47 protein-coding genes (1 of these 47 running past the window's edge) are annotated in these 57,671 nt (G+C 63.7%); 21 read left to right on the forward strand and 26 right to left on the reverse strand.

The genetic code is table 11. From position 1 onward, the window contains the following. A partial coding sequence (locus QZY01_RS19020; RefSeq protein WP_294540331.1) for a chorismate mutase occupies positions 1-246 on the reverse strand: 246 nt, incomplete at its 3' end. A 279-nt stretch (positions 247-525) separates the two neighbouring features. Between QZY01_RS19020 and QZY01_RS19025 the strand changes: the two genes are divergently transcribed. Together QZY01_RS19025 and metW are read left to right on the forward strand one after the other, a co-directional pair. Continuing rightward, positions 526-1,656 carry a homoserine O-acetyltransferase gene (locus tag QZY01_RS19025; RefSeq protein WP_294540409.1) on the forward strand — a complete coding sequence of 377 codons (1,131 nt, stop codon included), beginning with the start codon at positions 526-528 and terminating at the stop codon, positions 1,654-1,656. Continuing rightward, positions 1,650-2,315: a methionine biosynthesis protein MetW gene (gene metW / locus QZY01_RS19030; protein ID WP_294540411.1), complete on the forward strand. Its 666-nt coding sequence runs from the start codon at positions 1,650-1,652 to the stop codon at positions 2,313-2,315. Before QZY01_RS19025 ends, metW begins: the two co-directional genes overlap by 7 nt. A gap of 231 nt (positions 2,316-2,546) precedes the next feature. Here the strand turns inward: metW and QZY01_RS19035 are convergent, their stop codons facing one another. The 4 genes from QZY01_RS19035 to QZY01_RS19050 form a co-directional block, all read right to left on the reverse strand. Next, positions 2,547-4,262, reverse strand: a complete 1,716-nt coding sequence (locus tag QZY01_RS19035; protein WP_294540333.1) for a PEP-CTERM sorting domain-containing protein — start codon at positions 4,260-4,262, stop codon at positions 2,547-2,549. Beyond that, entirely contained in the window at positions 4,243-4,635 is a 393-nt protein-coding gene (locus QZY01_RS19040; protein WP_294540335.1) for a hypothetical protein, read from the reverse strand. Before QZY01_RS19040 ends, QZY01_RS19035 begins: the two co-directional genes overlap by 20 nt. Before the next feature lie 571 nt (positions 4,636-5,206). Further along, the gene (locus QZY01_RS19045; protein ID WP_294540337.1) at positions 5,207-6,190 is read right to left on the reverse strand and encodes a site-specific tyrosine recombinase XerD; all 984 of its coding nucleotides are present in this window, start codon (positions 6,188-6,190) and stop codon (positions 5,207-5,209) included. After that, the gene (locus QZY01_RS19050; RefSeq protein WP_294540340.1) at positions 6,187-6,330 is read right to left on the reverse strand and encodes a histidine kinase; all 144 of its coding nucleotides are present in this window, start codon (positions 6,328-6,330) and stop codon (positions 6,187-6,189) included. Before QZY01_RS19050 ends, QZY01_RS19045 begins: the two co-directional genes overlap by 4 nt. A 93-nt stretch (positions 6,331-6,423) precedes the next feature. Here QZY01_RS19050 and aroB point away from each other — a divergent pair, with 93 nt between their 5' ends. From aroB to QZY01_RS19070, 4 genes are all read left to right on the forward strand, one after another. Next, on the forward strand, positions 6,424-8,211 hold the full coding sequence (gene aroB, locus QZY01_RS19055; protein WP_294540342.1) for a 3-dehydroquinate synthase: 1,788 nt from the start codon (positions 6,424-6,426) through the stop codon (positions 8,209-8,211). Positions 8,212-8,214: 3 nt separating this feature from the next. Next, positions 8,215-9,513, forward strand: coding sequence for an HlyC/CorC family transporter (locus tag QZY01_RS19060; protein ID WP_294540344.1), 1,299 nt, complete (start codon positions 8,215-8,217; stop codon positions 9,511-9,513). Positions 9,514-9,762: 249 nt separating this feature from the next. Then, positions 9,763-13,302, forward strand: a complete 3,540-nt coding sequence (locus tag QZY01_RS19065; RefSeq protein WP_294540346.1) for an amino acid permease — start codon at positions 9,763-9,765, stop codon at positions 13,300-13,302. Positions 13,303-13,548: 246 nt separating this feature from the next. Further along, on the forward strand, positions 13,549-15,300 hold the full coding sequence (locus tag QZY01_RS19070; RefSeq protein ID WP_294540413.1) for a radical SAM protein: 1,752 nt from the start codon (positions 13,549-13,551) through the stop codon (positions 15,298-15,300). Between the two features lie 513 nt (positions 15,301-15,813). Here the strand turns inward: QZY01_RS19070 and QZY01_RS19075 are convergent. After that, positions 15,814-15,996 carry a hypothetical protein gene (locus QZY01_RS19075; protein WP_294540349.1) on the reverse strand — a complete coding sequence of 61 codons (183 nt, stop codon included), beginning with the start codon at positions 15,994-15,996 and terminating at the stop codon, positions 15,814-15,816. Between the two features lie 444 nt (positions 15,997-16,440). Here QZY01_RS19075 and QZY01_RS19080 point away from each other — a divergent pair, with 444 nt between their 5' ends. Then, a complete protein-coding gene (locus QZY01_RS19080) occupies positions 16,441-17,148 on the forward strand; it encodes a Crp/Fnr family transcriptional regulator (RefSeq protein ID WP_294540351.1) in 708 nt (235 codons plus the stop codon). A 218-nt stretch (positions 17,149-17,366) separates the two neighbouring features. Here the strand turns inward: QZY01_RS19080 and QZY01_RS19085 are convergent, their stop codons facing one another. The 9 genes from QZY01_RS19085 to QZY01_RS19125 form a co-directional block, all read right to left on the reverse strand. Then, positions 17,367-17,540: a hypothetical protein gene (locus tag QZY01_RS19085; RefSeq protein ID WP_294540352.1), complete on the reverse strand. Its 174-nt coding sequence runs from the start codon at positions 17,538-17,540 to the stop codon at positions 17,367-17,369. 172 nt (positions 17,541-17,712) lie between these two features. Then, positions 17,713-17,973, reverse strand: a complete 261-nt coding sequence (locus QZY01_RS19090; RefSeq protein WP_294540354.1) for a hypothetical protein — start codon at positions 17,971-17,973, stop codon at positions 17,713-17,715. A gap of 662 nt (positions 17,974-18,635) precedes the next feature. After that, positions 18,636-20,405 (reverse strand): glucan ABC transporter ATP-binding protein/ permease, encoded by a 1,770-nt coding sequence (locus tag QZY01_RS19095; RefSeq protein WP_294540415.1) that lies wholly within the window; start codon positions 20,403-20,405, stop codon positions 18,636-18,638. A gap of 104 nt (positions 20,406-20,509) precedes the next feature. Next, positions 20,510-22,009: a phosphomannomutase/phosphoglucomutase gene (locus tag QZY01_RS19100; protein WP_294540355.1), complete on the reverse strand. Its 1,500-nt coding sequence runs from the start codon at positions 22,007-22,009 to the stop codon at positions 20,510-20,512. A gap of 50 nt (positions 22,010-22,059) precedes the next feature. After that, the gene (locus tag QZY01_RS19105) at positions 22,060-23,472 is read right to left on the reverse strand and encodes a mannose-1-phosphate guanylyltransferase/mannose-6-phosphate isomerase (RefSeq protein ID WP_294540357.1); all 1,413 of its coding nucleotides are present in this window, start codon (positions 23,470-23,472) and stop codon (positions 22,060-22,062) included. Between the two features lie 108 nt (positions 23,473-23,580). Then, entirely contained in the window at positions 23,581-24,027 is a 447-nt protein-coding gene (locus tag QZY01_RS19110) for an EamA family transporter (RefSeq protein WP_294540359.1), read from the reverse strand. Further along, positions 24,024-25,103 carry a peptide chain release factor 1 gene (prfA, locus tag QZY01_RS19115; protein WP_294540360.1) on the reverse strand — a complete coding sequence of 360 codons (1,080 nt, stop codon included), beginning with the start codon at positions 25,101-25,103 and terminating at the stop codon, positions 24,024-24,026. Before prfA ends, QZY01_RS19110 begins: the two co-directional genes overlap by 4 nt. A 66-nt stretch (positions 25,104-25,169) precedes the next feature. Further along, positions 25,170-27,434: a phosphoenolpyruvate--protein phosphotransferase gene (gene ptsP / locus QZY01_RS19120; RefSeq protein ID WP_294540361.1), complete on the reverse strand. Its 2,265-nt coding sequence runs from the start codon at positions 27,432-27,434 to the stop codon at positions 25,170-25,172. 232 nt (positions 27,435-27,666) lie between these two features. After that, positions 27,667-28,902 carry an aspartate kinase gene (locus QZY01_RS19125; RefSeq protein WP_294540417.1) on the reverse strand — a complete coding sequence of 412 codons (1,236 nt, stop codon included), beginning with the start codon at positions 28,900-28,902 and terminating at the stop codon, positions 27,667-27,669. 250 nt (positions 28,903-29,152) lie between these two features. Between QZY01_RS19125 and ubiG the strand changes: the two genes are divergently transcribed. Beyond that, positions 29,153-29,929 carry a bifunctional 2-polyprenyl-6-hydroxyphenol methylase/3-demethylubiquinol 3-O-methyltransferase UbiG gene (gene ubiG / locus QZY01_RS19130; RefSeq protein WP_294540363.1) on the forward strand — a complete coding sequence of 259 codons (777 nt, stop codon included), beginning with the start codon at positions 29,153-29,155 and terminating at the stop codon, positions 29,927-29,929. A 45-nt stretch (positions 29,930-29,974) separates the two neighbouring features. Here the strand turns inward: ubiG and QZY01_RS19135 are convergent, their stop codons facing one another. The 9 genes from QZY01_RS19135 to hemC all read right to left on the reverse strand — a co-directional run bounded on the left by QZY01_RS19135 (position 29,975) and on the right by hemC (position 42,258). Next, entirely contained in the window at positions 29,975-30,376 is a 402-nt protein-coding gene (locus tag QZY01_RS19135) for a F0F1 ATP synthase subunit epsilon (RefSeq protein WP_294540365.1), read from the reverse strand. A gap of 55 nt (positions 30,377-30,431) precedes the next feature. Beyond that, the gene (atpD, locus tag QZY01_RS19140) at positions 30,432-31,877 is read right to left on the reverse strand and encodes a F0F1 ATP synthase subunit beta (protein WP_294540367.1); all 1,446 of its coding nucleotides are present in this window, start codon (positions 31,875-31,877) and stop codon (positions 30,432-30,434) included. A gap of 27 nt (positions 31,878-31,904) precedes the next feature. Then, positions 31,905-32,774 (reverse strand): F0F1 ATP synthase subunit gamma, encoded by an 870-nt coding sequence (locus QZY01_RS19145; protein ID WP_294540369.1) that lies wholly within the window; start codon positions 32,772-32,774, stop codon positions 31,905-31,907. Positions 32,775-32,872: 98 nt separating this feature from the next. Continuing rightward, positions 32,873-34,402 (reverse strand): F0F1 ATP synthase subunit alpha, encoded by a 1,530-nt coding sequence (atpA, locus tag QZY01_RS19150; protein WP_294540371.1) that lies wholly within the window; start codon positions 34,400-34,402, stop codon positions 32,873-32,875. After that, complete coding sequence (locus QZY01_RS19155) at positions 34,402-34,974, reverse strand: F0F1 ATP synthase subunit delta (protein WP_294540373.1); 573 nt, start codon at positions 34,972-34,974, stop codon at positions 34,402-34,404. Before QZY01_RS19155 ends, atpA begins: the two co-directional genes overlap by 1 nt. Before the next feature lie 224 nt (positions 34,975-35,198). Then, on the reverse strand, positions 35,199-37,433 hold the full coding sequence (locus tag QZY01_RS19160; protein WP_294540375.1) for a primosomal protein N': 2,235 nt from the start codon (positions 37,431-37,433) through the stop codon (positions 35,199-35,201). A 54-nt stretch (positions 37,434-37,487) separates the two neighbouring features. Continuing rightward, a complete protein-coding gene (secA, locus tag QZY01_RS19165; protein WP_294540377.1) occupies positions 37,488-40,301 on the reverse strand; it encodes a preprotein translocase subunit SecA in 2,814 nt (937 codons plus the stop codon). A gap of 329 nt (positions 40,302-40,630) precedes the next feature. Continuing rightward, positions 40,631-41,332, reverse strand: a complete 702-nt coding sequence (locus QZY01_RS19170; protein WP_294540419.1) for a uroporphyrinogen-III synthase — start codon at positions 41,330-41,332, stop codon at positions 40,631-40,633. Between the two features lie 5 nt (positions 41,333-41,337). Continuing rightward, positions 41,338-42,258 carry a hydroxymethylbilane synthase gene (gene hemC, locus QZY01_RS19175; RefSeq protein ID WP_294540379.1) on the reverse strand — a complete coding sequence of 307 codons (921 nt, stop codon included), beginning with the start codon at positions 42,256-42,258 and terminating at the stop codon, positions 41,338-41,340. A 144-nt stretch (positions 42,259-42,402) separates the two neighbouring features. Between hemC and tsaD the strand changes: the two genes are divergently transcribed. The 3 genes from tsaD to QZY01_RS19190 are packed head-to-tail and all read left to right on the forward strand — an operon-like array spanning position 42,403 to position 45,017. Next, positions 42,403-43,461 carry a tRNA (adenosine(37)-N6)-threonylcarbamoyltransferase complex transferase subunit TsaD gene (gene tsaD / locus QZY01_RS19180; protein WP_294540421.1) on the forward strand — a complete coding sequence of 353 codons (1,059 nt, stop codon included), beginning with the start codon at positions 42,403-42,405 and terminating at the stop codon, positions 43,459-43,461. Between the two features lie 6 nt (positions 43,462-43,467). Continuing rightward, positions 43,468-44,028, forward strand: coding sequence for a phospholipase D-like domain-containing protein (locus QZY01_RS19185; RefSeq protein ID WP_294540381.1), 561 nt, complete (start codon positions 43,468-43,470; stop codon positions 44,026-44,028). Beyond that, positions 44,025-45,017 (forward strand): NAD(P)H-dependent glycerol-3-phosphate dehydrogenase, encoded by a 993-nt coding sequence (locus QZY01_RS19190; protein ID WP_294540383.1) that lies wholly within the window; start codon positions 44,025-44,027, stop codon positions 45,015-45,017. Before QZY01_RS19185 ends, QZY01_RS19190 begins: the two co-directional genes overlap by 4 nt. Before the next feature lie 55 nt (positions 45,018-45,072). Here QZY01_RS19190 and QZY01_RS19195 read toward each other — a convergent pair whose 3' ends face one another. Then, positions 45,073-45,462: a DUF3597 domain-containing protein gene (locus QZY01_RS19195; RefSeq protein WP_294540385.1), complete on the reverse strand. Its 390-nt coding sequence runs from the start codon at positions 45,460-45,462 to the stop codon at positions 45,073-45,075. 216 nt (positions 45,463-45,678) lie between these two features. On the opposite strand from QZY01_RS19195, the gene QZY01_RS19200 reads away from it, so the two are divergent. After that, on the forward strand, positions 45,679-45,966 hold the full coding sequence (locus QZY01_RS19200) for a YciI family protein (RefSeq protein WP_294540386.1): 288 nt from the start codon (positions 45,679-45,681) through the stop codon (positions 45,964-45,966). Continuing rightward, positions 45,963-46,388, forward strand: a complete 426-nt coding sequence (locus QZY01_RS19205; RefSeq protein ID WP_294540387.1) for an EVE domain-containing protein — start codon at positions 45,963-45,965, stop codon at positions 46,386-46,388. The genes QZY01_RS19200 and QZY01_RS19205 overlap by 4 nt, the downstream gene beginning before the upstream one ends. On the opposite strand, the gene QZY01_RS19210 is transcribed toward QZY01_RS19205, so the two are convergent. Beyond that, a complete protein-coding gene (locus QZY01_RS19210; RefSeq protein ID WP_294540389.1) occupies positions 46,383-46,913 on the reverse strand; it encodes a MarR family winged helix-turn-helix transcriptional regulator in 531 nt (176 codons plus the stop codon). The two genes, QZY01_RS19205 and QZY01_RS19210, sit on opposite strands and share 6 nt — an antisense overlap. A gap of 199 nt (positions 46,914-47,112) precedes the next feature. On the opposite strand from QZY01_RS19210, the gene zapE reads away from it, so the two are divergent. The 8 genes from zapE to lpdA all read left to right on the forward strand — a co-directional run. Next, positions 47,113-48,300, forward strand: a complete 1,188-nt coding sequence (zapE, locus tag QZY01_RS19215; RefSeq protein WP_294540391.1) for a cell division protein ZapE — start codon at positions 47,113-47,115, stop codon at positions 48,298-48,300. Then, on the forward strand, positions 48,297-48,929 hold the full coding sequence (locus tag QZY01_RS19220) for a TetR/AcrR family transcriptional regulator (protein WP_294540393.1): 633 nt from the start codon (positions 48,297-48,299) through the stop codon (positions 48,927-48,929). The genes zapE and QZY01_RS19220 overlap by 4 nt, the downstream gene beginning before the upstream one ends. Positions 48,930-49,239: 310 nt before the next feature. Continuing rightward, complete coding sequence (mdh, locus tag QZY01_RS19225; RefSeq protein WP_294540395.1) at positions 49,240-50,202, forward strand: malate dehydrogenase; 963 nt, start codon at positions 49,240-49,242, stop codon at positions 50,200-50,202. Between the two features lie 31 nt (positions 50,203-50,233). Beyond that, positions 50,234-51,433, forward strand: a complete 1,200-nt coding sequence (gene sucC, locus QZY01_RS19230) for an ADP-forming succinate--CoA ligase subunit beta (RefSeq protein ID WP_294540397.1) — start codon at positions 50,234-50,236, stop codon at positions 51,431-51,433. After that, the gene (sucD, locus tag QZY01_RS19235; RefSeq protein WP_294540398.1) at positions 51,433-52,320 is read left to right on the forward strand and encodes a succinate--CoA ligase subunit alpha; all 888 of its coding nucleotides are present in this window, start codon (positions 51,433-51,435) and stop codon (positions 52,318-52,320) included. The genes sucC and sucD overlap by 1 nt, the downstream gene beginning before the upstream one ends. Positions 52,321-52,525: 205 nt before the next feature. Next, entirely contained in the window at positions 52,526-55,543 is a 3,018-nt protein-coding gene (locus QZY01_RS19240) for a 2-oxoglutarate dehydrogenase E1 component (protein WP_294540400.1), read from the forward strand. A gap of 98 nt (positions 55,544-55,641) precedes the next feature. Next, entirely contained in the window at positions 55,642-56,853 is a 1,212-nt protein-coding gene (odhB, locus tag QZY01_RS19245) for a 2-oxoglutarate dehydrogenase complex dihydrolipoyllysine-residue succinyltransferase (RefSeq protein WP_294540402.1), read from the forward strand. Positions 56,854-56,907: 54 nt separating this feature from the next. Continuing rightward, positions 56,908-57,671, forward strand: the 5' portion of a protein-coding gene (lpdA, locus tag QZY01_RS19250; protein ID WP_294540404.1) for a dihydrolipoyl dehydrogenase. It continues 634 nt past the right edge of the window; the window shows 764 of its 1,398 coding nt (coding positions 1-764); it begins with the start codon at positions 56,908-56,910; its stop codon lies off the right edge, out of view.

Consider the following 57,671-nt stretch of genomic DNA (forward strand, 5'->3'; position numbering starts at 1 on the left):
CACCCGCCAGATGCTCTCGACCGTGTCGAGCGGCAGGCGCCCATGATGGCGCGCGGCGATGACCCGCATCATGTCGGCCTCGCGACCCGGACGGAAGGCCGAACCGCCGCCCTGGCGCGCCTTGACCGCGATCAGCCGGGCGATGATCTCGCCTCGCTTCATAAGCAAATCATGCATTTCGCCGTCGATCCGGTCGATTTCTTCGCGCAGTTCGGCGAGCGATTCGAGGGCGGAGATCTGGCTCATGGCGTAAATCGCTCTTCTGGCTCGCGACGGGGCGGCGCGGGCGGGAAATTTCCGATGCTCTTTCTATAAACGCCAAGTCCCATCGACGCCAATCTTGCGCCGGAAAACCGGCGCGCGGAACTGCGTTGCTTGACTTGATCCGCCTTGCTTGACTTGGCAAAAGCCCTGCTCCTAAATAACAAACGATCCGTTCGGCAAATCGAACAAGTTGAGCTCTTGACCGAAAACAACCCCGATTCCCTGCTCGGCCTCGACGAGGCCGTGCGACCGCATAGCCAGGTGGCCGCGTTCGACGCGACCCAACCGCTGACCATGGCTGCGGGCGGAATTCTGAGTCCCTTCACCATCGCCTACCAGACCTATGGCGAACTCAACGCGGCAAAATCCAACGCCATTCTGATCTGCCACGCGCTGACCGGCGACCAGCATGTCGCCAATGCCCACCCCCTGACCGGCAAGCCCGGCTGGTGGTCCGCTCTGGTCGGACCGGGCCGCCCGTTCGACACAGAGAAATATTTCATCGTCTGCTCAAACGTCATCGGCGGCTGCATGGGCTCCACCGGCCCGGCCTCATATAATCCGGCCACCGGCGAGGCCTATGCGCTCGATCTGCCGATGGTCACCATCGCCGACATGGTGCGCGCCCAGGCCATGCTGATCGACCGGCTCGGCATCGATGCGTTGTTTTGCGTCGCCGGCGGCTCGATGGGCGGCATGCAGGTGCTCAACTGGGCGGCGCTCTACCCCGAGCGGGTGTTTTCCGCCATGCCGATCGCCACGGCGCCGCGCCATTCCTCGCAAAACATCGCCTTTCACGAGGTCGGCCGACAAGCCATCATGGCCGATCCCGACTGGCGCGGCGGGCGCTATCTCGAACAGGGCGTGCGGCCGGCCAAGGGTCTCGCGGTGGCGCGCATGGCCGCCCATATCACCTATTTGTCGGAAGAGGCGCTGCAACGCAAATTCGGACGCAAATTGCAGGACCGCGCCGGGCCGACCTTTTCCTTCGACGCCGATTTCCAGGTCGAAAACTATCTGCGCCGCCAGGGCTCGACCTTCGTCGACCGGTTCGACGCCAATTCCTATCTCTATGTCACCCGCGCCTGCGACTATTTCGATCTGGCGCAGGATTACGGCGGCTCGCTGGCGCGGGCCTTCAAGGGCTCGCGGACGCGGTTCTGCGTCGTCGCCTTCAATTCGGACTGGCTCTATACGCCCGCCGAATCGCGCGCCATCGTCCATGCGCTCAACGCCGGCGGCGCCTCGGTGTCCTTCGTCGAGATCGACACCGACAAGGGCCATGACGCCTTTCTGCTCAATGAGCCGGATTTCATCGCCACCACGCGCGGCTTTCTCCACGGCGCCGCCAAGGCCCGAGGATTGATCGAAAAGGAAGCCGCGAAATCGTGACCTCCTCCCCGGTCGATCTTCCGCAAACCGCGACGACGCGCATCGACCTGTTGCTGGTCGCAGGGATGGTCGCCGCCGGCTCGCGCGTGCTCGATGTCGGCTGCGGCGACGGCGAGCTGCTGCAGGTTCTGGCCGAACACAAGGGCGTGGACGCGCGCGGCGTCGAAATCTCGCAAAAAGGCGTCAATGATTGCGTCGCCAAGGGCCTTTCGGTGGTGCAGGGCGACGCCGATGTCGATCTCGCCGATTATCCCGACGACGGTTTCGATTATGTCATTCTGTCGCAGACGTTGCAGGCGACGCGCCATCCGCGCCGGGTGCTGGAGCAGATGCTGCGCATCGGCAAGCGCGCCATCGTCTCCTTCCCCAATTTCGGCCATTGGCGCATCCGCTGGCAACTGGCGGTGCGCGGCCGGATGCCGGTCACCGAAAACCTGTCCCATGCCTGGTACGAGACGCCGAACATCCACCTGTGCTCGATCCGCGATTTCGTCAATCTGGTCGAACTGATCGATGCGCGCATCGTCAAGGCGATGGCGATGGACCGCAACGGCGTCCAGATCCGCGTGCAGGCGCCCTGGTGGGCCTGGAACCTGTTCGGCGAACAGGCGGTTTTTTTGCTGGAGCGCCCGAAAAGGACCGAACCGGGCGGCGGATAGAGTTTCGCTCCCTCCATCCGCGAGGTTGCGGTGGAATATGCGTGACAAATCCAGGGATCAAGTCCGGGGACCGGCATGTCGGCGTTGGTGACCTGACTTCCGAGCCGTTGCGCCCGTATCATTTGGACTTGGCGGATAACCGCATTTAAATCGCCCGATTGCATGCTTTCGGTTCACGGCTGACTTTTTTCAACCGTTCGGCGAAGAACGTTGGCCCCGAAGGGGCTTTGTTTACCTGCGCCGGCAATCGCCCAACTCAAAGCCTTGGGCGCCGACGGCGCTGACGTCGTGCGCCCGAAGAACAGCCCGGCCTCTTCGACTGGCGCAGCCGAGGGCGACGAGACCGAGGAGCATCAGCGCCCAGGTGGACGGTTCAGGCGCCGGGGACGCCGTATCGAAGTGCAACTCCAACCGGGAGTAGACTTTTGCAGCGTTCATCGTGCAGGATTTTGAATTCGACGCTGTTTCGACCCAGTTCCATGCGTTCGAGCCGAATGCAATCGTTTTCGGTCCGAGGTATCCAAGGTCGATGAAGCCGAAATCAAGCAATGGCAGCGTTGCGGAATTTGGGTTATTGCCAGGCGTAGACGTCGCCGGGCGATCGTTGTTTGCGTGATCGACGCTCGCGACGTTGGGGCTCGTGAAGACGATTGCACAGGTGCGATGGCAGGGAGAGCCCGCAGTCAAGGCTGCGATACGTTGGTCGATTGCTGTCGAGTTGGACTCAAGCGCCGCCCACGGGCGTGACCATGGGCAAGAGCCGGCCGCCGCCGCTTCAGTAAAGCGCCCTTCATACGGCGATTCGCAAGCGAGCCTTGTTTCGCAAAGGTCAGCCGCCGCCGCCTCGCCGCAGACCTCAAGGCGCGAGGTCATTGCCCGGCCACATCGCGGAGCGAAATCTGTCTGGTTGGACTCAAGCGCCGCCCACTCGCGCGACCATGGGCAAAAGCCGGCCGCCGCCGCTTCAGTAAAGCGCCCTTCACACAGCGATTCGCAAGCGAGCCTTGATTCGCAAAAGTCAGCCGTCGCCTCCTCCCCGCAGACCTCGAGGCGCGAGGTCATAGCCGGGCCACATCGCGGAGCGAAATCCGGCGTGCTGAACTCAAGCGCCGCCCACTCGCGTGACCATGGGCAAAAGCCGTCCGCCGCCGCTTCAATGAAGCGCCCTTCAGATGGCGATTCGCAAGCGAGCCTTGATTCGCAAAGGTCAGCCGTCGCCTCCTCCCCGCAGACATCGAGGCGCGAGGTCATAGCAGGGCCACATCGTGGAGCGAAATCTGTCTGGTTGGACTCAACCGCCGCCCACTCGCGTGTCCATGGGCAAAAGCCGGCCGCCGCCGCTTCAGCAAAGCGTCCTTCACACGGCGATTCGCAAGCGAGCCTTGTTTCGCAAAAGTCAGCCGTCTCCTCCTCCCCGCAGACATCACGGCGCGAGGTCATCGCCGGGCCACATCGTGGAGCAAAATCCGGCGCGCTGCACTCAAGCGCCGCCCACGGGCGTGACCATGGGCAGAAGCCGGCCGCCGCCGCTTCAGTGAGTCCCGGATCGCAGAAGTTTTTGTTAGCGTATTCAAATTTATTATTTTCAGTTTTGACAGATAGATTTCCCGCATCTAAATCGTCAATAGGCTGTCCTTTTTGCATAGCCATAATAGGCATATTATCCGTATTAACATCCGGGCCAACATAGCTTTGCAAGCCGAAGCTGACTGCATTTTCAATTTGATAAATTCCGGTCCATCCGTCGTCGGAGACGGGATTGCATTCGTCGGCGGCTCCAGCCGAATATTCCTGCATGATGAAATATGCTCGATCAGAAAGTATGGAGCGATTTCCGTAAACAGTCATTGCGATTTCCAGCGGATACGAAAGCTGGCCGGACTCATGGATCGACGCCATCAAGGCGCTGCTCGCCGCTTTGGACTGGTCATCGACCAAAAATTTCACATCGTTCGCTCTTGTCGCGGCGCCTCCATTGAGAGTCATCTTCGTCAAATGGATTGTCGCCGCGTGGGCCGTCATAAGCGACAGAAGCGCTGTTACGACCGCAATCAAGCCGCAAAGTCCAAAATTTTTCCAAGGCGAGCGCCCGCAATCTCGAACCAGATATTGGTTCATCGCGCCCCCACCAGGATTGGAAGAATTTTTTGCCATCACGCGTGCGATATGCCGCCCCTGTGTTCGATCTCTTTGCTGAACGATTGGCGCTATGGCCGTGTGCAAAACGCAGCAAACCGCGTGCCGCTCTCAAAGGCCGTTTTGCCTTAAATTCAAAGCGATACTGGAGTTTTGCATATTGCAATTTGCGAATGATTCGCATTGTGCGCAGATCCGTCGCCGCTCTGCTTCAAGATGCGATCCCGTCGGACGAACGAACTCGAAACGACTTGCGCCGCTATCGGGATGTATTCGGAAGGCGAGATCCAGGCGCCGCCGGACGTCATACTTCGACTCGACTCGGACACAAGATCGCCGGACCGGAAGTCGGCTGTTGGCGCTGACGCCAAGGCCCATGAAGGCGCCGACGTTGAGTTCGGACGGGCTGTTCGACCAGCGGTTCGCCTGCGAATTTGTCGGAAGCGACCGTAAAAGCACAAGTTTCCCCGGTTTTCCTGCAAAGCGATGCGGGGGGCCGAAGGCAAGCGGTGATCGGTGCGGCGAAAACTCTGTCGAAGAGCGCTCCGGCCGCGGTCATGAAGAGCAGCCCGATTCCGGTCCCGGGATGGCGATCACGAAGCTTTACACGACCGGCAAGGGCGTTGGTTTGCAACTTGGACCTGATCGGGTTGTTCAAGATGGAAGGTCCGCGATCCGCCGATCTCGGCGGTTGCAACGCGCGCGCGGCCCGCCCGACATATGTCGGGCGCCTGCATTAACCGGAGTGGCGCGCCTCACTGCTCGTCGTTCATCGGATGCAGGTCGCGGACCATGGCTTTCAGGCGCTCATCCAGCACGTGGGTGTAAATTTGCGTCGTCGCAATATCCGCGTGGCCGAGCAATTCCTGGACGATGCGAAGGTCGGCGCCGTTTTGCAGCAGGTGGCTGGCGAAGGCGTGGCGCAGCACGTGCGGACTGACTCGCGAACGCGAAATCCCCGCCGCAGCCGCCAGATCCTTGAGATCGCGCGCAAAGGCCTGCCGGGTCAGGTGGCCGCTTTCGGCGTCCGACGGAAACAGCCATTTTTGCGCCGCAAGCGCCGGGTGAAGCTCGACCAGCACGCGGCGGTAGGTTTTCAGCGCCTCGCAGGCCGGGCCGGTCAGCGGCGCGAGGCGCTCGCGCCCGCCCTTGCCCTTGATGACCAGAAAACCGCCGCCCTGTTCGAGGGTTTTTTCGGCCATGCGCGCCGCCGACAAGGGCAGCGAGACCAGCTCGGAAACGCGCAGGCCGGCGGCGTACAACACTTCCAGCAGGCAGGCGGCCCGGCGCGCCCGCAACCGCTCGCCAGCCGGGCGGGCCGGATCGTCCAGCCCTTCGCGGGCGACTCGCAAAAGGGCGTCCACTTCCGCGACCGACAGGATTTTCGGCAGCCGCCTTCCCTGCCTCGGCCCCTCCAGCAGGACGGCGGGATTGTCGGCGCGCTGCTCCTCGGCTGCGAGAAACCGATGCAATTGGCGGATCGCCGAGAGTTTTCGGGCGGTGGAGGAGGGTTTGAGCGCCGCGTCGGCCAGACTTGCCAGATGGTCGCGGATGTCCTGCGTCGTCGCGGTCAAGGGATCGCGTCCCTTTGCCGCCAGAGCGGCGATATAATCGCCGAGATCGCGGCCATAGGCGTCGAGCGTGTTCTTCGACGCCCCCCGCTCCGCCGCCAGCATGTCCAGAAAATCCGCGACCGTGCGACGGGCGCAAGCGCTCGGCAAGCCGGTCGGCGCGGTCATTTGTTCAGAGTGGCCGGCGCGACCGGCTGGCTGATTTCGCGCGGCGCCGGCTCGACGAAGGCGACAAGCGCCGCCATGCCGACAAAGACGACGCCGGCGGCGAGAGCGACAAGAAACAGAAAGCGGAACAGGCTGGGCATGAGGCTCTCTGGGGCTCTTTCGGGCTCTTCGGGTCGGATTGCGGCGAAAGTCGGTTTAAGTTAGCCCTCGCGTCGTGATAGTAAAGGCGGGATATGTCGGATCAAGCCTTCGTTCACAGCCAAGGGGCGTCCCAAGGGGCGTCCGACCCGGCGGCCGCTCCGCCGTCCCGCGACGCCCGCGCGCGGGCGGTCGTCAAGGCTTTGAATGGGCGCCCGATCGTGCTGGTAGGCATGATGGGCTCGGGCAAGACCGCCATCGGCAAGCGGCTCGCCCATCGGCTAGGCCTGCCCTTCGTCGATTCCGACCATGAAATCGAGGCCGCCCATCGCCTGAGCGTCAGCGAAATCTTCGCCCGCCATGGCGAGGCCTATTTCCGTGACGGCGAGCGCCGGGTTCTGGCGCGGCTCATCGGCGGGGGCGAGGGGATCATCGCCACCGGCGGCGGCGCCTTCCTCCATCCGCAGACACAGTGTCTCATTCGCCGGCACGCGGTGTCGATCTGGCTCAAGGCCGATTTCGACGTGCTGATGCGCCGCGTCCGCAAGCGGCCGACGCGGCCGCTGCTGCAAAACGCCGATCCCGAAGCGGTGATGCGCCGGCTGATGGATGAGCGCTATGGCGTTTACGCGCAAGCCGATCTGACGACTTTGTCGCGCGACGCGCCGCATGAGGCGATCATCGCGGAGATCCTCGATGCGCTCGAAGGCCATCTGGCCAAACAAGGAGAAATTTCGCACCCGATGTCCGCGCCCGCGCTCCCCCCGGCCACCACCCGCGTCAACGTCAAACTGGGCGCCCGCGCCTATGACATTCTGATCGGTCCCGATCTCGTCGCCCATGCCGGCGAAAAGCTGGCGCAACTCGCGCCTGACGCCGCCGCCTTCATCGTCACCGACGCGCATGTCAAGGACCGCTGGCTCGCGCCGCTGCAGGCCAGTCTTGACGCGGCGGGCGTGCGCCATGACCATCTCGTGCTGCCGTCCGGCGAGGCGACCAAGGACTACGCGCATTTCCAGGAACTTTGCGAGGCGGCGCTGGCGGCAAGGATGGAGCGCGGCGATTTGCTCATTGCGCTGGGCGGCGGCGTGATCGGCGACCTCACCGGCTTTGCCGCCTCGGCGCTTCGGCGCGGCATGGGGTTTGTGCAGATTCCCACCACCTTGCTGTCGCAGGTCGATAGTTCCGTCGGCGGCAAGACCGGCATTAATTCGAGCCTCGGCAAGAATCTGGTCGGCGCCTTTCACCAGCCCTCGCTCGTGCTGGCCGACACCTTGACGCTCGCCACGCTGCCCGCGCGCGAATTCGCCGCCGGCTATGCCGAAGTCGTCAAATATGGCCTGATCGACCGGCCGGATTTTTTCGCCTGGCTCGAAAACCACTGGCCGGCGGTGTTCGCCCATGGTCCCGAACTCGATCACGCCATCGCCGTCTCTTGCGAATCCAAGGCCGCCGTGGTGGCGCGCGACGAAACCGAACAGGGCGACCGCGCTCTTCTCAATCTCGGCCATACTTTTGGCCATGCGCTGGAAAAACTCGTCGGCTACGACGGCGCCCGGCTGGTCCATGGCGAAGGCGTCGCCATCGGCATGGCCTGCGCCTTTCGTTTTTCCGCCGCGCAGGGGCTTTGCCGCTCAAGCGCGGCGGCGCGGGTGGAAAACCATTTGCGCGCTGTCGGGCTGAAGACGCGTATTTTGGAGATTTCGGGCTGGAGCGCGAGCGCCGAGGACATTGTTGCGGCGATGGGGCAGGACAAGAAAGTCCAGCGCGGCGCGCTGACCTTCATTCTCGCCCATGACATCGGCAAAAGTTTCATCGCCAAAAACATCGAGCCTGAGGCGGTGCGCGCCTTCCTCATCAATGAATTGCGCGCGGAGGCCTGAACCATGCACGGCGGCGGCGGCGTCTTGCCGGTCAATATCTGGGTCGCGACGGGGATCGTGATCCTGTGCATCCTGTTTTCGGCGCTGTTTTCCGGGTCCGAAACCGCGCTGACGGCGGCGTCGAAGGCGCGGATGCACGCACTCGAAAAACAGGGCGACGGGCGGGCGAAAACCATCATCCGCCTGCTCGGCGGACGCGACCGGCTGATCGGCGCCATGCTGCTCGGCAACACCTTGTTCAATATTTTCGCCTCGGCGTTTTCGACCACCATGCTGGTCGCGTTTTTCGGCGACACCGGGGCGCTTTACGCCACCGTCCTGATGACCGTCCTGTTGCTGGTGTTCGCCGAAGTCCTGCCGAAGACCGTGGCGATCAATTATCCCGACCGCGTATCGCTGGCGGTCGCGCCGGTCGTTTCGTTCTTCGTCGCGCTGTTCGGCCCGCTGCTTTTTGGCGTCGAAATGCTGGTGCGCGGCGCGCTGCGCGTCTGCGGCGTGCGGCTCGGCGAAGCCCATGGCCTGCTGACGCCGCAGGAGGAGCTGAAAAGCGCGGTCGATCTGATGCACCGCGAAGGCGACGTCGCCCGCTCCGACCGCGACATGTTCGGCGGCCTGCTCGACCTCAAGGAGCTGACCGTCTCCGACGTCATGGTCCACCGCACCAAGATGCTGACCCTCGACGCCGATCTGCCCGTGGCGGACATCGTGCGGGAAGTCGTCGCCGCGCCCTATACCCGCGTGCCCCTGTGGCGCGAACACGCCGACAACATCATCGGGGTGCTGCACGCCAAGGACCTTCTGCGCGCCCTCGCGCAAGCCGGCGGCGACGCCGACAAAGTCAAGCTGGAGATCATCACGCTCGAAGTCTGGTTCGTGCCGGACACCACGACGCTCGAAGAGCAATTGCAGGCCTTTCGCCGCCGCAAAACCCATTTCGCGCTGGTTGTGGACGAATATGGCGACGTGCAGGGTCTGGTGACGCTCGAAGACATATTGGAAGAAATCGTCGGCGACATCCGCGACGAGCACGATCTCGCGCTGACCGGCGTGCGCCGGCAGGCCGACGGCGCGGTGATCGTCGAAGGTTCGGTGCCGATCCGCGATCTCAACCGCGTGATGGACTGGGACCTGCCGGACGAGGAAGCCACGACAATCGCCGGTCTCGTGATCCATGAAGCCCGCGCCATTCCCGAACAGGGCCAGAAATTCGGTTTCCACGGTTTCCGCTTCGAGGTGCTGCGCAAGCAGCGCAACCGCATCACCTTGCTCAGGCTGACGCCGGAGCCGGCGGAAGAAGGATGAAACCCCGGTTTTCGAGCCCCGGCGTCGAGACCGCAATGCTCGAGACAGCAGACTTCGAGAGGCGCAAGCGAACTTTGCAGCGACAGGCCGGCCGTTGGAAGAATTTTGGCCCGTTCCGCTATCTACCCGCGGACCGACCGGCGGCGCTCCAAACCTGTGTCAGAAACAATGCCTGTACACGGGGGCGTGAAATTCTCTAAACCATTGACGTAGAATGGCTATCTCTTTCACCACCGGGCAAAGCCGAAAATGAGCGCGCAGGTTGTTCCGTCGTTTGAAGAAGGCCGGGGGACGGCTGCGCCGCGCGTCCATCCGCGCACGATTGGCTGGGTCGGAACGGCGGCCCTCGCCATGGGCGGGAGCAACCAGAGCCTGTTCCTCATGGCGGCGCTGTTTGGCGGCCAGGGCGACATCCCCGGACAGGGAAGCGCCTCGATCATCCTTTTGGCTGTCGGGCTGTTGCTGGGCTTCGCCGCCGCCCCCGGCTGGATCGAACTTGTCCTGATGTCGCCGAACCGGGTGGGTGGAATCGCTGCGGCGTGCACTGCGGCGTTCGAGCCTTACGGCGCCATTCTCTCGGCGCTTACCGGGGTTTGCTACTGGTGGGGCTGGGTTCCGACCTGCGGCCTGACGGCGTTGTTTTCGGCTTCGGCGATCAACCAATGGGCGCTGCCAGACGTGCCCGTTCCAGCCATCGCCTGTTTCCTGGTCGCCTTGTTCGTGGCGGTCAATCTCGCCGGCATCAAATGGGTCACCCGGGTCAGCGTCCCCATAGCAACCGTGTCCGCCGCGCTGGCTTTCGTTTCGATGATCGCGCCCGTCCTCGCCGGGCGAGCCGACTGGACGTCGCTGGGGCGATTCCATCTCGACACGCCTTTTCCGGGCTGGTTCGGCGACGTCACGTCGCTGATGGCGGGGCTCTACCTGGTCGGCTTTGCGGCCCCGGCTTTCGAGGCGGCGACCTGCCATGTCGCCGAGACGATCGATCAGAATCGCAATGTTCCGCGCGCCGTGCTGGCGGCGGCCTTCATGGCGGCGATATTCTTTGTCGGCCTGCCGATCGTGTGGTTTTGCGTTCTTGGGGCGGAACCGCTGACCGGCGATCTCGGGCAGGTGCTCGGTCCGACTTTCCAGCCGCTTTTCGGAGGTTTGGCGAAGTCGGCCGCGATCTGGTTCATGATGTTCAACATGTTTCACGGCACGATGCAGCCGCTTGCGGGCGCGGCGCGCACCTTGTCGCAGTTGAGCGACGACGGTTTGCTGCCTCGCTTCCTCGCCTTGCGGTCGAAGAACGACGCGCCCTGGGCCGCCACGATCCTGACGGCTGCCTTTTCGATCCTTTTCCTGTTGATGGGCGATCCGATCTGGCTGGTCGCCGCCGCCAATTTTACCTATTTGATCGGGATTTGCCTGCCCAACATCGCGGTGTGGCTTCTGCGGCGCAACGCTCCGGGCGAGGCGAGGCCCTGGCGCGCGCCGCGCGGCACGATCGGACTCGGCGTCGCCGCCGCACTGGTCTGGCTGACCTCGACCGTGCTGGGCTTTGAGCAGTTCGGACTTCCCACCGTGGTGTTTGGGCTTGCCATGGCCTATTCCGGCGCCGGCCTGTTTGCATGGCGCAAGATGGAAGATCGGGTGCGGGCCGGTTTGCCCGCCGTCAGAATGACGCTCCATCTCAAGCTGACCGGCGCGATGCTGCTGGTCCTGGTGCTCGACGCGGGGGGCTATCTCATCGCGGTGAACAGCATACCGGCCGGCCAGCCCGCCATGGTCGCGGCGCTGGAGGATATTTTTGTCGCCGTCGCGATCCTGACGATTACGGTCGGCGTGGTTTTGCCCGGCATGATCGCCCATAGCGCAGCCGAGATCAGCGCGGCGGCGCAGCGCCTTTCATCCGGCGTGCTGCACGATTTCTCCAGCGCCATGAATTCGCTCGCCAAAGGCGATCTGGCTGGCGCGCATCTGGAAGCCAATATCTTCCCCGTCGTCGTGCGGTCCCAGGACGAACTTGGAACGATGGCTGAAAGCTTCAACGAGATGCAATTCGAAGTCAAAAAAGCGGCTCGGGGGATCGACGGCGCGCGGGAGGGGCTGCGGGGAGCGCGAGCCGAACTGACCGAATCGAACGAACATCTGCGGGAGGAGGTGCGCAAACAGGAAAAACTGGCGGCCGAACTGATCCTGGCGCGCGACGCCGCCGAGGCGGGCAATCGAAGCAAGGCCGAGTTTCTGGCGATCATAAGCCACGAACTTCGCACCCCGCTCAATGGCGTGATCGGTCTCGCCGGGCTGCTGCTCGACGCGGATCTGGACGATCGCTCCCGCCGCTACGTCGAGACGCTGAATGAAGCCGGCGACCATCTGTTGCAGCTGATCAACGATCTGCTCGACTTCAGCAAACTCGAGGCCAATCAATTCGTGTTTGAAGAAGTTGTTTTCGATCTGGATTCAGTCTTGCTCAGCGTTCTCGACCTGATCGGCGCCCGCGCCCGGGCGAAAGGACTCAAGCTTTCAAAACATATGTCCGACCAATGTCCGCCGGTTCTGATCGGCGATCCGGGCCGATTGCGGCAAGTTCTCAGCAATCTGCTGGGCAACGCCGTGAAATTTACCGAAAAAGGCGCCGTCTCGGTAGAAGTTCGGCGCCTTCCCTCAAGCGATGCCGAGGCATTGCTTGAATTTGCAATCACCGACACCGGGATTGGCATCGCTTCCGACAAGCTGCCGCTGCTGTTTCGCGAGTTCAGCCAGATCGACAGCTCGATATCGCGACGCTTCGGCGGCACCGGATTGGGACTGGCCATCAGCAGGAGGCTGGTGACGCGGATGGGCGGGACCATCCGCGCCGAAAGCCGACTGGGCCAGGGATCGACATTCCGGTTCACCAGCCGGTTCAAGCTGGCCAAGGCCCCCCTCGAAAGCGTCGATGAATCGCCGATGAGGCTCGATGGCCGACGGATTCTGATCGTCGACACTTGCGAAGCAAACCAAAAAATTGCCGCACAGCAGGTTTCGGACAGAGGCGCGACCGTCGTCGCCTTGAGCGATCCGCGGGAGACCCTGGCGCGACTGCGCCTGGCGACATCGAATGGCGCTCCGTTCGATGCTGTCGTCATCAACCGGAATTTGCCCGACTTTGACGGAAACAGCCTGGCCCGCGAGATCCGCGCAGGGTATGATTTTGCCGGGCTTCGGCTGATCCTTGCCTCGTCGGGCGAACTGGATTTCGACCAACATGTCTTAATGGAGGGATCGTTCGATGCAATTCTGGCCAATCCTGTTTCCGCCAACGGGCTCGTTCGGGTTTTAGGCGGCGGGGAGAAAAAACGCGCACCCCCCGAAAAGACTGGAACCGGGATCATTGCGTCGTCGGCCCGAAAAGCCGGCAAGGCGAAAATCAGAGTGCTGGTTGCCGAGGATAATCAGACCAACCAGCTGGTGATCAGGGCCCTGCTCGAAAAGGCGGGCGTGCGCGTCGATCTGGTGGCCAACGGACTTGAAGCGGTCTCGGCGGTGCGCGAACGTCCTTACGATCTGGTGCTGATGGACGTCATGATGCCGGAACTCGATGGAGTCTCGGCCACCCGCCAAATAAGAGCGCTGCCGGGCGCGCAAGGCCGCATTCCGATCATTGGCCTGACGGCCAATGTATCCGAGGAGGATCACGCCGCTTTCAGGGCGGCGGGGATGGACAGGGTGATCACCAAACCCGTTCGCTATCAACAGCTGGAAGAACTGCTGTCGGCCGGCAGGTGGGGCGGATCTCGCGGATCGGCGGAGCCCGAATGAACGCGCCGGATGCGGTCCGCATCGCCAAGATGTATCCGGGGTGAACGGACAGGCGCGGAACCGCCAAAGTTTTTGGCGCCGCCGCTTCCGCCTGCCCGTCCATTCTTGCCGGGCGACCGCAACAACCCTTGCGATTCAACTAATGGCGGACAGAACCGGTCCGATGTGCTATGTTGCCCGCTAACAAAGCCGGAGAATTGAGTGTCGCAACACGCCCAGACATCAAAAAAGCGCTTCCTGTGCCTCATGATCAAGCCGTCGCATTACGATGACGACGGCTATGTGATTCGCTGGTGGCGCACGATCATTCCGTCGAATTCGCTGGCCGCGCTCTATGGCATTGCGGCGGACTGCGCGGAACGGCGGATTTTCGGTCCCGATGTCGCCATCGATATCGAGGCGCTGGACGAGACCAACACCCGCATCGACATTGCATCCATCGTCCGGCGTTTCCGCGCCAATGGCAATTTCGGGCTTGTCGCTCTTGTCGGCGTGCAGACCAACCAATATCCGCGCGCGCTCGACCTCGCCCGCCCGCTGCGCGAGGCCGGGATCGCCGTGGCGATTGGCGGCTTCCATGTGTCGGGATGCCTGTCGATGCTCGATAACGACGCGGTCGATCTGGCCGCCTGCCGCGAGCTGGGCGTCGCCATGTTCGCCGGCGAGGCCGAGGAAGGCCGGCTCGACCGGGTGTTCCACGATGCGGCGGCGGGCAAGATGGCGCCGGTCTATAATTTCATGAAGGACCTGCCGGGAATGGAGGGCGCGCCCGTCCCCTTCCTGCCCATCGCCAATCTCGGCCGCGCCTGGGGCAACAGCACGAGTTTCGACGCGGGACGCGGCTGTCCGTATCAATGCTCGTTCTGCACCATCATCAATGTGCAGGGCCGCAAGTCGCGCTACCGCACGGCGGACGACGTCGAAAAACTGGTGCGCCTGAACTGGGCGCAGGGCGTCTCCAAATTTTTCATCACCGACGATAATTTCGCCCGCAACAAGGAATGGGAATCGATTTTCGACCGGCTGATTCTGCTGCGCGAACGCGACGGCATTCCGATCGGCCTGATGATCCAGGTGGACACGCTCTGCCACAAAATCGACGGCTTCGTCGAAAAATCCAAGCGCGCCGGGGTCACCCGCGTGTTCATCGGGCTGGAGAACATCAACCCCGACAATCTCGTCACCGCCAACAAGCGGCAGAACAAGATCACCGAATATCGCAAGATGCTGCTCGCCTGGAAGGCGCAGGGCATCATCACGCTGGCGGGCTATATTTTCGGCTTTCCGTCGGACACGGCGGAAACGATCCGCCGCGACATCGAGATCATCAAGCGCGAATTGCCGCTCGACGGGCTCGAATTCTTCAACCTGACGCCGCTGCCCGGCTCCGAGGACCACCAGACGCTGTGGCGCAAGGGCGTCCCGATGGACCCCGACCTCAACAAATACGATCTGGAGCATGTCTGCACCGCCCATCCGAAAATGAGCAAGGCGGAATGGGAAGGCATTTATCGCGAGGCCTGGTCGCTCTATTATTCGCCGGAACATATGGAAACGCTGCTGCGCCGCGCCGCGGCGACGGGCGTGCGGATGGGCAGCCTGATCCGGGTTCTGGTCACCTTCGCCACCTCGGTCAGCCTCGAAGGCGTACATCCGATCCAATATGGCGTGTTCCGGCTAAAACATCCGTCCGAGCGCCGGCCCGGCCTCAAGTGCGAAAGCGCTTTGCTGTTCTGGCCGCGTTTCGTCGCGGAATCGATCTACAAGGTCGGCGCGGCGGTCAGCCTGAATTTGAAACTTCTGTGGGTGGCGCGCCGCATCGAACGCGATCCCAACGCCAAAAGCTATATGGATCAGGCGCTGACGCCGGTGCGCGACGACGACGAGGCGACCCTCGATCTCCTGACCAAGACCACCGGCGCAGGCGCGGCGCTGGCCCATCTTAAAAAGATCGACAAGCTGACCCACCCGGGCGGCGTCAAGGTCGCCGCCGAGTGAGGCAGGGCTCCGAATTCGGGTGAATTTTGAAACCCGGGGCCGTCATGGCCGTGCTTGTCACGGCCATCCGCGCCCACGAGCCGCGCGATGTTTCCCCAAGACGCCAGAGGGTTCATGCAACTTGAGTTGCCGATGAGGCCACGGCCCGGCGTGATTGCCCGTGACAAGCAGCGGCATGACGGCGTTGTTAACCCGAGTTCGGAGCGCTGCCGAGTCAGGGCGGCAGCCATCGGTTGAACGTGGAGGACGGGGCGCATGCCCTTGTCCCCATGGTCCGTCGTCAGCGGAAATTGTTTTCGGAAATCCTGCGGCGAAAGCAGGAATCTGCGTCAGGACCGGGACGACGTCCTTTGTCGAAGCTTTCCGGGTTTTTCGGCCAGAGGGGCCCGTTCCAGTCCGCACGGATTTCGCAGCAGGCGCACGGCGCCGTCGCCCATTTCATTTGCAACCGTACGATCCGTCGCCCTTGTCTTCCGGACGAAGCCGGATCGCGAACGCCATGCAACCTCATCGCTATCGGCTCCTGGGCGCCCAGCCCTGCATCAAGCCCGTCGGCGCTTCCGAGTCAAATGCGCCGCCCGGAAAGGTTTCGGCAAGGAATGCCGTCAGAAGGATCATCACAAGAATGACGATGACATTAAGCAGAACATGGTCATCCCTCGGCTGTTTGCGCGGGACAGCATTAGCCTTTTTCATCGGAACCTCCTCGATCGACGCGACCCCGTAAAGCGCGCCACCCCAGGCGCACCGCTTATCGACGAAATTTATTTCGCTATTACGAATTATTTGATTTTATTATTCATTGCATTTTCATGTTTGATTTAGACGTGAAAATGCTCTATTCTTTTGTTTTTAAGTCTATTGTTATTCATGCATTTGTTAGGCTATTCTCCAGAAGATCGTATGGAATACACAGTAGTCGGCCCAACTTTGAATTACAGCCCGAGGGGCTTTTGTTTACACCGGGTGGTTCGGCTTTCCCGCCCGGCGCCGCGCCAACCCCTTGACCCAGGCCCCCCGCCGTGATCGATTTGATAGCATTGACGGCGCTCGCGCCTATGTGACCTCGATCACAGCGTCGGCGCCGCGATCGGAGCTGCGGTGGACGCCGTCGGGCGGGCCGGGAGCGTTGGGGATTGCATGAGCGAAGTTCAAAACGCGGCGAGCAACGCGCATCTGTTCGATCAATGCGCCGTGTTCCATACGCTCAGCGACGAGGCCCGCATCGAGCTGCTGAAACGCTCGTCTCGCCGGCATTTTACCTCCGGTCAGGTCATTTTCCGTTATCGGACGCCCGGCCAGAGCATGATGGTCCTTCTCAGCGGCGAGGTCCGCATTTCCCTGCCGGAGCCGAACGGGCGCGTCATCATCCTCGCCGATCTGCAACGCGGCGCCATATTGGGCGAAATGTCGGTGCTGGACGGCGAGGAACGATCGGCAGACGCGACGGCGCTGACCGCCTGCGAGCTGCTGGCGCTGGAGCGCAGCGACGTGTTGGCGTTTCTCGAGCGTCATCCCGGCGTCTGTCTGGACATATTGCATATGGTCTGCGCCCGCCTGCGCGACGCCAACGAACGGACGCTGGACCTCGGTTTTCTCGACGTCCCCTCGCGACTGGCCAAGATGCTGCTGGCGCGGGCGAAAAAGCGCGGCAATGCGGCGCCGGGCGGCGCGACCTTGCGGATCAGCGACAGTCAGAGCGATCTGGCCGCCATGATCGGCGCCAGCCGCGAAAAAGTGAATCGTTCGCTCAAACAGATGCAGCAGCAAGGAATCGTAGCGACGCGCGACGGCCGCATCGAGATTCTGAACCCGGGCGCGTTACAGTCCGTCGCCGGGCTGACCTGATCCGCGCCTTGTCGGAGCTGCAATTCGCTTCCATGGCCAACACGGGCGCAATGGCGCGTTTCGAACGGGTCGATCGGGACAATGAGCCGGGCAGGGCCGGCCGGGCGCCAACATAAGGCGGGTGTTCGAGGACATTCCGCAAACCGATCCCGATGATCCGGAGTTTGTCTGCGGCGGGGCCTATTGGCAGACCCGCTCCCGGGTCGAAGCGCTCACGCCTAAGCCTTGCTGAAGCGGCGCATCGGCCTGAAACCTTCGGCATGGCTGACCTGACGCGACGTTTCGCCCATTCGCGGGCCGGCATTATATTCCCTTGAAACCAAACTGAAATAGATGCTGGGGGTGGCGTCGTCTCGCAACAGGGCTTGGACGATTTTGCTCCAGACGCTCATTGCAGCCTCCTCGATCGCTGGTTGAACCGGCCTCGCGACAGGAAGGCGACGCCATCACCTTATCGATAACACCTTCGGCCTTCGCGCCGCTGTGACGGCAATCACAGCCCGCACACCTTCGTCGGAGCCGGCGCGCCGACGCCAAACCGGAAGGAGGAGGCTTCGCGCCGGCTCAGAAAGACTTCTTGAATTCAAGTCCCGGCGGGTTCAATTTCGGCGACAGGCTTTGGCCCGGAGGCGTGTTGGCCTGACCTTCAAGCGTCATCCCATGTTCGGGCGGCTGCGTCGCCGACAGGGAATTCGGATCGGGTCGCCCATCGATGACTCGCTGAAGATCGGTCACGACGCCCGGAAGCCTGAACTTGTCGAAATCCCCCGAAAAAGCCGGCGTGGCGAGGAGCAGGAAGGAGGCAAAAGTCGCAACATGTTTCATATTTGCCTGTTCTCGTGTTTGCCTGTTCTCATGCGAAAAATGCTGCGAAACCAATAGACTGCGACGCCAATAGACTCAATTCTTGTCCTCTTTTGGGCCGTGGGACGCGTGTTGCCTGCGCTGTTGGACTCTGGCGGGATCGTCCTGTCGAAAGGCCGCGTCAGGCCGAAGCGTTCGATCGGGCGGACTCGATCCGGCTCTCCGCCATATCCAATCCAGCAGGTGTCTGCCGGAGCAATCGCGTGAATGGCCTATCACCGATTTGGGGCCGTCCGTACATGACGGGTTGAAAATGCCTCCCAATACCTTTACCCGTTTGCTCCGCCTGCGCGCGGGGGTTGTGAGATGACCGGGAAAACAGCGCAAAACCAGCGACTTTCGTGGAAAAAGCGCGCGTTTTCGTCAAAAAGACGCCAATTTCCGAGCGTTTTTTTCACCCCTCGCGCGCCACAATCCCCGGTTGCGCTGCGCCCGCCGCCGTCACGGCGCCAGCGCGGCCCATTTGGCGAAAAAGATGGATAAACAGCAGCCTGCGGGCCAATTCGGCCCACCTCCCGGGCCAGGTGTTTCACGTGAAACATAACAAGAACACCGCAAAACCCGGAAATTTTCACCGAAAATGAGGGTTTGAGCCTTTTCACCTTCTTCGCCGAAAAGCGCGCTCACGCCTCCGACTTCGCCTCCGCGGCCATGAATTGCGCCCGCGCCAGAGCGGCGAACTTGCCGTTGCGCGCCACCAGTTCCTCGAACGATCCGCCTTCGACAATTTTACCCTGATCGAACACGAAAATCTTGTTGGCGCTACGGATCGTCGCCAGACGATGGGCGATGACGAAGGTCGTGCGCCCCTTGGTCGCGGCCTCCAGCGCCGCCTGCAACTGCTTTTCGGTCGCGGCGTCGAGCGCCGACGTCGCCTCGTCGAAAATCATGATCGGCGGGTCCTTGAGCAAGGCGCGGGCGATGGAGACGCGCTGGCGCTCGCCGCCCGACAGCGACCTTCCCCTTTCGCCGACCAACGTCTTGACGCCATCGACCTGACGCGCAACGAATTCGCTCGCCTGCGCCCGCTCCAGCGCCAAAGCGATTTCGGCGTCGGTGGCGTCGAGCTTGCCGACGCGCAGATTCTCCTCGATCGAACGGGCGAACAGCATCGGCTCCTGAAACACCACGCCGATATTGCGGCGCAGCGCGACGAGCTTCATGTCGCGAATGTCGATGCCGTCGATCCGGATCGCGCCGCCTTGCGGATCGAACACGCGATGCAGCAGGCTCAGCGTCGTCGATTTGCCCGAGCCGGTCGAGCCGACCAGCGCCACGGTCTCGCCGGGCTGGACCACGAAACTGACGTCGTCCACCGCCTTGCGGCGCTCGTCATAGGCGAAGGTGACCTGTTCGAACGCCACTTCGCCGACAAGCCGGCCGGGGTCTCGGGCGTTGGGCCGGTCGGCGACATTGGGCGCGGTGTCCATCACCTCGAAGAAGTCGGACATTTTCGGCGCCTGCAAGAACAGGTAATTGACGAAGCCGACCAATTGCTCCAGCCGCCCGATCAGCATGGTGGCGAAATTCATGAAGGTGACGATTTCGCCGATGCTGGCGAGCGATTGCAGATGCAGCCAGACGCCGATGACGAAGATCGACAATAGCGTCAGCGTCGCCGAGGCGCGCGTCGCCACCGCCGCCACCGCCCACCAGGACAGCACCGGCAGTTGCGCCGCCAGCACCCGGTCGACGATCCGCCGCAGCCCTTGGGATTCGCTGTCGATGCGGGTGAAGGACTGGATCACCGGGACATTGCCGAGCACATCCGAGGCGCGCTCGGCCAACCGGGCGTTGAAAAGCTCCACCTCCGCCTGCAGGCCCTCGGTCCGGCGCAGCACGAAGGTCGTGAGCAGGCCGAAACAGATCACCAGCACCACCAGCACCGACGCCAGCCGCCAGTTGATGAACAAGGTCAGCGGCAGCAGAATGAACAGCGCCACCATCGACGCGCAGTTTTCGCGGAAAAACGACAGCCACAGGCCGAACATGCCGCTCGCGCCATCGAGCATCACCTTGAGCAGCCGCCCCGAATGGGTGGCGCCGTGAAAGCTCAGCGGCAATTCGAGCAGGTGATCGAAGAAATTGGCCATCACCGCGAGACGCCGCCGATGCGACAGCCGGTCGGCGTAAAGCGCCACCAGCACCGCCGCGCCGATGGAAAACAGCCCGAAGCCGACCCAGGCGCCCAATAGCGGCGTCAGTTCGGGCCAGGTCGGGTTGCGCTGCTGCGCCTGGGCGTTGGTCAGCCGGTCGATGATGCGGCCAAACAGCACCGGCTCGACGAATTGCGCGATGGCCAGTGCGAGATTGGCGAAAACCAGGACAATGGCGAGGCCGCGCTCGGGGGCCAGTTCGCCGAGCACGCGCCGGTAGACCTGCAAGATCGGCATCTGGACTTTGGACATGGGCGCGCGGTCTGGTTGCGGAAGAACCCGGCGACTATAAGCAAATTTTTGCGGCTGTCGCCTGTCCTTCGTTACGGCGGCGCCGGTCGTCAGATGGTCTGGTTATAGGCGCCGACTTCCTTGTTTTCGCGCAAGATCCCGTCCACCGCCTTGAACATGGCGTGGAGATTGGCTTCCGACGCCGGGCTTTCGACGACCACCACCAGTTCCGGCTTGTTGGACGAGGCGCGCACCAGGCCCCAGGTGCCGTCCTCGACGGTGACGCGCACGCCATTGACCGTGACGAGGCTGGAAATCTTCTGGCCGATGATTTTTTCGCCCGCCGCCTCCATCGCCTGAAAACGCGCCACCACCTTGTCCACCACGCCATATTTGGTCTCGTCGGCGCAATGCGGCGACATCGTAGGCGAACCCCAGGTCTTGGGCAGGTCAGCATAGAGATCGGCCATGGTCCGGCCCGGATTGCGGTCGAGCATTTCCAGAATATGCACCGCCGTCAGCAGCCCGTCGTCATAGCCGCGCCCGACCGGCGCGTTGAAGAAGAAATGCCCGGATTTCTCGAACCCGGCCAAGGCGTTCAGATCGTTGACCCGGCGCTTGATGTAGGAATGGCCGGTCTTCCAGTAGTCGGCCTTGACGCCCTGCGCCTTGAGCACGGGATCCGACGCAAACAGGCCGGTCGATTTGACATCGACCACGAAGGTCGCGCCGGGATAGCGTTTCGACAGGTCGCGCGCCAGCATCACCCCGATCTTGTCGGCGAAAATCTCGTCGCCCTTGTTGTCGACCACGCCGCAGCGGTCGCCGTCGCCGTCGAAGCCGAGGCCGACGTCGGCGCCGGTCTCGCGCACCTTGTCGGCCATGGCGTGCAGCATTTCGAGGTCTTCGGGATTGGGGTTGTAGCGCGGAAAATTGTAATCGGGCGTCACGTCGAGCGGGATCACCTCGCAGCCGAGCCGCTCCAGCAGTTCCGGGGCGAAGGCGCCCGCCGTGCCATTGCCGCAGGCGGCGACGACCTTGAGCTTCCGGGTCAATCTGGTGTGGCCGGCGAGATCGTCGATATAGGTTTTGGCGAAATCCTCGACATATTCGTAAGAACCGCCCGGCCGGCTCGCGTAGCGGCCTTCGAGCACGATGTCGCGCAGCCGGCCCATCTCGTCCGGCCCGAAGGTGACGGGGCGCTGCGCCCCCATCTTCACCCCGGTCCAGCCATTGTCGTTATGCGAGGCGGTGACCATGGCGACGGCCGGGCAATCCAGCGCGAATTGCGCGAAATAGGCCATGGGCGACAGCGCGAGGCCGATGTCCACCACCTCCACGCCGCCCGCCATCAGGCCGACAATCAGCGCATTCTTGATCGAGGCCGAATAGGAACGGAAGTCGTGACCGGTCGCCAGCCGCGGCCTGACGCCCATTTCATGCAGCAGCGTGGCGAGGCCGAGGCCGAGCGCCTGCACGCCCATCAGGTTGAGTTCGGCGCCGAACAACCAGCGCGCGTCATATTCGCGAAAGCCGGTCGGCTTGACCAGCGGCAGGCGCTCATAGTCGAAGGTGTTGGGCGTCAGGATGGATACGGGTTTGGGGAACATGAGCGTCTCGCGAAGTTGCGGCCGGCTGCCGGGAAATCAAGCCAGAAAAATCAGACGCGGGCGTAGACGTCCTCGATGCGCACGATGTCGTCCTCGCCGAGATAGGAGCCGGTCTGGACCTCGATCAGTTCGAGATCGATCTTGCCCGGATTGATCAGGCGATGAACCGAGCCGATCGGCAGATAGATCGATTGGTTTTCATGGACCATCACCACCTCGTCATTGCGCGTCACTTCCGCCGAGCCGCGCACCACGATCCAGTGCTCGGCGCGATGATAGTGTTTTTGCAGCGACAGTTTCTGGCCCGGCTTGACGACGATGCGCTTGACCTGATGGCGTTCGCCACTGTCGATCGACTGGTAATAGCCCCAGGGCCGATAGACGCGGCGATGCTCCCGCGCCTCCTTGTGGTTACGGCGCTTCAGCTCATCGACCAGTTGCTTGACCTTGTCGCCATGCTGCGCGCCGAGCACCAGCACGGCGTCGTCGGTGGTCACCACGATCACGTCGCTGACGCCCAGCACCGTGGTCAAGATGTCGTCGGATCGCACATGGACGTTGTGGCCTTCCTGGATGAGGCCGTGGCCGCGCACCGAATTGCCGTCGGCGTCGCGCTCCGACAATTCCCACACCGCCTGCCAGTTGCCGACATCGGACCAGCCGATATCGGCGGGAATCACCGCCGCATGGGAGGTGCGCTCCATCACCGCGTAATCGATCGAGGTTTTCGGCGCCCGCGCGAACGAGGCCTTGTCGAGCGCGAGAAAGCCGAGATCCGTCGTCGCTTTGGCGCAGGCCTGCGCCGCCGCTTCGGCGATTTGCGGCGCGAAAGCCCGCAATTCCTCGCGCATGACGTCGGCGCGGAAGAAGAAATTGCCGGAATTCCACAAATAGCCTTGCGCGATATAGCTCTCGGCGGTGGCGAGATCGGGCTTTTCGACAAAGGCGTCGACCTTGGCGACGCCGGCCTCGGCGGCGATGATTTCGCCGGGGCGGATATAGCCATAGCCAGTGGCGGGCCCGGTCGGCGGGATACCGAGCGTCACGATGTAGCCCTGTTGCGCCGCCTTCGCCGCCTCGCGGCAGAGTTTCCGGAACGCCTCGACCTTGCGCACGGCGTGATCGGCGGCGAAAACCGCGACCACGGCGTCGCTCGACCGGGCCATGGCCAGTTCGCAGGCGACCGCCACGGCGGCGGCGGAATCGCGGCGCTCGGGTTCGAGCACGATCTCGCCCTTGACGCCGATCTCCTCCATCTGCTCCTTGACCAGAAAGCGATAGTCGTGATTGGTGACGATGGTCGGCGCGTCGAAGGTTTCAGGGTCCAGCCGCAGCAGCGTGTCCTGAAAGGTCGAGAGCTTGCCCAACAGCGGAATGAATTGTTTCGGCATGGTCTCGCGCGAGGCGGGCCAGACCCGCGTGCCGGCGCCGCCGCACATGATGACCGGAATGATCTTGTTCATTTTTGCCTCGTTCGGATTGACGGCTGGAACGCATCATGAATGCGTCGATCCGCCTCGCGCGATCCTGTCTACCATAAAAGCTACATGTAACGGATTTCTTGTGCTTTTTCAGCCCCGAAAAGCGACGAGAAGGGCGCCGCAGCCGATCAGGGCGACGCCCAGCCAATTGGTCGTGGAAAGCCGCTCGCCGAGAAACAACACGCCGAATGCAGCGACCAGAACGACGCTGAGCTTGTCGATGGGCGCGACGCGCGCCGCGTCGCCGAGTTTCAGGGCGCGGAAATAGCACAGCCACGAGGCGCCCGTAGCGAGGCCGGACAGCGTCAGGAATGCCAGGGTTTTCGGACTCAGGGCCGTTGGCTGGAGCCGCCCCGTCGCGCTCAGCAGCAGGCCGAGGACCGCGACCACGATCAGGGTGCGAATGAACGTCGCAAAATCGGAATCGACGCCCTCGACGCCAACCTTGGCGAAAATCGCGGTCAGAGCGGCGAAAACCGCCGAAAGCAGCGCCCAGACCGTCCAGGAAGCGGCGAGGTGGTCGAAATCGGGTCTCATGCGCCCCCCTCATTATCGGCCAGCAGCCGCGCCTGATGATCGGCGATCAGCGGGTCGAGGATTTCGTCCAGGGCTTCGCCTTCCATCACCTTGTCGATCTTGTAAAGGGTCAGGTTGATGCGGTGGTCGCTGACGCGCCCCTGCGGAAAATTATAGGTGCGAATGCGCTCGGAACGGTCGCCCGACCCGACCTGGGCGCGGCGGTCCGCCGCGCGGGCGTTGTCGAGTTTTCCGCGTTCGAGATCGAACAGGCGCGAGCGCAGTACGTCCATCGCCTTGGCCTTGTTGCGGTGCTGCGAACGCTCCTCCTGCATCATCACCACAAGACCGCTCGGGATATGGGTGATGCGGATCGCCGATTCGGTCTTGTTGACATGCTGGCCGCCGGCGCCCTGGGCGCGCATCGTGTCGATGCGCAGGTCGCCGTCGGCGATCGCCATATCGACCTCGGTGGCTTCCGGCAGCACCGCGACGGTGGCGGCGGACGTATGGATGCGCCCCTGGGTCTCGGTGGCGGGCACACGCTGCACGCGATGCGTCCCGCTCTCGAATTTGAGGCGGGCGAAAACGCCCTTGCCGCTGACCTGCGCAATGATTTCCTTGAAACCGCCCGCCGTTCCCTCGCTGTGCGAGAGAAGCTCCATCGTCCACCCGCGCATTTCCGCGTATTTCTGGTACATGCGGAACAGATCGCCGGCAAACAGCGCGGCCTCGTCGCCGCCGGTTCCGGCGCGAATTTCGAGAATGGCGTTTTTCTCGTCCGAGGCGTCGCGCGGCAGCAGCGCCAGCCGCAGGTTTTTTTCCGCCTCCGCCAGTTGCGCCCGCCGCTGCGACAATTCGTCTTCCGCCATTCCCCGCATTTCGGCGTCGGAAGCCGGATCGCAGGCCAGCGATTCCAGATCGGAAATTTCCCGGCTCAGGGCGCGAAAAGCCCCGATCGCCGCGACCACCGGCTCCAGTTCCGACAATTCGCGCGACAGCGCCGAAAACGCCGAGGCCTCGACGGCCCCCGACAGGCGATGGCCAATCTCCTCATGACGGCGCGCGATGAGATCGAGTTTTTCGGGCGGCAACATGATGAAAAATCCGGCGACAATCTGGGCGGGAAAAGACGGGAGAAAAGCACGCGAAAAGGCCGCCCGCTACAAGGGAACGCCAAATCTTTCGGCGAAGCAGCGCAATTCGTGGCGCACCGAAACCAGATCGTCGGGACGGTCGATCATCGGCGTCAGGAATTCGCGCGTCGCCTTGAGATCGGTGGCGAGAATCGCCGCCTTGACCGGACCGATCGCCGAAGGCGCCATCGACAAGCCCCTGTAGCCGATCGCCGCCAGGGCAATGGCTTCCAGCGGCTTGCCGCCCATTTCACCGCACAAGGTGACCGGCGTCCGATGCCTTGCTGCGACATCGACGATGGATTTGAGGGCGCGCAGATTGGGCGGCGACAAAGTGTCGAAACGCGCCGCCACCCTTTTGTTGTCGCGATCGACGGCGAACAAATATTGCGTCAGGTCGTTCGAGCCGACCGACAGGAAATCGGCGAGGCCGCAGATTTCGTCGAGCTGCCACAACAGCGACGGCACCTCCACCATCACGCCGAGCTTGAGTTCGGTCGGCAATTCGTAATCGTGCCGGCGCAGGAATTCGATCTCGCGCTCGCAGACCGCCTTGGCCTGCGAAAACTCAGCCGTCGTCGCCACCATCGGGAACATGATGCGCATTTCCCGACCGGCGCCGGCGCGCAGCATCGCGCGTAGCTGCATCCGCAACAGGCCCGGCCGGTCGAGGCCGATCCGGATCGCGCGCCAGCCCAGGGCCGGGTTTTCCTCTTCCATCTTGGCCATGTAGGGCAGGACCTTGTCCGACCCGATGTCGAGGGTGCGGAAAGTCACCGGTCGTCCATCGGAGACCTCGATTACCTTCTTGTAGAGCGCATATTGCTCCGACAGCCGCGGAAAGCTCGACGCCACCATGAATTGCAGTTCGGTGCGGAACAGGCCGATGCTCTGCGCTCCGGCCTCGGCGACATGCTGGCAGTCGATCAGCAGCCCGGCGTTCATGTGCAGACCGACACGCACGCCGTCGCGGGTGACGGCGGGCACATCGCGCAGCTTGTGGTATTGTTCCTGGCGGCGCGCCCGCAGCCGCGCCTTCTCGCCATAGGCCGCCTCGACATCGGGCGGCGGCCGCAGCTGCACCTCGCCGGTGGCGCCATCGACGATGATCGGATCGCCGGTTTCGACGAGATCGGTGATGCTCTGCACTTCGCCGATCGCCGGAATCCCCAGCGCCCGGGCGATGATCGCGACATGGCTGGTCGGTCCGCCATCTTCGAGCACCAGCCCACGCAAGTTGGCGCGGTCATATTCGAGCAGCGCCGCCGGCCCCATGTTGCGCGCCACCAGAACGGCGTTCGCCGGCAAGGACCCGCCATGGGCCGCGCCCTGGCCGGTCAGTTGCTGGAGCAGGCGATTGGCAAGATCATCGAGGTCGTGCAGCCTTTCGCGCAAATAGGGATCGGTCTGGCGCTGCAATTTGGCGCGGGCGTCGTTCTGCACCCTTTCCACCGCCGCCTCGGCGGTCAGGCCGGACTCCAGCGCCTCGCGAAGGCGCCGCAGCCAGCCGCGATCGTTGGCGAACATGCGCACGGTTTCGAGCACGTCGCGATGTTCGCCCGCCCCGTAGCGGTCGCCGCGCGCGATCAGCATGTCGATCTGCTCGCGCATCGCCGCAATGGCCTGGTCGAGCCGGCGGGTTTCCGCCGCCGGGTCTTCGGCGACCAATTGCTTGATGACGATGCGCGGCTCGTGAAGCACCACATGGCCGAGGCCGACGCCCTCGCTCAGCGGCGAGCCGCGCAGGGCCATCGGTTTTTGCAGGCTCAGACTCTGGCCGGGCTGGGCCAGCGATTGCAATTCGCCCGAGGCGATCATTTCGGCCAGCAGCATGGCCGTGGTCTGAAGCGCCTCTACTTCCTCCTCGGAATAAGTCCGCCGGGCGCGATTCTGCACCACCAGCACGCCCAACGTATTGCCGCCGCGCAAGATCGGCACGCCAAGGAAGGATTGGTAGATTTCCTCGCCGGTTTCCGGGCGATAGGAAAAGGACGGATGGGCCTGGGCGTCGGCGAGCGCCAGCGCCTCGGCTTTTTCGGCGATCAGGCCGACCAGGCCTTCGCTGGTGGTCAAGGTGGTGAGATGGACCGCCTCGCGGTTCAGACCTTCGGTGGCGTAAAGCTCAAGCTGGCCGTCGGAACGCAGAACATAGACCGAGCAGACTTCCGCCACCATGTTGGCGGCGATATGGATGACGATCCGGTCCAGCCGCGCCTGCGCGCTCACCGGCTCCGCCATGACCTCGCGAAGCCGGCGCAGAAGCAGACGGGGTCCGCCCATGGCGCCGCGCATGTTTCCTATCCTGTCCGGCAGACGCGAGACCCGCGCCTGCCAATCGCAAAATTGACGATTCGCTCGCCGACCGCACCTGACGATCCTATAGGGATGCAATGTCCGGACCGCAAGCGCGGGCTTGAAAACCGGGCCTGGAACACGAGGTTGGACATGGCGAACATGTATGCCGGCAAGCCGGTTGTGTCGCGCTGCGCGAATGTCCGACCAGGGCGGCGCGAGGGCTGTCCGGTTACGCCTTGTCGAGGCCGTAAAGCGTATGAAGCGTGCGCACCGCCAGTTCGGTATAGGCGGCGTCGATCAGCACCGAAAATTTTATTTCCGAAGTGGTGATGGCGCGGATATTGACGCCTTTCTGCGCCAACGCGCGGAAGGCCGCCGCCGCCACGCCGGCATGGCTGCGCATTCCGACGCCAATCGCCGAAACTTTCACCACGTCGGTCGAGGCCTGAATCGAGGAAAAGCCGACCTCGGCCCTGGCCTTTTCCAGCGCTGCGCGGGCGCGCTCGAATTCCGCCGCCGGCACGGTAAAGGTGATGTCGGTGGTCGCGGCGTCGTCCGAGACCACCTGGACGATCATGTCCACATTGATATTGGCCTCGGCCAGAGGCTGAAAAATCGCCGCCGCGACGCCGGGCTTGTCGGCGACCTTGCGCAAGGTGATCTGCGCTTCGTCTTTCGAGAAGGCGATTCCGGTCACGACCTGCTGTTCCAAAATATCCTCCTCGTCGCAAATCAGCGTGCCAGGCTGAGGGTTGGCCGGATCGTCGAAGGACGAACGCACGAAAGTCTTGACCCCATGCACCATGGCGACTTCGACCGAACGCACTTGCAGCACCTTGGCGCCCAGCGAAGCCATTTCCAGCATTTCCTCGAAGGCGATCCGGTCGAGCCGGCGCGCCCTGGCCACGACCCGCGGGTCGGTGGTGTAGACGCCGTCGACATCGGTATAAATGTCGCAACGATCCGCCTGAATCGCCGCCGCGATCGCCACGGCGCTGGTGTCGGAGCCGCCGCGTCCGAGCGTCGTGATCCGCCCGGTGGCCGGATCGAGACCCTGAAAGCCGGCGATCACAGCTACTTCATTAGCGCCAAAACCTTCGATCAGCCGCGCGCCGTCGATTTTCTCGATCCTCGCGGAACCATGGGCGCCATCCGTTTCGATCGGTATCTGCCAGCCCTGCCAGGAGCGCGCCGGAATTCCCATTTCCTGCAAAGCAGTGGCCAGGAGCCCGGAGGTCACCTGTTCGCCGGATGCCACCACCGCGTCATATTCGCGCCAATCGTGAACCGCGCCGGCCTCCTTGACCCAGCCGACCAGTTCATTGGTCGTGCCGGACATCGCGGAAACCACCACCGCCACTTCGAACCCTGAATCCACTTCGCGTTTGACATGACGCGCCACATTGCGGATTCGTTCGATATTGGCGACCGAAGTGCCGCCGAATTTCATCACCAGACGCGCCATAATGCCCAGATCGGTTTCATCGTTCATGGTGTCGATCGCGACTTTTCGCGCTCGACCATTCCCTCGCGCCGGCCCCAGGACGACCAAAGACCGCCGTCTTTCGACGGGCTTCGAGCGCCATCGGCAGAACCCGTTCCGGCAAGGGCGGGAAGGGCTATAAAACTCGCATCGCGCGCGCGGGGCGGCTATACATGACGGGGCGGACCAATTGTGTCAACGCTCCCTTGGCCATTGATTTTCAGGTTGGGCAATGTCGGAATCCTTCAAGCAAGCAGTCGGAAGCGTCGATGCGTCGGAACTGGCGCGTTTCGCCAAACTGGGCGACAGCTGGTGGGACCTTTCCGGTCCGCAACGTGCGCTGCACAAGATGAATCCCCTGCGGGTCGGCTATTTGCGCGACCTTTTCTGCGCGCATTTTCCACTCGGGAGCGGGCCCCGCGACCGCAAAGGCAAACAGCCGCTGGCCGGATTGCGGCTGGTCGATCTCGGCTGCGGCGGCGGACTCCTCGCCGAACCTTTGGCGCGACTCGGCGCGCAGGTCACCGCCGTCGATCCGGCGGAGGAAAATATTCTGGCCGCCCGCCGCCACGCCGAAGCCGGCGGACTGACCATCGACTATCGCCCGGTCACCGTGGAATCGCTTGCCGAATCCGGGGAAACCTTCGATGCGGTTCTCGCCATGGAAGTGCTGGAGCATGTCGCCGACGTCGATGGATTTTTGCGCGCCGCAGCGAGGCTGGTCCGCCCCGGCGGGTTGCTGGTCGGCGCGACCTTGAACCGGACCCTGAAAAGCTATGCTTTGGCGATCGTCGGGGCTGAATATGTCCTGCGCTGGGTCGAGCCCGGCACCCATGACTGGTCGAAATTCCTGCGGCCGGAGCAATTGCTCAAGCCGCTCGTCGCGGAAGGACTGACGGAAATTGACCGCGCCGGCGTCGTCTATCATCCGCTGCGCGACCGGTGGCGGCTGTCGGGCGACACCGACGTCAATTACATTCTCGCACTCGCGCGCCCGTCCGCAACATAAAACGGCCCCTCCCAAGGGGCCGTCGAAGGCGACGTCGGATTAGGATCAGGCGGCGATGGCTTCTTTGAGCTCGTTGAGCTGGTCGAGCTTTTCAGCCGCCAGTTTTTTGGCTTCCTCGGTCTTGGCGTCGGCGAGATCTTCCTCGGCGTTCTTGATCTCGGCCGCGAGGCGCGCGGAGTCGAACTGCTCCAGCGGCGCCGCCTGTTCGGCCAAAAGGGTCAGGCCGCCATCGGCGACATCGGCGAAGCCGCCGCGCACGAACAGCCGAATCTTCTTGGCGGCGGTTTCCTCGATCTCGACAATGCCCGCCTTGAGGACCGTCATCACCGGCGCATGATCCTTGAGGACCGTGAACTGGCCTTCGATTCCCGGAACGACGACGGCTTCGACTTCGCCGGTAAACAGCAGCCTTTCCGGGGACACCAACTCGAAGTGAAACGTCGCCATCTGACTCTCCGTTAAAACCGGTTTTGCTTCGCGTGATCAGCCACGCTTCGCGGAATCAGCCAGCCTGGGCGGCGAGCTTCTGCGCCTTTTCCACGGCTTCCTCGATGGCCCCAACCATGTAGAAGGCCGCTTCCGGCAGATGGTCGTATTCGCCGGCGACAAGTCCCTTGAAGCCCTTGATCGTATCGGCGAGCGAAACCAGCTTGCCGGGCGAACCGGTGAACACCTCGGCGACATGGAAAGGCTGCGACAGGAAGCGCTCGATCTTGCGCGCGCGGGCCACGACCAGCTTGTCCTCTTCGGAAAGCTCGTCCATGCCGAGAATGGCGATGATGTCCTGCAACGACTTGTAACGCTGGAGCGTCGATTGCACCTTGCGGGCGATGTCGTAATGCTCTTCGCCGACGATGAGCGGGGACAGCATGCGCGAGGTCGAGTCGAGCGGATCGACCGCCGGATAAATGCCCTTTTCGGCGATCGAGCGCGACAGCACGGTGGTGGCGTCGAGATGGGCGAAGGACGTGGCCGGGGCCGGATCGGTCAGATCGTCGGCGGGAACGTAAATCGCCTGCACCGAAGTGATCGAGCCTTTGTTGGTGGTGGTGATGCGTTCCTGCAGCAGGCCCATGTCGGTGGCCAGCGTCGGCTGATAGCCCACCGCCGAGGGGATGCGGCCGAGCAGCGCCGACACTTCCGAACCGGCCTGGGTGAAGCGGAAGATGTTATCGACGAAGAACAGCACGTCCTGGCCCTTGTCGCGGAAATGTTCCGCGACGGTCAGGCCTGTGAGCGCGACGCGGGCGCGGGCGCCCGGAGGCTCGTTCATCTGGCCGTAGACCAGCGCGCATTTGGAGCCGGCGGTCGAGCCATTGTTTTCCTTGGGGTCCTTGTTGACGCCGCCCTCGATCATTTCATGATAAAGGTCATTGCCTTCGCGGGTGCGCTCGCCGACACCGGCGAACACCGAATAGCCGCCATGGGCCTTGGCGATATTGTTGATCAATTCCATGATCAGCACGGTCTTGCCGACGCCGGCGCCGCCGAACAGGCCGATCTTGCCGCCCTTGGCGTAAGGCGCGAGCAGATCGACGACCTTGATGCCGGTCTCGAGAATCTGCGCTTCCGTCGCCTGCTCGGCATAGGAAGGCGCCGGCTGGTGAATGGCGCGAAAACCGTCATTGGGCACGGGACCCGCCTCGTCTACCGGCTCGCCGATGACGTTGATGATGCGGCCCAAGGTGCCCTCGCCGACCGGAACCTGGATCGGCGCGCCGGTGTCGCGCACCGGCTGGCCGCGAACCAGACCTTCGGACACGTCCATGGCGATGCAGCGCACCGAGCTTTCGCCCAGATGCTGGGCGACTTCGAGAACCAGGCGATTGCCGTTGTTCGAGGTTTCCAGCGCGTTCAGGATTTGCGGCAAATGACCGTCGAACTTGACGTCGACGACGGCGCCGATGACCTGCGTGACGCGGCCCGTGGGCAAAGAGGCTTCAGCCATTGTTGGTCCTCACATTTTCCATGACGGTCAGAGCGCTTCGGCGCCCGAGATGATTTCGATCAGTTCCTTGGTGATCATCGCCTGACGCGAACGATTGTAGATCGTCGTCTGCTTCTTGATCATTTCGCCGGCGTTGCGCGTGGCGCTGTCCATGGCGCTCATGCGCGCGCCCTGTTCCGAGGCGGCGTTTTCCAGGAGAGCCCGGAACACCTGCACGGAAATATTGCGCGGCAGCAAAGTGGCCAGAATTTCGTCCTGGCCCGGCTCATACTCATAGGCCGCTTCGCTGACCGCGTGGCCGGCGCCGATCTGGGCGGGAATCAGTTGCTGGGCGGTCGGAATCTGCAGGATCACCGAGCGGAATTTCGAATAGAACAGGGTCGCGACGTCGAATTCGCCGGCCTCGAACCAGCCGATGATCTTCTTGCCGATCGGATCGGCGTTCTCGAAGGCGAGCTGGCGCACCGAGCGCAGGTCGATCAGTTCGACGATCTGCTTCTCGAACTGGCGGCGCAGCTGGTCGAAACCCTTCTTGCCGATGCACAAAATCTTGACCGTCTTGCCTTCGGCCTGCAGGGCGAGGACCTTTTCGCGCGCCAGCCGGACGATCGACGAATTGAAGCCGCCGCACAGGCCGCGCTCGGCGGTGGCGACAACCAGCAGATGAATCTGGTCCCGGCCATTGCCGGAGAGCAACGCCGGCCCGGCGCCGGCGGCGACGCCTGAAGCGAGATTCGCGAGAACGATATCCATGCGCTCGGCATAGGGACGGGCGGCTTCGGCGCCCTGCTGCGCGCGGCGCAATTTCGCCGCCGCCACCATCTGCATGGCCTTGGTGATTTTCTGCGTCGCCTTCACGGAGGCGATGCGATTGCGTAGATCCTTCAACGAGGGCATGGTTTTCCGCTCGGCTGCCGCCCCCGGGCCGGTTTATCCGGCCAGCGGGGCGATCAAAAAGGCGAGCCCGTCGCGGCGACGGCAGGCTCGATGCGAATTCAGGCGAAGGACTTGGTAAAGCCCTCGACAATCGACTTGAGCTGGGCCGCCGAAGCGTCGGAGAGATCCTTGGACGAACGGATCGCTTCGAGCAGATCGCCATGGCTGGTGCGCACCAGGGCGAGAAGACCGTCTTCATAGGCCTTGATGCGGTTGACCGGCAGCGCGTCAAGATAGCCGTTGACGCCGGCATATATCACCGCGACCTGCTCTTCCATTTTGAGCGGCGCGAACTGCGCCTGTTTCAGAAGTTCGGTCAGGCGCGAGCCACGGTTGAGCAAGCGCTGCGTAGTGGCGTCGAGATCGGAGCCAAACTGGGCGAAGGCGGCCATTTCGCGATATTGCGCGAGCTCGCCCTTGATCTTGCCTGCGACCTTCTTCATCGCTTTGGTCTGGGCGGCGGAGCCGACGCGCGACACCGACAGGCCGACGTTCACCGCCGGGCGGACGCCCTGATAGAACAGGTCGGTTTCGAGGAAGATCTGGCCGTCGGTGATCGAGATCACATTGGTCGGAATATAGGCCGACACGTCATTGGCCTGGGTTTCGATCACCGGCAAGGCCGTCATCGAGCCGGCGCCATTGGCGTCGTTGAGCTTGGCTGCGCGTTCGAGCAGGCGGCTGTGCAGATAGAACACGTCGCCGGGATAGGCTTCGCGGCCCGGCGGGCGTCGCAGCAGCAGCGACATCTGGCGGTAAGCGACGGCCTGCTTGGTCAAATCGTCATAGACGATCAGCGCATGCATGCCGTTGTCGCGGAAATATTCGCCCATGGCCGCGCCGGCGAAGGGGGCCAGGTACTGCATCGGAGCCGGATCGGAGGCGGTGGCGGCTACGACGATGGAATATTCCATCGCGCCGTGCTCTTCCAGAACCTTCACGAACTGGGCGACGGTGGAGCGCTTCTGGCCGACCGCGACATAGACGCAGTAAAGCTTGGCGCTTTCGTCCGTGCCCTGGTTAATCGACTTCTGGTTGAGGATGGCGTCGAGCGCCACCGCCGTCTTGCCGGTCTGGCGGTCGCCGATGATCAGTTCGCGCTGGCCGCGCCCGATCGGGATCAGTGCGTCAATGGCCTTGAGGCCGGTCGCCATCGGCTCATGCACGGATTTGCGCGGAATGATGCCTGGGGCCTTGACGTCGACCCGCGAACGCTTGGCGGCGACAATCGGGCCCTTGCCGTCGATCGGATTGCCGAGCGCGTCGACGACGCGCCCGAGCAATTCCTTGCCGACGGGAACGTCGACGATCGAACCGGTCCGCTTGACCGTCTGGCCTTCCTTGATTTCGCGGTCGGAGCCGAAAATGACGACGCCGACATTATCGGCTTCGAGGTTCAGGGCCATGCCCTGAATGCCGTTTTCGAACTGCACCAGCTCGCCGGCCTGGACGTTGTCCAGACCATAGACGCGGGCGATGCCGTCGCCGACGGACAGAACCTGACCGACTTCCGTGACCTGAGCTTCATTACCGAAATTGGCGATTTCGTTTTTCAGAATCGCGGAAATTTCTGCGGCGCGGATATCCATCAGCCGACCTCTTTCATGCGTGTGCGGAGCGAGTTGAGTTTGGTTTTGAGCGAGGCGTCAACCTGTCGGGAGCCAAGCTGGACGACAATGCCGCCAATGAGCGAAGGATCGACTTGGACGTTGACCTTGACCGTCTGCCCGCCCGAGACCTGACGCAACGCCTCTTCGAGCGCGGCGGATTGATCGGGCGAAAGCGGCTCGGCGACGGTGACCTGCGCATGGGTCACGCCCTTGGCCCGGTCGTTGAGCGCGCCAAAGGCGCGGATCATTTCCGGCAGGACGAACAGGCGGCGCTTGGCGGCGACGAGTTTGATGAAATTGGCGGTGATGCCGCCATAACCGAAATGGCTCAACAGCGCCGTGACGGCCTTGAGTTGTTCCTCGGCGGAAAACACCGGGCTGACGATAAAACGCTGCAAGTCGGCGTTTTCGGCGATCAGGTCGCCAAAATTATGCAGGGCGTCGGCGACGGCGTCGGTGGTTTGGGTGTCCTGCGCGAGGGAGAACAGGGCCTGGGCATAGCGCTGCGCGACACCGGATGTCGGATTCTTCGAGTCGACGACTTCAGCCACGCGGAAACGCCCCTTTTAGCTCTCGAAAGACAATCCAGCCCGACCAAGCCCGACGCGAAGCGTCGTATCGACGGAAAGTCCGAACTGTCAGGAAACGGGAAACCGGCAAGCCGCACTTCCCGAAAGGCGGGCGTGAGGTAACATAGGGCGCCACGCCGCGCAACCCTGAGCGAAGGGGCGAAAGTAGGGCTTTGGGCTTATTTACAAAATAAAGAGCCGAAAACTCATAAAAAACTTTGCGGATCGACATCGACCGACACGGTTAATCCGCCGCGCGGTTTTGGCGCCGTGGCCAGCATCTGCCGCAGGCAGCCCTGCAGGTCGGCGCGGCGCGGCGCCTTGATCAGGAGGCGAAATCGATGCTTTCCGCGCAGCATGGCGATCGGGGCTTCCGCCGGGCCCAGCACGACGATGTCGTCTTCCCCGGAAAGCTGGCCGGGCGGGCAAACGCTCCAGCCGGGCTTTTCCGGCGCAAGGCAGGCGGCGCGCGCCAGCGCGCGGGCATGGATTTCGGCCGCCGCGCGGTCCGGCCCGGCGACGATCACCGCGGCGAGCCGGCCGAAAGGCGGCAGGCGGGCGTCGCGCCGCATCTGGGTCTCTTCGAGGTAGAAGCGCTCGAAATCGCCCGACAGCAGCGCGCGCAGCACCGGATGTTCTTTCTGGAACGTCTGCAACAGGGCGCGGCCCGGCTTGTCGCCGCGACCGGCGCGGCCCGCCACCTGATTGAGCAATTGAAAGGTGCGTTCGGCGGCGCGCGGGTCGCCATTGGCAAGGCCGATATCAGCATCCACGACGCCGACCAGAGTGAGAAAAGGGAAATTATGGCCCTTGGCGACAAGTTGCGTGCCGATCACGAGATCGAACCTGTGTTCCGCCACCGCCTGCAATTCGGCGCGCATTCTTTCCGCGCCGCCCGGCAAGTCGGAGGACAGCACCAGCATCCGGACGTCGGGAAACAGCGCCGCCGCCTCCTCGGCCACCCGCTCGACCCCCGGCCCGCAGGCGTCGAGCGAATCCGCCGCGCCGCATTCGGGGCATTGCTCGGGACGGCGCTCGATATGGCCGCAATGATGGCACGCCAGAGCGCGGCGAAGACGATGTTCGACCAGCCAGGCCGAACAGTTCGGGCATTGGAACCTGTGGCCGCAGGCCCGGCACAGGGTCAAAGGCGCGTAGCCGCGACGGTTGAGGAACAGCAAGGCCTGTTCGTGACGCGCGAAATTCTGGCGTAGGGCTTCGACGAGGCGCGGCGACAGGAATTTTCCGCGCGGCGCCGGCTCCAGGCGCAAATCCACCGCTTCGATCGCCGGCAGATCGCGGCCGGCGAAGCGATTGTCGAGGCGCAGATGGGCATAGCGGCCCTGGCGGGCATTTTCGCGCGTCTCGATGGAAGGGGTCGCGGAGGCCAGCACGATGGCGCAGGATTCGATGCGCGCGCGCACCACCGCCATGTCGCGGGCGTGATAGGCGACGCCCTCGTCCTGCTTGTAAGCCTGATCGTGCTCCTCATCGACGACGATCAGGCGCAGTTGGCCGAAGGGCAGGAAAAGCGCCGAACGCGCGCCCGCCACCGCGCGCGTCTGGCCTTCGGCGACGCCGCGCCACACCCGCGCCCGGCGTCGCGGCGACAGTCCGGAATGCCATTCCGCCGGACGATGGCCGAAACGCGCGGCGAACCTTTCGAGAAATTGAGCCGTCAAGGCGATTTCCGGCATCAGGATCAGCGCCTGGCCGCCCTCGCGCAAGGCCTGCGCCACCGCCTCGAAATAGACTTCCGTCTTGCCGGAGCCGGTCACGCCTTCGAGCAGGATCGGCTGGAAGGCCCGGGCGGCGACGGCATCGCCCATGACGCGCGCCGCCCGCGCCTGATCGGGCGACAGGGCCGGTTGGGCGAAGTCGGGGTCCGGCGCCTCCGACGCGGTCGGCGGCGGAAGCGCCAGAGGTTCGAGCGCGCCGTCGTCGATCAGGGCGTCGATGACGCTGGCCGAAACCCCGGCCAACCGCGCCAGCTCGCTCTTGCCGATCGTTTGACCGCCTTGCGCGGCGTCGAGAACCCGCTGGCGCGCCTCGGTGAGGCGGCTCGGCGCCGCGCCGGTCAGGCGCAGGCCGATCCGCGCCGGCTCCTCCCCCGCATCCAGCGCGCCGCGCGTCGCCAGCCGCAGGACGCCGCCCAGCGACGCGAGCGTCCAGCCGGCGACCCAATCGATGAAGGCGCGCAATTTCGCCGGCAGAGGCGGCTGGTCGAGCCGGCGAAGAACCGGCTTGAGATTGCCGCCGCCCCCGCGGCGCAAGCCCCAGACGACGCCGAAAGCCTCGCGCGTCCCCAGCGAAACCCAGACGAAATCGCCTTCCGCGAGCCGCAGGCCGCCCGGGATTCGATAGGACCAGGGGCGATCGACGGCGACGGGGACGAGGACGTCTGCGATGTCGGGCGCTTCGGGGGGGCACGGCTCGCTCATTTTTCCCGCCCGGCCGCCAAGCCCTGAATCAAGCTCTGTCGCCAACCCTCGCCGTCAGGCGATCACGCCGTGGCAATGCTTGAATTTCTTGCCCGAGCCGCAGGGGCAGGGCTCGTTGCGGCCGATGCGGCCCCAGGTTGCGGAATCGTTGGGATCGCGGGCCGGCGCCAGCGAGGCTTCCGCCGAACCGAGCGCGCGCGGCGTGAAGTCTCCGGAGGCGATGCGCGCGTTGATCTGGGCCAGCGCCAACTCGTCCTCCCCGGTCAGCGGATCGACATGGGAGGCATGCATGGGCGGCAATTGCGGATCGGCGGGACGCTCGTGCGCCACTTCGACCCGCATCAACTGCGCCGTCACGACCTCGCGCAGGCGGGTGATCAGAGCGTCGAACAGCTCGAAAGCCTCGGATTTATATTCATTGAGCGGGTCGCGCTGCGCCATGCCGCGCCAGCCGATGACCTGGCGCAGGTGATCGAGCACGACCAGATGTTCGCGCCACAGATGATCGAGCGTCTGCAGCAGCACCTGCTTCTCGATGTAGCGGGTAATGTCCGGCGAATTGGCCTGTTCGCGCGCCGCATAGGCTTCGTCGGACATTTTTTCCAGCCGTTCGCGCAATTCCTCGTCGGCTATGCCCTCTTCCTTGGCCCAGTCGGCCAGTGGCAGGTCCATGTTGAGCTGCGCCTTGACCTGTTCCGAAAGGCCGGCGATGTCCCAGGCTTCGGGATAGGCGTCGTGGGGCACGTGGGCCGCGACCAGATCCTCGACCACGCCATGGCGCATCTCGCGAATGGTCTCTTCGAGCGATTCCTGCGCCATCATGTCGCGGCGCTGCTCGAACACCACCTTGCGCTGGTCGTTCATCACATTGTCGAATTTGAGCACGTTCTTGCGCATGTCGAAATTGCGCGCTTCCACCTTCTGCTGCGCCTTTTCCAGCGCCTTGTTGATCCAGGGATGGATGATCGCCTCGCCTTCCTGCAAGCCGAGTTTGCGCAGCATGGCGTCCATGCGCTCGGAGCCGAAAATGCGCATCAGATCGTCTTGCAGCGACAGGAAAAATTTCGACTTGCCCGGATCGCCCTGGCGTCCCGCGCGTCCGCGCAGCTGGTTGTCGATGCGGCGGCTCTCGTGGCGCTCGGTGCCGATGATATAAAGGCCGCCGGCAGCGAGCGCCTTCTGCTTGAAATCGGCGATTTCCGCGCGAATGACCTGTTCCCGGGCGTCCTTGGCCTCGCCTTCCAGGCCCTGGCATTCCTGTTTCAGCCGCATGTCGAGGTTGCCGCCGAGCTGGATGTCGGTGCCGCGGCCAGCCATGTTGGTGGCGATGGTGATCGCCCCGGGCACGCCGGCTTCCGCAACGATATAGGCTTCCTGCTCGTGGAAGCGGGCGTTGAGCACGGCGAAATTCTTCGACGGCTTGCCCGAGCGGGCCGAGGCGTAGAGCTTGTCCAGCGCGCCGGGCGCGCCGAAATCGATCATCTTGTAGCCCTTGCTCTTCAGAAAATCGGCCAGCTGCTCGGATTTCTCGATCGATGTGGTGCCGACCAGCAAGGGCTGGGCCTTGGCGTTGGCCGCCTCGATTTCAGTGACGATGGCGGCGAGTTTTTCGGTCCCGGTGCGATAGACCTCGTCGTCGGAATCGATACGCACGATCGGCATGTTGGTGGGAATTTCGACGACGTCGAGCTTGTAGATTTCGGCGAATTCCTCGGATTCGGTCGAAGCCGTGCCGGTCATTCCCGCCAGCTTCTTGTAAAGGCGGAAATAATTCTGGAAGGTGATTGAGGCCAGCGTCACGTTTTCCGGCTGCACCTGCACGCCTTCCTTGGCCTCCAGCGCCTGATGCTGCCCTTCGGAATAGCGGCGGCCCGGCATCATCCGGCCGGTGAATTCGTCGATGATCACCACCTCATTGTCGCGGACGATGTAATCCTTGTCGCGCTGGAACAATTTATGGGCGCGCAACGCCTGGTTGACGTGGTGGACCAGCGTCACATTGGCGGCCTCGTAGAGCGAGCCGTCGGTCAACAGCCCGATTTCGCCGAGCAATTGCTCGATATGTTCGTTGCCGGCTTCGGTCAGGCTGCTGGTGCGCTGCTTCTCGTCGAGTTCGTAATCCGCCGCGACGAGCTTCGGGATCAGCTTGTCGATGGACTGATAGAGATCGGAGCGGTCGTCGGAAGGACCCGAAATGATCAGGGGCGTGCGCGCCTCGTCGATCAGGATGGAATCCACCTCATCGACGATGGCGAACACGTGGCCGCGCTGAACCATCTGGCTCAGCTCGTATTTCATGTTGTCGCGCAGGTAATCGAAGCCGAATTCGTTGTTGGTGCCATAGGTGATGTCGGCGGCATAGGCCCGCGCGCGCTCGGCATCGTCGAGGCCGTGGACGATGACCCCGACGCTCAGGCCCAGGAAATTATAGATGCGCCCCATGTTTTCGGAGTCGCGGCGGGCAAGATAATCGTTGACGGTGATAACGTGGACGCCCATGCCGGAAAGGGCGTTGAGATAGCAGGCGAGCGTCGCGACGAGGGTCTTGCCTTCGCCGGTGCGCATTTCGGCGATCGAGCCTTCGTTGAGCACCATGCCGCCGATCAGCTGCACGTCGAAGTGGCGCTGGCCGATGGCGCGCAGCGCCGCCTCGCGCACGGTGGCGAAGGCCGGGACCAGCAGGTCGTTCATCTTGGCGCCCGCCGCGAGCTGGGCGCGGAACGCATCGGTGCGGGCGCGCAGGGCCTCGTCGGAAAGCGCCGCGACCTCGGGCTCCAGCGCATTGATCGCCGCGACCCTCGGCCCATAGGTTTTCAAACGGCGTTCGTTGGCGGTGCCGAAGATTTTCTTAGCGAGGCTTCCCAACATTCCTAAAACCTTTCAGAGCGGCGCGACGACGCGGCGCGATCTGTTGAAAACACGCTCCCGACGCATTGGGCCGCGCCGACCCTATGTCGGGAGCTTTCGCGCCGGGGACAAGAGCGACGACAAGACCCGGATGCCCTGTCCCCGCCTTTGTCCCGGTCACTGCTGTTCCAAGACTTAACAAAAAGCGGCGCAACGCTTTGAAAAATGCGCGCGAGGAATAGAAGCGGGGCGCGTCCTTGTCAACGCAAGGACGGATTCTGCAAGGACGGATTCGGCGGCTCCGGCATCCCCGTATCGCCGCCGCACAGAACGCCATCCGGCAGAGCGTTTCACGGCCTCGGCCGGGCTTCGACCGGTCGAAGCAAGGCCATCAACGATTCTTCGTCGGGTTGGAAGGCGGCGACGATCTGCTGCTGCGGCGCCCAAGCGCCGCACAGCGCGGCAATTTCGGCGGACAGGCAGAAATGGCGCAGACGCGGCGCGGCTTCGCGGCCCATCAGCGCCAGAGCGAGAGCCGCGCTGCGCGGCGAATAATGCAAGATAGCGTCGATTTCGCCGCACGCCAGCGCGGCGCGAAGGTTTTCCGGCCAGTACGGGACGGGCCGCGCCTCGTAGGTCTCGATGATTTCAACCCGCCAGCTGTTTTCGCGCAACCGCCGCTCCAGCAGGCCCTTGCGCTCGCGTCCGGCAAGGTAGAGCGCGGATTTTGGGCGGCCTTCCGCCAATAGAACGGTGGCGAGCGCCTCGCTGTCGGCGCCGACGGTCTGGACCTCGAACCCGCGCCGGCGCGCCGCCTCGGCGGTTTTCGCGCCAACGCAGGCGAGCGGCGACCCCGGCGCGCTTTCAGGCGCAATGCCCAGAAAAGCCTGGGCGCTGGACGCCAGCAGGAGGTCGAAGGGGCCGGCCGGGAGCCTCGCCCCGGTCGCCACGATTTCGAGCACCGGCGCCAGAACCGGAACGTGACCGAGGGCGACGAGTTTTTGTGCGGTTGGCGCCGCCTGTTCGGGCGGTCGCGTCACCAGCACGCGCATGACGATCAAAAGCTCAACAGATCGGGCGGCGCGGCGGCGAGGATTTGTCTCGCCGCCGTTTCGCCGAGCGTCGCGGCCTGATCGACCGGACCCTCGATGCGCGCGTCGAAAACCTCCGAGCCGTCCTTGCGCAGCACGATCCCGTAAAATTCGAGACGCGCGCCGGCGACCACGGCATGACCGGCGATAGGCGTACGGCACGAACCGTCGAGCACCCCAAGAAAGGCCCGCTCCGTCGCCAGCGCATGGCCGGTCTCGAGGTCGCAGATTTGCGCGAGGTCCGACAGGATCCGGGAATCCTCGCGGCGCGCGGTGATGGCGATGGCCCCTTGCCCGCAGGCCGGCGGAAACAGGTCGAGCGGCAGCAGCGAGGTCGCCTTGTCGGCGAGGCCGAGGCGCTTCAGTCCGGCGAGCGCCAACAGGGTCGCGGCGAATTCGCCGCTCTCCACTTTCCGCAGCCGCGTCTGCACATTGCCGCGCAACAGTTCGACCTGAAGATCGGGGCGCAGGCGGCGGAGCATCGCCTGACGTCGCAAAGACGCCGAGCCGACGCGCGCGCCCTGCGGCAGATCGTCCAAAGTTTTCGCCGCGCCGCCGATAAAGGCGTCGCGCACGTCCTCGCGCGGCAGATAGCCGGCGACGACCAGCCCCTCCGGCAGCAGCGTCGGCAAATCCTTGGCCGAATGCACCGCTATGTCGATCGCGCCTTCGAGCTGGGCCTGATCGAGTTCCTTGGTGAACAGGCCCTTGCCGCCGACCTCGCTCAAGGGGCGGTCCTGAATCAGGTCGCCGCTGGTCTTGATGACGATGATTTCGAAATGTTCTTCCGGCGCGCCATGGACCAGCGCCAGACGGCGGCGCGTCTCATGCGCCTGGGCCAGAGCCAGCGGACTGCCTCGCGTGCCAATTTTCAACCAGGGCGCCAATTTCGACTCCAAGCCATTTTGATTTGATCGGGAGCGGGACTATAGGGAAAAGCAGCCTGCGGCGAAAGCGGTTGGCGGGAATTTCGCCTCGACCGGGCCAAGGCCTTATTTTGGGCCTCCATGGAGCAGGAAATGCGAGCGGGTCTGCGGGTGTTGGGGCTGGAGAGCACGTGCGACGAAACCGCCGCCTCCGTGGTCGAAGCCGATTCGATGGGCCGCGGCCGGATTCTCTCCAACGCCGTGCTGAGCCAGATTGCCGAACATGCCGCCTATGGCGGCGTGGTGCCGGAAATCGCCGCCCGCGCCCATATCGAATCGCTCGACCGTCTGATCCGCCGCGCCCTCGCCGAGGCCAATTGCGCCATCGGCGATCTCGACGCGATCGCCGCCGCCGCCGGACCGGGGCTGATCGGCGGCGTCCTCGTCGGCCTGACCACCGGCAAGGCCATTGCGCTGGCGGCGGGCAAGCCCTTCGTCGCCGTCAATCATCTCGAAGGCCATGCGCTGACGCCGCGCCTGACCGACGGGATCGAATTTCCTTATTTGCTCTTGCTGGTCTCGGGCGGCCACAGCCAGCTGGTGGCGGTGAACGGCGTCGGCGATTATCGCCGGCTCGGCTCGACGGTGGACGACGCGCTCGGCGAGGCTTTCGACAAGGCCGCCAAATTGCTCGGCCTGCCTTATCCGGGCGGGCCCCGCGTCGAACAGGCGGCCGCCGCCGGCGACCCCTCGCGTTTCGATTTCCCCCGCCCGATGGCCGGGCGAAAAAATCCCGATTTTTCGTTTTCCGGCCTAAAGACGGCGGTGCGGCTCGAAGCCGAGCGCATCGTGCCTCTGACCCAGACCGATGTCGCCGATCTCTGCGCCTCGTTCCAGGCGGCGGCGGTGGATACAATCGTCGATCGCTGCCGCGCCGCGCTGCGCCTGCTCGCCGACGCGCCGCAGCCGCCAAATGCGCTGGTCGCGGCGGGCGGCGTCGCCGCCAATGGCGCGATCCGCCGGGCGCTGGCGCGATTCTGCGCCGAAGCGGGACTGAAGCTGGCTTTGCCGCCGCCCGGCCTGTGCGCCGATAATGGCGCCATGATCGCCTGGGCCGGACTGGAGCGTTTCCGCGTCGGCCTTGTCGATGGCATGGATTTCGCCGCGCGGCCCCGCTGGCCGCTCGATTCGGACAAAGACCCCCGCTGGCGCGGCAAGGCCTGAGGTTTTATGCGCGCGCTCAAACTTCTCCTGCTTGTCGGCGCCTTGATCCTCGCGATCATGGGCCAGCGGACCTTCCTGCAAACGCGCGAGCCGCTGCTGGCCCCGGTGCGCATCGCCTATGGCCCGTCGCCGGGCTTCGCCGCGATCGATCCCGAATTGATCGGGCGGGCGAAAAACACCATCGACATGGCCGCCTATGTCCTGAGCGACCAGAGGGTCATCGAGGCCTTGTCGCGGGCGGCGAGCCGGGGGGTGAAGGTGCGCCTCTATTTCGACCCCGAACAGTTTCGCCGCATCGGCGGAATCAACGACTCCGTTTCGGCGCTGGCGCTCCAGCCCAATGTCGCCGGCAAGATCAAGGCCGAACAAAACGACCTGATGCATATCAAGGCCTACGCGGTGGACGGACGCTGGCTGCGCACGGGCTCGACCAATTTTTCCTGGTCCGGCGAGACGCGGCAGGACAATGACATCGTCGTCATCGACAGCCCCGAGGCGGCGGGTGATTTCACCCGCTATTTCGAAAAGCTGTGGGCGCGGCGCGACAACCGGGAGGCCGCCCGATGAGCGGCAAGGGGACGCTCGCCGTGCTCGGGGCCGGCGCCTGGGGCACGGCTCTGGCCAATATGGCTGCGGTTTCGCACGCCCGGGTCTGGCTTTGGGGGCATGACCGCGACCATGTCGAGGCCATGCGGGAAACCCGGCGCAACGACCGCCGGCTGCCGGGTTTCGCGCTCGCCGCCGAAGTCGAACCCGTCGCCGACATCGCCTGCGTCGCCGGCGCCGATCACGTGCTGGCGGCGGTTCCCGCGCAAAGCTTCCGCGAGACGGCGATGCTGTTGCGCGGCCATGTGCGGCCCACATCGGCGGTGGTCAGTTGCGCCAAGGGCATGGAAAGGGAGACCGGCCTCTATATGCGCGAAATTCTTGCGCAGGTCCTGCCGGGCCAGCCCGCCGCCGCGCTTTCGGGTCCGAGCTTCGCCGTCGATCTGGCGCGCGGCCTGCCGACAGCGGTGACGCTCGCAGCGGAAAGCATGGAGCTTGCCGAATATCTCTGCAAAAAACTCGCCGCGCCGAACTTTCGGCTCTATCGGTCGAACGATCTCATCGGCGTCGAGATCGGCGGCGCGGCGAAAAATGTGCTGGCGATCGCTTGCGGCGTCGCGCGGGGGCGCGAACTGGGCGCCAGCGCCCACGCCGCCTTGCTGGCGCGCGGTTTCGCCGAATTGATGCGTTTCTCCGCAGCGCAGGGCGCGCGGCCGAACACGATCATGGGCCTGTCCGGACTGGGCGATCTGGCCCTGACCTGCTCGTCGCCGCAATCGCGCAATTATTCGCTTGGCTTTGCGCTTGGGCGCGGCGAAGAACCCCAGGCCGCCGGTCACGGCAAATTGACGGAAGGGGCCTGGACGGCGCCGATTCTGACGCAAAAGGCCAAGGCGCTTGGGACCGAAATGCCGATCGCCGAGGCGGTGACGGCGATTCTGGCGGGCCGCATCGAGGTCGGCGCGGCCATCGAAGCCCTCATGAGCCGACCCTTCAAGGCCGAGGGCTGAGCGGCTCGCTTCTTTAATGAACGGCGCGCCTTTTCCAAAGCGCGCCGCCTTAAAATCACTTCTTGGCGAGCAGGTCGGCGGGAACCTTGCCGCCATTGGCCGCGACCAGGGCGATGACCTTTTCGTGCAGCCAGATGTTCATTTTGGCCGAATCGCTGCCGTCGCCGTCATATTTGAGCTCGGCGGCCAGCGCCTTGCGGTTGGCGAGGCTGGAGTCGATGCCGAGAACCTTGAGCAGATCGACGATGGAGACGCGCCAGTCGAGGACTTCCGGGTTCTTCTCGTTGAGTTCGTCGAGAACGGCGGCAATATCTACCTTCGCGGCGGCATCCGCCGGAACGCCGGCGACGGCTTCGTGCGACCCGGCGGGCGCTCCGCCGGCGGGGGCGGCGGCGGCGGGTTTGGAGCCGAAAATTTTTGACAGAATGGAGCCGAAGATGCTCATGAATCCTACCCTTTATCCAGTTGTATCGTGGGCCTCCGGCGGCGCGGGGACGGCGGAAGCGCCAGTAAGCTAAGGCCTCGATGCGACGTTTACAATACGAAAACAGTCCGCAACCTTCCCTGAAAGGTTGAACTCGCGCCGCCTGCCGCGCCATACTCCGCCGGCGCGAGGAGCGGGCGTCCGGTCCGATCCGCAACAAATGTCAGGAAGACCCAGATGTATTTTGTCGTATTGTGCCTGGACAAGCCGGAATCCCTGGGGATCAGGATGGAAAACCGCGCCGCCCATCTCGCCTATCTCGCCGCCAACGCCGCCAATGTGAAGCTCGGTGGCCCCTTTCTCGATTCGTCGGGCCAGATGTGCGGCTCGATGTTGCTCTTTTCCTGTCCCGACGAGGCGGCGGCCCGCGCCTTGCTCGCCAGCGATCCTTTTCTCAAGGCCGGCCTGTTCGAATCGGTGGAGTTGCGGCCCTTCCGTCCCTCGGTCGGCGTGTCGCTGGAATGAGCGCGGACAGGCATTACTGGCTCGTCAAGAGCGAGCCCGCCGCCTGGTCCTGGGAGCAGATGGTCGCCGCCGGCGCCAAGGGAACCGGCTGGACCGGGGTGCGCAACCATCTAGCCAAACAGCAGATGATGGCGATGAAAAAGGGCGACCTCGCGTTTTTCTACCATTCCAACATCGGCAAGGAAGTGGTCGGGATCGTCGAGGTGATCGCCGCCTATCATCCCGACCCGACCGATCCGACCGGCAAGTTCGGGATGGTGGACGTTCGCGCGGTCGAACCGCTCAAGCGGCCGGTGACGCTCGAACAGATCAAGGCCGATCCGCGTTTCGTCGACATGGCGCTGGTGAAACTCACCCGACTGTCGGTGCAGCCGGTGTTGCCCGAACATTGGCGGGCGATTCGGGCGCTGGGCGGCCTATAAATCCTCGGGATCGAACGCGCCGGGCAACGGCAGGCCATTGGCCACGCCGGCGAGCCAGCGGCGCAGGGCGCGTTCGCGCTTCGGCTTCATGCCGTCGATCAGTCTCGCGCCCGCGGCCTCGACCCTTTCGCGGCCCATGCGCAAAACGCTTTCGCCCTGCGGCGTCAAAGCCAGCGGCCGCGCCCGCGACAGAGCCGGCGCCGGGCCCGCTTCCTCCCGCGCGAGGCCGGCGCGGCGCAGATTGGCGACGATCAGGCTGACGGTCTGCGGCGTCAATCTGGCCCGCCGCGCGAGATCGGCGGCAAGAATTCCGGGATTGGCGCCGATCTGGGTCATCGCCGCCAGCTGCGGCGGGGTAACGCCGAGATCGGCGAGCAGACGTTCTTCCGCCAGTCGCTGCGCGCCGGCCGCCTGGCGCAGCAAGGCGGCGATGGCGCCGTTTTCGCCGGGCAGGTCGAGCGGACGGGGGCGCTTTCGAGCAGATTCGGTGATGGAGGGTTGATCCGGCGGCCGCGTCTTGTTCATTTCATCCCTCCAAGGACGCCAGAGAGTCGGGCTTGAAAACGGGCGCGGCGTTTGCCAAAAGGCGCGACGTTTGCAAAAAGCCCGCTGACAGTGTTGTGATGCTATGCGCGCAAAAGCGCCGCCGCAAGGCGTTGGCGTCCGCAAATTCCCGGGCCTTCCGCAATGGCTCCAAAACGCCTCGGCTTCAATCCGGAAGACCATGATGGACCATTCCCGCCGCTCGATCGCCGACCGATACGCCAGTCTCGCAGCCCATGGCCGCATCGAACGCGACCCGCGCCAGGAGGCGATCGTCGAAAAACTCGACGCCTTGAACGCGGCGATCGCCGAATCGCTGCTGGCCAAGAAGTCGAGCGCGCTCGGCTGGATGTTCGGCGGCCGCGGCAAGGCGGCGGCGCCGTCGAAGGGCCTTTACATCTGGGGCTCGGTCGGACGCGGCAAGACCATGCTGATGGACCTGTTCTTCGACGCGGCCGAGGTCGAGCCGAAGCGGCGGGTGCATTTCCACGCCTTCATGGCGGACGCCCATCGCCGCATTTTCGCCTGGCGGCAAAAGAAAAAGGCCGGGCAAGTCAAGGGCGACGATCCGATCGCGCCGGTCGCCGAGGACCTGGCGAAAGAGGCCAGCCTGTTGTGCTTCGACGAATTCGCCGTCACCGACATCGCCGACGCGATGATGCTCGCCCGGCTGTTCCAGGCCTTGTGGGAGAGGAAAGTCGTCGTCGTCGCCACGTCCAATGTCGATCCCGCCGATCTCTATAAGGATGGACTCAACCGCGCCTTGTTCCTGCCGTTCATCGCCTTGATCGGCCGGAACATGGAAGTGCTGAAGCTCGATGCGCGCACCGATTACCGCCTCGAAAAGCTTGGCGGCGCGCCCGTCTACCATACGCCCGCCGACGCCGACGCCGACGCCGCGCTCACCAAAGCCTTTCTGGCGCTTACCGGCGTCGAAAAGGGGCCGCCCATGGCTCTGCCGCTGCTGGGGCGGGAAATTCATGTGCCGCAGGCGGCCAGTCATGTCGCGCGCTTCGATTACGCCGACCTGTGCAAAAAGCCGCTCGGTTCGGCGGATTTTCTGGCGATAGCCGAAAATTTTCACACCCTGATCGTCGATCGCATTCCGGTGATCAAGGCGGAAGAGCGCAACGAAGCCAAGCGCTTCATCAATCTGATCGACGCGCTCTACGACCAAAAAGTGAAGCTGCTCGCCTCGGCCGAGGCCGAACCCGACGATCTCTACAAGGCGGCGCAGGGGCGCGAGGCGTTCGAGTTCGCCCGCACCGCCTCGCGGCTCACCGAAATGCGCTCGCGGGAATATATGGCGCTGCCGCATGGCCTGGGCGACGTCGTCAGCGGCGAGGTCACCGGTCTGGTCGAAACATGAGCGAACCTTCGACGGCGCGCTCCGGCGAACTCGCCGCCGACCAGAGAATCCTCGAACTCGCGGGCGATCATCTGCGCCGCTTCGGCCCCAGGCGCAGCACCATTGTCGGCATCGCCGAGGCGGCGGGAATGTCCCATGCCAATGTCTACCGTTATTTTCCCTCCAAACAGGCTTTGTTCGAAGCCGTCACCGCGCTCTGGCTCAAGCCGCTCGAAGCCCAGTTGCGGCTCATCGTCGAAGGCCAGGACCCGGCCTATGACAAGCTGGAGCGGGCGCTCGCGGCGTTGCAGCGCGCCTATCGCGAAAAACTGGACCGCGATCCGATCCTGTTCCGGCTGTTGTGCGAGGCGATCGAAAACGGCCATGGAGTGGCGCGCAGGCATCGCAACCGGGTGCAGAACGAAATCCAGGCGATCGTCGAGGAGGGCATCGGCTCCGGGTCGTTTCGGATGAACGACCGCCGCCGTGCCATGGCGCTGGTTTTCGATCTGGCGCATCGGTTCATCCAGCCGGTGTCGATCGCGCTGGACAAAAATGTTTCCGCTGCGGAACTCGAGTTCCGCGCCAGCCGCGTCATTACGGTGATCCAGAGAAGCCTGACATTCGGCGATCCGGATTTTGATATCTGACATTTTTTGTAAACTGTCACCGGCCGGCGCGTCCGCCCTGAGGTTGCCCTGGCGGGGGCGCTATTTTGGCCTATCTTATTGTTTTAAAGGGCATTAAACCTTCGCCTCGGCCGCTGGATGCGCCGTCGGAGCGCCAAACGCCGGAGACCTTAGTCTTTATCCCGACTTGAAAGCGCGGAAACTTCAAGGCAAAAGGCCGTCGCATCTCCGCCGCCCGCGGAAAAGCCCGCCGCAAGGCCAGCGATATCGAGACCCGAGGCAGACCAACAGCCAGGACTGAAGGCTGACGTCAAAAAAGGACGAACAACCCATGGCGCGTAACAAGATTGCACTGATCGGAGCCGGCCAGATCGGCGGCACGCTGGCTCACCTCGCAGGCCTCAAGGAACTGGGCGACATCGTTCTGTTCGATATTGCCGAAGGCACCCCGCAGGGCAAGGCGCTCGATCTCGCCGAATCTTCCCCCGTCGACGGTTTCGACGCCAATCTGTCCGGCGCCAACAGCTATGAGCAGATCGCCGGGGCCGACGTCATCATCGTCACCGCCGGCGTGCCGCGCAAACCGGGCATGAGCCGCGACGACCTGCTCGGCATCAACCTCAAGGTCATGGACTCGGTCGGCGCCGGCATCCGGCAACATGCGCCAAACGCTTTCGTCATCTGCATCACCAACCCGCTCGACGCCATGGTGTGGGCGCTGCAAAAAACGTCCGGCCTGCCGCACAACAAGGTCGTCGGCATGGCCGGCGTGCTCGACTCCGCCCGCTTCCGCTACTTCCTCTCCGAAGCCACCGGCGTTTCGGTCAAGGATATCCACGCGATGACGCTCGGCGGCCACGGCGACGACATGGTGCCGCTCGTGCGCTATTCGACCGTCGGCGGGGTTCCGCTGCCCGAACTGGTGAAGTCCGGTTGGCTGACCCAGGAAAAACTCGACGCCATTGTCGACCGCACCCGCAAGGGCGGCGGCGAAATCGTCGCCCTGCTCAAGACCGGCTCGGCCTTTTACGCCCCGGCGGCCTCCGCCATCGCCATGGCCGAATCCTATCTCAAGGACCAGAAGCGCGTGTTGCCCGTCGCCGCCTACCTCAATGGCGAATATGGCGTAAAGGACACTTATGTCGGCGTTCCCGCCCTGATCGGCGCCAATGGCGTCGAGAAGATCGTTGAAGTCGAATTCGACGCGACCGAAAAGGCGCAGTTCGACAAGTCGAACGCCTCCGTCCAGGGCCTGATCGAGGCCTGCAAGAAAATCAACCCGGCTCTGGCCTGAACCGGGCTCGCTCATATCAAGAGGATAGCAAATGAATATTCATGAGTATCAGGCGAAAGCCGTTCTCAAGGAGTACGGGGCGCCGGTGTCGCGAGGCGTTCCGGTCCTGAAAGTCGAGGACGCCGAAGCCGCCGCCAGGGAACTCGGCGGTCCGCTCTGGGTCGTCAAGTCGCAGATTCACGCGGGCGGCCGCGGCAAGGGCAAGTTCAAGGAAGCCGCCGCCGGCGAAAAGGGCGGAGTCCGCCTCGCCAAGTCGATCGACGAGGTCAAGCAATATGTCAAGGAAATGCTTGGCAATACGCTGGTCACCGTCCAGACCGGCCCGGCCGGCAAGCAAGTCAACCGCATCTATATCGAGGACGGCTCCGACATCGAGAAGGAATTCTACCTCTCGGCCCTGGTCGATCGCGTGACCTCGCGCGTCGCCTTCGTCGTCTCCACCGAAGGCGGCATGAACATCGAGGAAGTCGCGCATGCGACGCCCGAAAAGATCATCTCCTTCTCGATCGACCCGGCCACCGGCGTCATGCCGCATCATGGCCGCACCGTCGCCAAGGCTCTCGGCCTGACCGGCGACCTCGCCAAACAGGCGGGCGTGCTGCTCGGCCAGCTTTACGCCGCCTTCGTCGGCAAGGACATGTCGATGCTGGAGATCAATCCGCTGATCGTCTCCACGCAAGGCCAGTTGAAGTGCCTCGACGCGAAAGTATCCTTCGATTCCAATGCGCTCTATCGCCACCCGGACATTTTCGCGCTCCGCGACGAGACCGAGGAAGACGCCAAGGAAATCGAAGCGTCGAAACACGATCTGTCCTACATCACGCTCGACGGCGCGATCGGCTGCATGGTCAATGGCGCCGGCCTCGCCATGGCGACCATGGACATCATCAAGCTTTATGGCATGGAGCCCGCCAACTTCCTCGACGTCGGCGGCGGCGCCACCAAGGAGAAGGTCGCGGCGGCATTCAAGATCATCACCGCCGATCCGAAAGTCAAAGGCATTCTGGTCAATATTTTCGGCGGCATCATGCGCTGCGACGTCATCGCCGAGGGCGTGATCGCGGCGGTGAAGGAAGTCGGCCTGCAGGTTCCGCTGGTCGTGCGCCTGGAAGGCACCAATGTCGAAATCGGCAAGAAATACATTCGGGAATCGGGTCTCAACGTCATTTCGGCGGACGATCTCGACGATGCCGCGCAGAAAATCGTCAAGGCCGTGAAGGAGTCCGCCTGATGTCCATCCTGATCGACAGCAATACCAAGATCATCACCCAGGGGTTCACCGGCAAGAACGGCACCTTCCATTCCGAGCAGGCGCTGGCCTTTTTCGGCACCAAGATCGTCGGCGGCACCTCGCCGGGCAAGGGCGGCTCGACCCATATCGGCTTGCCGGTGTTCGACACCGTGGAGGAAGCCAAGCACGCCACCGGCGCCACCGCTTCGGTGATCTACGTGCCGCCGGCGGGCGCGGCCGACGCCATCTGCGAGGCGATCGACGCGGAAATTCCGTTGATCGTCGCGATCACCGAAGGCGTTCCGGTCCAGGACATGGTCAAGGTCAAGCGTTCGCTGTCCGGATCCAAGTCGCGCCTGATCGGCCCGAACTGCCCGGGCGTGATCACCGCCAACGCTTGCAAGATCGGCATCATGCCCGGCAATATTTTCAAGAAGGGCAATGTCGGCATCGTCTCGCGCTCCGGCACGCTGACCTATGAGGCCGTATTCCAGACCACGCAGGTCGGGCTCGGCCAGACCACGGCGGTCGGCATCGGCGGCGATCCGGTCAAGGGTACGGAATTCATCGACGTGCTCGAATTGTTCCTCGCCGACGACGAGACCCATTCGATCATCATGATCGGCGAAATCGGCGGTTCGGCGGAAGAAGACGCCGCGCAGTTCATCGCCGACGAGGCCAAACGGGGCCGCAGGAAGCCGATCGTCAGCTTCATCGCCGGCCGCACAGCCCCTCCGGGGCGCCGCATGGGCCATGCCGGCGCCATCATTTCCGGCGGCAAGGGCGGCGCGGAAGACAAGATCGCGGCGCTCGAGGCGGCGGGCATCCGCGTCTCGCCCTCGCCGGCGCGTCTCGGCTCGACGCTGATCGACCTTCTGAAAGGCTGACAAAACCGGCGCGGGCGTTTTTTCGCCCGCGCCGCTGCCCCAAGGCCCCTGCCGGCGCGTTAAACCATCGCGCCCATAGCGGGAAAAGCCGGACGCCGCGAGACAAAACGGCCGATGGCCGGCCGGGGACGGAAAGATTGGCGGCAGGCCGCCGTAACCCGTTGGCGTCTCGATTGAATCCGCCGCGGGCCGAGAGGAAAAAGCAATGGCGCGTCAAGACAGCAATGGAAGCAATGGCGGCGGTGGAGCGCAGCGTTCCCCCAAGAACGCCGCTTTGGCGGATTCGTCTTTCCTGTTTGGCGGCAATTCCGCCTATATCGAGCAGCTCCAGGCCGCCTATGAGACCAATCCGGCCGGGGTCGATCCCGAATGGCGCGAATTTTTCGCCGCCCTGAACGACGACAAGGCGGCGGTCGTCGCCAATGCAAGGGGCGCCTCATGGAAGAACGCCAGCTGGCCGATCCCGCAAGCTGGCGACCTGGTTTCGGCGCTCGACGGCCAATGGCCGGTCAATGAAAAAGCGCTGGCCGACAAAATCAAGGGCAAGGCCGCGGCCGCCAATGGCGGGTCGGAGATTTCCGTCGCCGAACTGCACCGCGCCACGCAGGACTCCGTGCGCGCCATCATGATGATCCGCGCCTATCGCATGCGCGGCCATCTTCACGCCAATCTCGATCCGCTCGGCCTCGATCCGCAGAAGGATCACGAGGAGTTGCATCCGTCGAGCTATGGCTTCACCCAGGCCGATTACGACCGCAAGATCTTCATCGATCACGTGCTCGGCATGGATTACGCCACCATTCCGGAAATGCTGGAGATTCTGCGCCGCACCTATTGCAGCACCATCGGCTGGGAATTCATGCATATTTCCGATCCAGCCGAAAAGGCCTGGATTCAGGAGCGCATCGAAGGCCCGCACAAGGAAATCGTCTTCACCAAGGAGGGCAAGCGCGCCATCCTGCAGAAACTGGTCGAGGCGGAAGGTTTCGAGAAATTCCTCGACGTCCGCTACACCGGCACCAAGCGTTTCGGCCTCGACGGCGGCGAATCGATGATCCCTGCGCTGGAACAGATCATCAAGCGCGGCGGCGCGCTCGGCGCGCGGGAAATCGTGCTCGGAATGGCCCATCGCGGCCGTCTCAATGTGCTCTGCCAGGTCATGGGCAAGCCGCACCGCGCGTTGTTCAACGAATTCAAGGGCGGCTCCTTCCTGCCCGAGACGGTGGAAGGCTCCGGCGACGTCAAATATCACCTCGGCGCCTCATCCGACCGCGAATTCGACCATAACAAGGTCCATCTTTCGCTCACCGCGAACCCCTCGCATCTCGAAATCGTCGATCCGGTCGTGCTGGGCAAGGTGCGCGCCAAACTCGACCAGAACATTGACCGTGCGCCCGACGACCGCCGCTCGGTCATGCCGCTGCTGATTCACGGCGACGCGGCCTTCGCCGGCCAGGGCGTGGTGGCGGAATGTTTCGGCCTCTCCGGCCTCAAGGGCCATCGCACCGGCGGTTCGATCCATTTCATCATCAACAACCAGATCGGTTTCACCACCTATCCGCGCTATTCGCGCTCCTCGCCCTATCCGTCCGACGTGGCCAAGACGGTCGAGGCGCCGATTCTCCATTGCAATGGCGACGACCCGGAAGCCGTGACCTTCTGCGCCAAGGTGGCGACGGAATTCCGGCAGAAATTCCAGAAGCCGGTGGTCATCGACATGTGGTGCTACCGCCGCTTCGGCCATAACGAGGGCGACGAGCCGTCCTTCACCCAGCCGCTGATGTACAAGAAGATTCGCGCCCACAAATCGACGCTCGACATCTATTCGGAAAAGCTGATCGGAGAAAACATCGTCACCCTCGGCGAAGTCGAAAAGATGAAGGCCGACTGGCGCAGCCGGCTCGACGCCGAATATGACGCCGGACCGGGCTACAAGCCCAACAAGGCCGACTGGCTCGAAGGCGTGTGGGCCACCCTCAAATCGGCCCCCAGCGCCGAGCAGGAAGAGGCGCGGCGCGGCAAGACCGCCATCGAGAAGACCAAGCTGATCGAACTTGGCGACAAGCTGTGCTCGGTTCCCGAGGGATTCCACCTCCACAAGACGATCCAGCGTTTCCTCGACAATCGCCGCAAGGCGATCGACACCGGCTTGGGCATCGACTGGGCGACTGCCGAGGCTTTGGCTTTCGGCTCGCTGGTTGACGAAGGCTATCGGGTCCGCCTGTCGGGCCAGGATTGCGAACGCGGCACGTTCTCGCAGCGCCATTCGGTGCTGATCGACCAGGAGAACGAAAGCCGCTATGTGCCGCTGAACCATATCCGCGCTGGCCAGGGCCATTACGAGGTCATCAATTCGATGCTTTCGGAAGAGGCGGTGCTTGGCTTCGAATATGGCTATTCGCTGGCCGAGCCCAACGCCCTCATCCTTTGGGAAGGCCAGTTCGGCGATTTCGCCAATGGCGCGCAGGTGTTGTTCGATCAGTTCATCTCTTCGGGCGAACGCAAATGGCTGCGCATGTCCGGCCTCGTCTGCTTGCTGCCGCATGGCTATGAAGGGCAGGGACCGGAACATTCCTCGGCGCGTCTCGAACGCTTCCTGCAAATGTGCGCCGAAGACAATATGCAGGTCGCCAATTGCTCGACGCCGGCCAATTATTTCCACATCCTGCGCCGGCAACTCAAGCGCGACATCCGCAAGCCGCTGATCCTGATGACCCCGAAATCGCTGCTGCGCCACAAGCGCGTGGTTTCGACGCTCGAGGAATTTTCGGGTGAGGGCCACTTCCGCCGGCTGCTTTCCGATCACGCCGAGACCGACGCCAACGAAGCGATCAAGCTGGTCAAGGACGACAAGATCCGCCGGGTGATCCTGTGCACCGGCAAGGTCTATTACGATCTCTACGAGGACCGCGAGAAGCGCGGCGTCGACGATGTCTATCTGCTACGCGTCGAGCAGCTCTATCCGCTGCCGCTCAAGGCGATGGTCAACCGTCTTTCGCGCTTCAAGAAAGCCGAAGTCGTATGGTGCCAGGAGGAGCCAAAGAACATGGGCGCCTGGAGCTTCGTCGAGCCCTATCTCGAATGGGTGCTCGCCCAGGTCGGCGGCAAGAGCAAGCGCGCGCGCTATGTCGGGCGTCCCGCCTCGGCGGCGACGGCGGCGGGCGCGGCGCCGCGCCATCTCGCCCAGTTGCAGGCTTTCCTTGACGACGCCTTCGCACTTTAGGAAATCCGATCCATCCGCGACTCCGCAGCGCCGCGCGACCCGTCGGAGTCCCATCTCTCTTCTCCTGTTGAGCCGCGTCGGCGGCGGAAGTGAACTCCATGGCCACAGAAATCCGCGTTCCCACCCTTGGCGAGTCCGTCTCCGAAGCGACCATCGGCCGCTGGTTCAAGAAGCCCGGCGACGCCGTGAAGGCCGATGAGCCCTTGCTCGAACTTGAAACCGACAAGGTGACGCTCGAAGTCAATGCGCCGGTCGCCGGCGTGCTGGCGGAAATCGTCGCCAAGGACGGCGATACCGTCGAACCCGGCGCGCTGCTTGGCCAGATCGCCGAGGGCGCCGGCGCCGATGCGGTCGCCGCTCCCGCTCCAGCAGCCGCGGCTCCTGCTCCTGCTCCGGCCGCTGCTCCAGTGGCCGCCGGGGCCGGCGCGCCGCCGTCGCCCGCCGCCGCCAAGAACGCCGCCGACCGCGGCATCGCGGTGCAGGACGTCGCCGGCTCCGGCAAGCGCGGGCAGGTGCTCAAAGGCGACGTCATCGCCTTCGCGGCCGCTCCCCCTGCCGCCGCCGCGCCCGCCCCGGTCGCCGTCCGCGCGCCCTCCCGCCCCGACGATACGGCGCGCGAAGAGCGGGTGAAAATGACCAAGCTGCGCCAGACCATCGCCCGCCGCCTCAAGGAAGCGCAAAATACCGCCGCCATGCTGACAACCTTCAACGAGGTCGATATGGCGCCGCTGATGGCCCTGCGCAGCCATTACAAGGACCTTTTCGAGAAGAAGCACGGCGTCAAGCTCGGCTTCATGGGCTTTTTCGTCAAGGCCGTGACCCACGCGCTGAGGGAGATCCCGGCGGTCAACGCCGAGATCGACGGCGCCGACCTGATCTACAAGAATTTCTGCCATATCGGCGTCGCCGTCGGCACCGAAAAGGGTCTGGTCGTGCCGGTGGTGCGCGACGCCGAAACCCTGTCCATCGCCGGGATCGAAAAGACCATCGCGGGATTTGGCAAGCGCGCCCGCGACGGCCAGCTGACGATCGAGGACATGCAGGGCGGCACCTTCACCATCTCGAATGGCGGCGTCTATGGTTCGCTGATGTCCACGCCCATCCTGAACGCCCCGCAATCGGGCATTCTGGGCATGCACAAGATCCAGGACCGCCCGGTGGTCGTCGCCGGCAAGATCGAAATCCGTCCGATGATGTATCTGGCTCTGTCCTACGATCACCGCGTCGTCGACGGCAAGGAGGCGGTCACCTTCCTCGTGCGCGTCAAGGAAGCGCTGGAAGACCCGGCGCGCCTCGTCCTCGACCTTTGAGCCCGCTCCATGCCCGGCCCGTCCGGGCGTGGTTGTTTTTTCGCGGAGAATCCAATGTCCTATGATCTTGTCGTCATCGGCTCCGGCCCGGGCGGTTATGTCTGCGCCATTCGCGCCGCCCAGCTCGGGCTCAAGACCGCCATTGTCGAAAAGCGCCAGACATTTGGTGGAACCTGCCTCAATATCGGCTGCATTCCCTCCAAGGCGCTGCTTTATGCTTCCGAAGTCTACGAGGAAGTCGCCCATGGGCTAGGCCCGCTCGGCGTCGTCGTCGGCAAGCCCAAGCTCGACCTTCCCGCGATGATGAAGCACAAGGACGAGACCGTCGGCGCCAATGTCCAGGGCGTGGCCTTCCTGCTCAAGAAGAACAAGGTCGATACCTTCTTCGGCGCCGGTTCGATCCCCGCCGCCGGCAAGGTCGAAGTGACCGCCGGGGACGGCGCGAAACAGGTTCTTGAAACCAGAAACATCGTCATCGCCACCGGCTCGGAAGTGACGCCGCTGCCGGGCGTGACCATTGACGAAAAAATCGTCGTCTCCTCGACTGGCGCGCTGGAACTGGGAAAAGTTCCAGCCAGATTGATCGTCGTCGGCGCCGGCGTTATCGGACTTGAACTGGGCTCCGTCTGGCGGCGCCTCGGCGCCGAAGTCACGGTGGTCGAATATCTCGACCGCATCCTGCCCGGCATGGATGTCGAAACCGTCAAGCAGTTCCAGCGGCTGCTGGAAAAGCAGGGCTTCAAATTCCTGCTCGGTTCGAAAGTCACCAAGGTCGAAACCACGAAGAGCGCGGCCAAGGTGACGGTGGAGCCGGCCGC

Origin of the sequence: uncultured Rhodoblastus sp., assembly GCF_903903185.1 — a bacterium.
GTDB lineage: Bacteria > Pseudomonadota > Alphaproteobacteria > Rhizobiales > Beijerinckiaceae > Rhodoblastus.

Excerpts from the sequence above, each read along its gene's own strand:
- QZY01_RS19220 (WP_294540393.1), top strand. The coding sequence starts at position 48,297 with ATGAGCGAACCTTCGACGGCGCGCTCCGGCGAACTCGCCGCCGACCAG.
- QZY01_RS19065 (WP_294540346.1), top strand. The coding sequence starts at position 9,763 with ATGAGCGCGCAGGTTGTTCCGTCGTTTGAAGAAGGCCGGGGGACGGCT.
- QZY01_RS19160 (WP_294540375.1), bottom strand. The coding sequence starts at position 37,433 with ATGAGCGAGCCGTGCCCCCCCGAAGCGCCCGACATCGCAGACGTCCTC.
- QZY01_RS19050 (WP_294540340.1), bottom strand. The coding sequence starts at position 6,330 with ATGCCCAGCCTGTTCCGCTTTCTGTTTCTTGTCGCTCTCGCCGCCGGC.
- aroB (WP_294540342.1), top strand. The coding sequence starts at position 6,424 with ATGTCGGATCAAGCCTTCGTTCACAGCCAAGGGGCGTCCCAAGGGGCG.
- QZY01_RS19190 (WP_294540383.1), top strand. The coding sequence starts at position 44,025 with ATGAGCGGCAAGGGGACGCTCGCCGTGCTCGGGGCCGGCGCCTGGGGC.
- QZY01_RS19125 (WP_294540417.1), bottom strand. The coding sequence starts at position 28,902 with ATGGCGCGTCTGGTGATGAAATTCGGCGGCACTTCGGTCGCCAATATC.
- secA (WP_294540377.1), bottom strand. The coding sequence starts at position 40,301 with ATGTTGGGAAGCCTCGCTAAGAAAATCTTCGGCACCGCCAACGAACGC.
- ptsP (WP_294540361.1), bottom strand. The coding sequence starts at position 27,434 with ATGCGCGGCGCCATGGGCGGACCCCGTCTGCTTCTGCGCCGGCTTCGC.
- QZY01_RS19170 (WP_294540419.1), bottom strand. The coding sequence starts at position 41,332 with ATGCGCGTGCTGGTGACGCGACCGCCCGAACAGGCGGCGCCAACCGCA.
- prfA (WP_294540360.1), bottom strand. The coding sequence starts at position 25,103 with ATGTTGCCGCCCGAAAAACTCGATCTCATCGCGCGCCGTCATGAGGAG.
- QZY01_RS19085 (WP_294540352.1), bottom strand. The coding sequence starts at position 17,540 with ATGAGCGTCTGGAGCAAAATCGTCCAAGCCCTGTTGCGAGACGACGCC.
- QZY01_RS19080 (WP_294540351.1), top strand. The coding sequence starts at position 16,441 with ATGAGCGAAGTTCAAAACGCGGCGAGCAACGCGCATCTGTTCGATCAA.
- QZY01_RS19200 (WP_294540386.1), top strand. The coding sequence starts at position 45,679 with ATGTATTTTGTCGTATTGTGCCTGGACAAGCCGGAATCCCTGGGGATC.
- QZY01_RS19195 (WP_294540385.1), bottom strand. The coding sequence starts at position 45,462 with ATGAGCATCTTCGGCTCCATTCTGTCAAAAATTTTCGGCTCCAAACCC.
- QZY01_RS19210 (WP_294540389.1), bottom strand. The coding sequence starts at position 46,913 with ATGAACAAGACGCGGCCGCCGGATCAACCCTCCATCACCGAATCTGCT.
- QZY01_RS19075 (WP_294540349.1), bottom strand. The coding sequence starts at position 15,996 with ATGAAAAAGGCTAATGCTGTCCCGCGCAAACAGCCGAGGGATGACCAT.
- sucD (WP_294540398.1), top strand. The coding sequence starts at position 51,433 with ATGTCCATCCTGATCGACAGCAATACCAAGATCATCACCCAGGGGTTC.
- QZY01_RS19135 (WP_294540365.1), bottom strand. The coding sequence starts at position 30,376 with ATGGCGACGTTTCACTTCGAGTTGGTGTCCCCGGAAAGGCTGCTGTTT.
- sucC (WP_294540397.1), top strand. The coding sequence starts at position 50,234 with ATGAATATTCATGAGTATCAGGCGAAAGCCGTTCTCAAGGAGTACGGG.
- QZY01_RS19185 (WP_294540381.1), top strand. The coding sequence starts at position 43,468 with ATGCGCGCGCTCAAACTTCTCCTGCTTGTCGGCGCCTTGATCCTCGCG.
- QZY01_RS19060 (WP_294540344.1), top strand. The coding sequence starts at position 8,215 with ATGCACGGCGGCGGCGGCGTCTTGCCGGTCAATATCTGGGTCGCGACG.
- ubiG (WP_294540363.1), top strand. The coding sequence starts at position 29,153 with ATGTCGGAATCCTTCAAGCAAGCAGTCGGAAGCGTCGATGCGTCGGAA.
- QZY01_RS19095 (WP_294540415.1), bottom strand. The coding sequence starts at position 20,405 with ATGCCGATCTTGCAGGTCTACCGGCGCGTGCTCGGCGAACTGGCCCCC.
- QZY01_RS19240 (WP_294540400.1), top strand. The coding sequence starts at position 52,526 with ATGGCGCGTCAAGACAGCAATGGAAGCAATGGCGGCGGTGGAGCGCAG.
- zapE (WP_294540391.1), top strand. The coding sequence starts at position 47,113 with ATGATGGACCATTCCCGCCGCTCGATCGCCGACCGATACGCCAGTCTC.
- QZY01_RS19100 (WP_294540355.1), bottom strand. The coding sequence starts at position 22,009 with ATGTTCCCCAAACCCGTATCCATCCTGACGCCCAACACCTTCGACTAT.
- odhB (WP_294540402.1), top strand. The coding sequence starts at position 55,642 with ATGGCCACAGAAATCCGCGTTCCCACCCTTGGCGAGTCCGTCTCCGAA.
- QZY01_RS19145 (WP_294540369.1), bottom strand. The coding sequence starts at position 32,774 with ATGCCCTCGTTGAAGGATCTACGCAATCGCATCGCCTCCGTGAAGGCG.
- QZY01_RS19105 (WP_294540357.1), bottom strand. The coding sequence starts at position 23,472 with ATGAACAAGATCATTCCGGTCATCATGTGCGGCGGCGCCGGCACGCGG.
- atpD (WP_294540367.1), bottom strand. The coding sequence starts at position 31,877 with ATGGCTGAAGCCTCTTTGCCCACGGGCCGCGTCACGCAGGTCATCGGC.
- QZY01_RS19205 (WP_294540387.1), top strand. The coding sequence starts at position 45,963 with ATGAGCGCGGACAGGCATTACTGGCTCGTCAAGAGCGAGCCCGCCGCC.
- atpA (WP_294540371.1), bottom strand. The coding sequence starts at position 34,402 with ATGGATATCCGCGCCGCAGAAATTTCCGCGATTCTGAAAAACGAAATC.
- QZY01_RS19040 (WP_294540335.1), bottom strand. The coding sequence starts at position 4,635 with ATGCGAATCATTCGCAAATTGCAATATGCAAAACTCCAGTATCGCTTT.
- QZY01_RS19070 (WP_294540413.1), top strand. The coding sequence starts at position 13,549 with ATGATCAAGCCGTCGCATTACGATGACGACGGCTATGTGATTCGCTGG.
- QZY01_RS19110 (WP_294540359.1), bottom strand. The coding sequence starts at position 24,027 with ATGAGACCCGATTTCGACCACCTCGCCGCTTCCTGGACGGTCTGGGCG.
- QZY01_RS19090 (WP_294540354.1), bottom strand. The coding sequence starts at position 17,973 with ATGAAACATGTTGCGACTTTTGCCTCCTTCCTGCTCCTCGCCACGCCG.
- mdh (WP_294540395.1), top strand. The coding sequence starts at position 49,240 with ATGGCGCGTAACAAGATTGCACTGATCGGAGCCGGCCAGATCGGCGGC.
- QZY01_RS19045 (WP_294540337.1), bottom strand. The coding sequence starts at position 6,190 with ATGACCGCGCCGACCGGCTTGCCGAGCGCTTGCGCCCGTCGCACGGTC.